The organism is Marinomonas gallaica (genome assembly GCF_049821165.1).
In the GTDB taxonomy this organism is placed as follows: Bacteria; Pseudomonadota; Gammaproteobacteria; order Pseudomonadales; family Marinomonadaceae; genus Marinomonas; species Marinomonas gallaica.
This window is the reverse complement of sequence record NZ_CP187511.1, coordinates 3,065,930-3,123,600: the sequence shown is the minus strand read 5'-3', so window position 1 is coordinate 3,123,600 and position 57,671 is coordinate 3,065,930. Positions and strand designations below refer to the sequence as shown.

Here is a 57,671-nt window from a genome sequence, read left to right as displayed (position 1 = left end):
ATTGCTTGGTGGTTAGCACGCACACGATCGTGGCTGAAAGGCCCGGTCGGTGCCATAGTGGCGTTGCCATTGGTGTTGCCGCCGACAGTGTTGGGTTTTTATATGCTGGTTGCTATGGGACCTAACGGCGCTATTGGCCAGTTCACTCAAGCGCTAGGGATCGGCTTGTTGCCGTTTAGTTTTTGGGGGTTGGTCATAGCGTCGGTGGTGTACTCGTTGCCGTTTGTGGTTCAGCCGATTCAAAATGCCATGCAGGCATTAGGAGAACGCCCATTAGAAGCTGCGGCGACATTACGTGTTGGTCCGTGGGAGCGTTTCTTTTGTGTGGTGTTGCCTTTGTCTAAACCTGGCTTTATTACGGCGGCGATTTTAGGATTTGCCCATACAGTCGGTGAGTTTGGTGTGGTGCTGATGATTGGCGGTAATATCCCTCAACAAACGCGGGTGGTGTCGGTGCAGATTTATGATTACGTAGAAGCCATGGAATATGGCCAAGCGCATTTATTGGCGGGCTTGATGGTGGCGTTTTCATTTGTGGTGTTGCTAGGCGTCTATGGCTTTCAACGTCAGGGTAGTAACTCAATGTTGGGAGTTAAGTGATGGTGGCTTCAGATCAACATGCGATTCATGCCGCATTCAAATTGTCTCGATCACACGATTCTGGCGAGCCGTTTACACTTGATGTGGATATCCAATTGCCTAGCAGTGGAGTGACCGCTGTATTCGGTCATTCGGGTTCAGGAAAAACCACTTTTTTGCGCTGTGTCGCTGGTCTTGAGCGAGCCCAGGCAGGTCAGTTAACCGTGCAAGGTGAGGTTTGGCAGAAGGAGAACTGTCATGTGCCGACCCATCAGCGTCCCATTGGCTATGTGTTTCAAGAGGCAAGTTTATTTGAGCATTTAACTGGCATGGGCAACTTAGCCTTTGCTATGAAACGTGCTCCGACGCCGACTTCAGATGAGGGCTTGCAGCAGATTATCGAATTGATGGGAATTGAGTCTATTCTGACACGCTTGCCGAAACATATGTCCGGTGGCGAGCGTCAGCGTGTTGCAATTGCGCGAGCGTTGTTGATTCAACCACGTTTGCTGTTGATGGATGAGCCACTGGCTTCGTTAGATCATCAGCGCAAGCAAGAAATCTTACCGTATCTTGCGCGGTTACGAGCTTCGCTTAAGATTCCTATTTTATACGTCAGTCACTCAGTGGATGAGATTGCTCAGTTAGCCGATCATGTGGTGGTTCTGGAACAGGGTATCGTGGTGGCTCAAGGTGACATTGGTGAGGTGTTTGCGCGAACGGATTTGAACGCCTTATCTGGTTTTGATACGGGGGCTGTTTGGCAAGGCAAGTTAGTCGCACGTGACGAGCAATGGCATTTGGTAAAAGTGTCTTTCCAGCAGACTGAGCTTTGGGTCAGAGATACCGGAGAGGCCTTGGGCAGTTCAATCCGAGTGCGTATTTTAGCGCGTGACGTGAGCTTGGCACGCACCGCGCTGGACGAGACCAGTATTTTGAATCGTATGCCAGCGACGATCACGGATATATGCCCAGATCGTGATGAGGCTATGATATTAGTACGCTTGGATTGTGGTCAGGAAGTCTTGATCGCTCGGTTGACTAAACGATCGTTGGATAAGATGGCGTTGCAGGTAGGTCAGGAAGTTTGGGCGCAGATTAAGTCTGTGGCCATTGTTCGATAAGAAGAAACGAAAGCCGACGGTCAGTCGGCTTTCATCAAGATAACGCTGGGGGCTTTGAATAGAGCCAGTAAGGCATCGCCTTCAGTGATCATCAAATCACTTAAGCTCGCATTGGTAATCACGGCATTAAGCGTTTTGCTTTGACCGATGTCGAGAGCAATGTCACTGTTTACGGCACCCGGCGTAATGCGTGCAACAGTGCCCAAAAGGCGATTTCTTGCACTGGTGGCCATCGCTGTTTCTCGGCTTAAGATGATCGACGACTCACTGACAATCGCAATACTTTCTTTGCCGACGGCTAAACCAAGCGTTGTAACACTGTCACAACTGATCATGGCAACAAGATGTTGATCAGCACCGATATCAAGAATGACTTCTGTGTTCACCGCACCGGGGGTGAGTTCAATGACCGTGCCGCGAAATTGATTGCGGGCACTGGTTAGAGCTTGTTCGGAACGAACGAAATTGGCAATGTCGTCAATGTTGTGCAATTGATCCCCTAGACGTGCGAGAAACGTCGCATGTTCATCCATCAGTGCTTGAAAGCCTGCAATAATGCGTTCACCCAGCTCAGTCAGTTGGGTGCCGCCGCCTTTGGCTCCGCCACTTGCACGCAGTACCAGTGGGGTTGTGGACAGGTTATTCATTGCGTCGATCCGATCCCACGCCGTTTTATAGCTAATCCCCACTTCTTTTGCGGCCTTTGAGATTGAGCCGCACTTTTGGACGGCACGTAGTAAATCAATCTGGTTCGATGCAAACGCGCTGGATTGGCCAGTTTTCAGAAATACGCTTCCTGTTAACTGGCCAGAGCGGTCCGGTTTTTCGATGAGAGCGGTTTTAGCCATCTTTATTGATAATGGCAATGATGTCTTGTAAGGACTGATCCGCTTTGTCGTTGTCGATCTGACACGTACCTGCGTTCATATGACCGCCACCACCGTATTGCAAACACAGCTCACCAACGTTGGTGTTGGATGAACGATTCAAGATAGATTTACCGATAGCGAATACCGTGTTTTGCTTTTTCAGTCCCCACAATTTGTGGATCGAGATGTTGCAATCTGGGTACATCGCATAAATAACGAAGCGGTTTGTTGTATAAATGGTGTCTTCGTTTAGCAAGTCGAGCACAACAAGATTGTCGTGAATGGTGGCGCAGCGCTTAATTTGTTCTTTCGCTTTCGCATCGTGTTCGAAATATAAGTCGACACGCTCTTTGACATCTTCAAGTGCCAAAATTTCTTCAATACTATGACTGTTACAGTAGTCAATTAACTGCATCATCAATTGGTAGTTTGAGATACGGAAATCACGGAAGCGACCAAGGCCTGTACGAGCATCCATAATGAAGTTTAACAGCACCCAGTCAGTAGGGTTAAGCACTTCGTCTTCATTAAACTGAGCGGAGTCACCTTTATCGACCGCATCCATCATGTCTACAGAAATAGTTGGGAAGCGCTCTTTACCACCATAGTAGTCGTACACCACACGCGCGGCAGATGGCGCATCTGGATCAATGATGTGGTTTTCAATGTGACTGTCGTTACGGACGGTTTCACTTAAATGGTGGTCAAAGGCCAGATGACAGCCTGCAACGTAGGGCAAATTTGTCGTGATGTCATTGTCAGTAATGTCTACTTTGCCATCCTGCATATCTTTAGGGTGGACAAATAAAATGTCGTCTATTAAGCCTAGGTCTTTTAGAAGTACGGCACACACCAAGCCATCAAAGTCACTACGTGTGACCAGTCGAAATTTTTTACTGCTCATTTCTACATCCTTACACTGAGTAAAATTACAATAGATCGAATTGTTAATAGTGTACCAGCGATTTTTGACTGCAAGGTGAATTTTAATGTAACGCTTTATTATTTCTTGAGGTTCATCAGTTCCAAGAATCGAAACACTGTGTTGTAACACGTTAATCTAAATTTAGTAAATAATGGGAATTATTATCGAATATGATTAAACGGGAGTGATATGAAATTCAAGCAGTTTTTAGTGATGGGTGCGATGTTGGCGGTTCAGGCTCATGCAAGTGAGCGATTGATAAGCTATGACTTAGGCAGTATTGATACTTTGCGTGTCTTGCAGGCTACGGATCAATTGGTGGGATTGCCAAAACAAGCCTTGCCACAGTACCTATCTGAGTTTTCTAAGGCGCAGTATTCGGATGTGGGTGGCTTGAAAACACCGAATGCCGAAGCCGTTGCGGAAATCGCCCCAAGCCTAATTTTTATTACGGCACGCCAAGGAGAGCAAGGCGTGGCACTCAAGAAAATTGCGCCAACTGAAATGGTAGGTTTAGCGGAAGGTGACTATTGGCCTGCATTTGAAGAGCACGTAATGAAGCTTGCCTCTCATGTTGAGAAACAAAATGAGGCGCGAGCAGTACTTGACGCATTGAAGGCAGACCTTCGCCAAATGAAAGGTCGGGTAGCGGGTGAGCAGGTGCTGATGGTGACGCATAATGCTGGTGGTTTTGGTGTTCGTAAGGATCCAATAGCGTCGGAGTTGTTAGGACTTGAACAAGTTCAGCTTCCTGACTCAGTGAAACCTGTTAAGCATGGTACGCGTATCTTTATGCCGCTGACGGTTGAAGACATCGTCGCCTCAAATCCTAAAGTGTTGTATGTGGTGGATCGAAGCCAAGCTATTGGTCAAACAGACAAGGCTGTAGACGTAGATGCGCTGCAAAGCCAATTAAAGCAGTTAGGCTCTGACACCAAAGTGGCTTATTTAACGCCAGGCCTTTGGTATTTATCGGGTAACGGATTAGAAAGCGTGAAGTTACAGGCGCAGGAACTTGCTCAGGCGTTGTAACCAAACAAGAAACGCACCAAACACCTGAAAGGGGGCGAACTCAATTCGTCCCCTTTTTGATGCTAAAAATGGCATAATGGCAAGCATTCGAAGTATTTCATAATTAAGAGATGAGTAATGGCCAGAGGAAGACCTTCCAAAAAAGGCTTGATTGCAGAAACAGCTTTGGCGTTGTTCCAAGTGTTGGGATACCAAGCTACTAGCATTGATCAAGTGGTACTAGAGGCTGGGGTATCAAAGCCGACGGTTTATAGTAATTACCCGTCCAAGTTATTGTTGTGGCAAGAAGTACTCCGTCAAATTATCGAACGTAGCGAATCAGTTCTAAGCGATACATTGGATACATTGAAAGCAAACGATGTCGGTTTTTACGACGGTTGGCGTGCTATTTGGCTCGCGTGGATTGCCACACCAGACCGCTTAGCGGTGTATCGTATCCACTGGGGGGAGAGTCACAAACTGACCGAGCAAGAGCACGTGTATTTTGAGCAATTTGAAAGCTTGCTATCTTGTCAACTGCGTCATTGGATGACTCGACATAACATCGCTTCAGAGCATTTCTTTGTATTAAATGCCGTGTCAAAAGAAGCTTTATTGATGCCTGCCGTGACTCAGCGTGACGGAGAATGTGAGGACTTCGTGCAACTAATTCAAAAGCTTGTGTAATCCCTACTTTTCATCAAGCTAATTGCCTAAAACCTTCGTATAGTAGCTCACTATTATTGATACGGAGGTTATATGAAGAAGACAATCTCATTTATTTTTGCTGCACTGATTTCAAGTGTGATATTAACTGGCTGTTCAGTCTCTGCACCTAAGGGGATTGAGCCTGTTGAGCCCTTTTCGATTGATCGCTATTTAGGAAATTGGTATGAAATTGCTCGAATGGATCACAGCTTTGAAGAAGGTTTAAGCCAAGTTACTGCCCATTACAGTGTGCGTGAAGACGGTGGCGTTAAAGTGATTAACCGTGGTTATTCTGAGGAAGATCAAGCTTGGGATGAGGCTGAAGGCAAAGCTTACTTTGTGGAAGACTCAGAAACGGGGCATTTGAAAGTGTCATTCTTCGGCCCATTTTATGGGGCTTATGTGATCTTCAGCTTAGATGATGACTATCAATACTCTTTGGTATCAGGCCCTGATCGTTCATACTTTTGGTTGTTGTCGCGCACACCAACGATCTCAGAACAAAAGCAAGAGGCGCTGTTAGAAGCCGCTGCCGCTGCTGGGTTTGATACTGAAAAACTGATTTTCGTAGATCAGTCTAAACATCAAGGGTAGTCCACTACATCATGCGCTTTACGTTTGAACACCCAGTGCTTTGACAGTAAAAAATTCAAGCAATGTCCAACGATAATCCCCGGTAGCATAGCGGCTACTGGGGCCAGCTCGTAATCAGCATAGGTCTGATAAGTCGCGGTGCTGATAGCCCACCAGTATAAGCCCACATTAGGGATTAGCCCGAGTAACGAGGCCACACTAAATTGTACGGCTTCTTTAAACTTCGCGTCCTGCGTCGCATGTTCTTTGAACGTATAGATTCGATGACACAGCCAATTTGTCAGCACAGCAAGCGTAAAGGCAATGATCCGCGCCCAGATTAGGGCAACATGATCCGCTAGAAGCCATAGAACGACAACGTCTACTGTGAAGCTTACTTGGCCCACAAGGCTAAATTGAAAAAATTGTAATAAGGTCGTCTTCATACCTCATAGTAGCGAGTCAATGATGACAGCTTGATGAAGAGGTTAGCCTGATACCTTTATTGCAATCGTTATGACTCAAGACGCAGTGCTAGATAGGCGAATAGGCTGCCCATGAGACAAATAAACATGACAAAACCTGCCAAGCCGTAAAGGCCAAAAAGCGTGATGAACGTAGCGAAACTTGGCGGTCCAACTGTCGCGCCTAAGTTACCTAGTTGAGCAATAATGCCATAACCATTGGCTTGTTCTTCGCTACTGCGCGCTAAGCGTGGAATCATTGCTAATGATGCGCCCGGAATTAAGCCTGCAAACAATACCATTTGTCCCACGATTAGGCAGAAAATAAGCGGCGTCGCAATATCTTGTGTTAAGGCCAGTGCGCCACATGCCAGTCCTATGTAGGCAATCTGTGCTACGCGTTGGGGTTTTAAGGCATACTGCGACAATGCGCCTGCAATGAAGGTGCCAGCAGTACTGAGTAGTGGCAATATAACTTGCATGGTCGTGCGCAGTGAGTCTTGCTCAATAAAGTTGGGGATATACGTCAGTAACGATACTAGAGTGCAAGTGTAAAAGACGAAAACGAGACCTGGCAGTAGCGTGCGCGGTGTGCGATATACTTTTCCAAGTTTGGTTAGGTAGCTGTCACTGCTGGCTTGCGGTGCTGAGCCATAACGACTCTCGTTGCGTTCTAACAGTACAAAAAGTGCAATGGCCATCGAGCCAATCAGTAAGCTGTGAGCAAGGTATAACCCTGATAAGTCAAAGTGGGCGATCAGCGGTTTGCCGACTAACCCTGTAATGGCAAAGGCAACACCAAAGAAGGTGCCCCATAATCCCATGGTAATTGAGCGATGCTGAGGTGCACTTAATTTTGCAATCAAGGTGGGCGCGGCAATTACAACTCCCAATTGTGAAAAGCCTTCGAGTACACGGGTCGCCATAACGATCTCAAAAGCGGGCATAAATGACTGGATCAATGACAAACTGGCACCGAGCAGCAATGCGCCAATCAGCACTTTACGATAGCCTATTTTTCCTGCGACAAGGCCAGCGGTAACACCAAAGATTAGGCCGATGGTACCCACCACAGAAATCGAAGCACCGGTTAACGTTGGACCGGCTTGGTAATAATCGAGCAACTCGTTGTAAGAAACAGAGAATTTAGCAAATTGCATAGCAGCGCTGATGCCAGCAAACCACAGTAAGAATACTTCTAACCAAGCGGTTTGCTGTGGCTCTGTTTGCAATGTTGTGTTGGCGCCTGCCATATTCCTTCCCTTTTAGACAACGTGATAGCGCCGTAGAGCGCTAAAAAGCGGCCTATTATAAACCGTTCGGTTAATATTGGCTAAGGCAATCTCTATTCTAGGGGAAGAGAAGGAGGGGACTGCTCTATAAGGAGTTTGATTAACTCATCTCGGTTAATCGGGTAAGACAACAAGTATCCTTGTACGGTTTGACAGCCAAGCGTTTTGAGTGCTTCCAACTGTTGGGGCGTTTCAACGCCTTCGGCAATGGCGCTTAAACCTAATCCATGGGCAACTGACAAGATTGAGTCGATAATAACATGGTCCACACCTTCAGAATCTAGCCCACTCACAAAGCTTCGATCCAGTTTTAATATGTCGACTGGTAAATGCTTCAGCGTCGCCAAGGAGGAGTAACCCGTGCCAAAATCGTCAATGGCTATTTTAAAGCCAAGCTTTTTAAGCTGACTAATAAAGTCACTACTTTGATCAAGCTTAGTAATCATATCTCTTTCAGTGAGTTCTAAAATCATTCGAGAAGTGATCTCAGGAGCTTGTTCATAGCATATTTTAAGGTGCTCTAACAGGTGTTCGGAAAGCAGTTTACGGCCAGATACATTAACGGATAAGGAGAAGTCTTTAGAAACTAGGCCTTGCTGTTTTAGTTCTTGAAGATCGTTAAATACAATGTCAAAAACATAGTCGTCAATGTCGACGATGATGCCTGTTTGCTCTGCAATATCTAGAAAGTCACCGGGCAGTAAAATGCCTTTGGAAGGATGGTTCCAGCGCACCAGTGCTTCCGCACCGTAAATATCTCCAGTAAAACTGTCATATTGTGGTTGGTACTGTACAAAAAGTTCGTTGTTTAAGAGCGCTTGTTTGAGCCCTGAGCTCTTTGACATCAAGTTATGGGCTTCTGAAGTCATAGCATCTTTATAGATACAATGGCTATCGCGACCACCGCGTTTAGCATGGTACATGGCTGTATCTGCATTTCGAACTAAGGTTTCAGCACTGTCGCCATGTTCAGGATATAGACAAACCCCCACACTGCTGCCAACAAAGACCGTTTCATTGTCGATTAAAAATGGCTGTCGTAATGCTTCGTTAACCGCTTCCGCAAGCATAGAGGCTTCTGTGATGTTTTGGGTTGAGTGCACTAAGATCATAAACTCATCTCCGCCTAGGCGAGAGACCATATCTGACGGTTCAACTAGGTTAGATAATCGCTGTGAGACTTCCTGCAATAATACATCTCCGGCACTGTGCCCCATGGAGTCATTGACGGTTTTAAAATGATCAATGTCCAAATACAGCAAGGCGAAATGCTGGTGCGACCTTTTGGCTTCAGAAATTGCTGTATCGATGCTTTTGTAAATAAGTAAGCGATTAGCAAGACCTGTTAGAGGGTCTTGATGTGCGAGTTCATGCAACTTAGAACGCTCATTTTCTAGGTCTCGATAGGTTTTTTTAAGGCGACTGGCCATACGGTTGAAAGCGCTTTCGATGACATCCCATTCGTCTTTTCGATTCAGGTTGATAGGGTTATCAAAATTGTTCGTTTCTATTTCCTTGAAGCTTTGTTTAAGTTGATTTAACGGTTTGGTGATATGATGGCGTACCATAAACAATATCAAAATAATGCCAATGATCAGAGAAAAAAGGCCAATCATGAAAACCCAGCCACGCATAATGGTGAGATCGTTACGCAACTCATTTGAAAGACGCAATGCGCTTCTTTGAACATTTTCTTCTGTCTCTTGAACATAAGAAATTAGCGAATTTTGCGCATTAACTAAGGCGGACATGACAATCCAACGTTGATTAAGGTTGGCAGTCATTTTGCGAAGGTTAATTCGATAATGTTTAATGGTATCAAGCATTGCATACTTTGATTCAATAATGACATCAGAGAGCTCTCGCATGTTGCTTAAATGCATTTCAAGTATGTGGAGTTCTTTGAGTACCTCAATAATCACCACTTGTTCAGTATCGGGTGTAATGCTACTACGAACAGAGGCAGCTAATTTGCCGGCACTAAGATAGGATTCTCTTATCTGATGCATGACTTCTAAGTCATTCCTAGATTCTGTGTTTGCGTTAGCACTAAGCTGCTCTATAGACGTGCGGGCAAGGGCAAAATCTAATTGATCAATTTGATGGCCCAAAAGTTTATCCGTAACTGATAGCTGTTTTAAAATCCGGTTAAGTGTGACGGAATTCCCCAAAAACCGATGAAAATCGACAATAAAATCATCCATTTTGATAACGAAACTTTGGTCGTTCGAGAGCGCGCGTATACGTTGTAGTTGCTCGTCGATATTAAAACCTTCTTCCGAAAGAATTTCTTCATCGTACAAGAATTTTTGCTCCAGTAATTGAACGCGAGAGGAAAGTTCAAAGATTTCTCGGCTGATAGCAGAGTTACTACTTAGCTCTTGAATATGTAACGCAGATTGTTGCTCAAGAAGCAGCTCAATATTGCTTAGTGATCGAATAAGCAATGAAATCCCTAAGCCAAAGATTCCTAGTAGCACTATGATGGTTAAAGTAAATCGAACACTTAAATTCATTTTATTGAAAAACATCATTGCCATATCTTCCTGTAGGCATTGCGGTATTGGTTGTCTGGGTCATAAACGCCCATTTTTAGGACGATGTTGTTGAGGTTATTTCTAGTAATTAAGTGAACAGGTGCTAAAAATCCGCTATTAGACTGATCTTGAAAAGCACGATTAAATTCATCAATGATTTGCCATCCTTGCAAAAACAAGGGTTCCGGCACGGTGGCAAGCTGATGCTTCCCGCCACGAATGCGTCTATATGCCTCATGACTGCCATCACCTGCAGAGATGTTTTTAGGCAAATTATCAATTGTGACTCCAGAAGAGATCAAAGAGGGAATCGCAAAGTCGATGTATAAATCGTTTATGACAAGAAAGTGCGTGATTTGATTAGGATATTGGTTTAGGAGTCGGGCAATGACTGTTGGCATTTGGGCTGCAATATTATCAAGCGGGATGTCCTCAATAGACAGTACACGACAGCTTGCGCAGGATGCTATACGAGCTGCCATACTGTTGGCTTTTTTCATAGCGATACTGTAATTCGAGTCGGTAAAAATAACTACTTGAGCTTTTTTATCTGAATCAACAATCGCATAGGACGCAGCAATGTCACCCACTTCTTTTGCGTCAGTGGTTATGTTTGTGAACAGGCCTAATTCCGGTGCACTACCAGCAGCATTTGCAGCATGCCAACCGATCACTTTGATGCCAAATTCCTGAGCAGTTTTTATGGTTTCAGCATGAAACTTAGCATCTATGCCGCCCAATATAATGCCATCAGGTTTGAGCAAGATTGCCCGATTCAAGGCAGCAGACTGGCGTATTTTTGAGCCTTTGCCATCCAGTAAGTGTAAACTCCAGTTTAGGTTTTGCAGTGATTCTGTCATACCTTTAACAACACTGTTAACGCCGTCATTGCGAAGGTCCGAAGCAACAAAAACTAATTGTTTATCAGAAGCTATTAGGGGACCGCTAATAGGTCCCAGCCACGATGTGTCGACTGCAATGGCTTTTTCAACTCGCTGTTTAATACTTAAATAGTCATCAATGGCATACTGATAGCTTGATGTAGCCATCAGTATAATTGTAATAATTAGCTTAACGATTAGGTCTTTATCAAGTTTTAAGATTTTCACGATTACAAACGTTTACCTATAAATTGACCATTTTTGGAGGGGACCCCTTTTGAGATCCTTAAATGATTGTATGATAAAGACAGCAGCTATTATGTTTTTAAAGGAATGATAAATGTCTTTATTTGTAAAAAGCTTATTCACGTTTACCCTGTTACCAACAGTTGTATTCGCAGTCGATAGCTCAACCCCAAATTTATCCACCTCAGGTTTGAAATACTGGTTAGCAGATGAAGTCAATGATACAAAGGTTGTAACGCAATTCCAAAATGTTGTCAGCTCGAATCCCATTAAAATAAATAAGTCAGTAGGTAAACTGGCCCGTATCGCTTTGATTTATCCTAGTGCAGATCTTTCAGACTTTTGGATCAGAAACTACCATGCTTTGACCAAACGGTTAGACGCGATGGATGTCAACTATAGCATTGATGAGTTCAGCTCGCGACAGATTCAACACGCCCTACAAACTCGATACATTGATGAAGTATTAGCTAGGCAAGGAGAATATGATTATGTCATTTATGGCCCTTCGGAATTGTATGTCCAAGCCGACAATATTCAGCGTTTAGCAAAATCAGAAAGCTTCCAATCCTACATTTGGGCTTTCCATACACCGATGAAAAGTTGGCAATTCCAACCTGATGCTTGGTTTGATTTTTCTAGTTCTGTTGGGGCGCAGGCTTTGTGTGACTTCTTAATTCAACGGCTTGGTAGTGATGTCTCGTTTGCCATGAATCGAGGTATACCAGGGATTACCGACGATCAGCGCTCAGGCGACTTCAAATCGTGTGTCGAAGAAGAGGGGGGATGGATCAATTTCTATGAACATTTTGGTCAATATCAGGCGGGTGGTGGACGTGACGGTGCGGCATTAATTACGCAAAGTTTTCCTGAGGTGACGATGCTTCATAACGCCAATACCGCAATGACTTTAGGGTCTTTAGAATATTTGGCTGAACAGTCGTTAATCGACGGTATGTATGTGACAGGTTGGGGCGGCACGGCGGCTGAGATAGAGCAAATCAAACAAGGTAACCTGAATGCAACACCCATGCGTATGGGGGATGATGTGGGGGTTGCTACGGCAGAGGCGATTAAGTTTTCGTTAGAAGGGCGCACTTCTGACATTCCAAAGATTTATCTAGGGCGAATTGAAGTGGTGGATGATCAAATGTCGACTGAAGAGATCAATGCACGAACCAGAGAGGCTTTTCGTTACTCCGGTGTTGAACTTGAATAAGCTAATTTGCAAGAGCTTATGCGCTCTTTTGTTATATGAAGCAAATCAAGGTTTTGCCATGATGAAGTGATGATATTGGATCACACTGGAGCGTCATGCATGTCACACCCAAATAACAATAACAACGCCTATCCACACAGCTTTACTCCGTTAGACCTTGGTTTTACCACATTGAAAAATCGCTTCCTAATGGGCTCCATGCATACGGGGCTAGAAGAGGTTGACCAAGATGGGGATCGGTTAGCCGCTTTTTATAGCGCGCGTGCTCGTGGAGGGGTGGGGTTAATCGTGACAGGAGGCTATAGCCCCAATGCGGAAGGCTCTCCTTATCCATTTCCCTATCATCCACCTCGATTAGAGGTCCATCAAAAGGTAACTGAAGCGGTTCACCGAGAAGGCGGTAAGATCTGCTTACAGATTCTTCATACGGGCCGCTACGCGTTCCACCCAAACTTAGTGGCACCTTCTGCTATCCAAGCGCCAATTAATCAATTTACACCCCATGAGTTAACCGACGAAACCATCGAAAAACAAATTAATGACTTTGTAAATATGGCCGTATTCGCTCAGCAAGCAGGCTATGACGGTGTTGAGGTAATGGCCTCCGAGGGGTACTTACTTAACCAATTTGTTTGTCAACGAACCAATCAGCGTGACGACAATTGGGGAGGAGAATATGTGAATCGTATTCGCTTACCTGTGGCCATTGTAGAGCGTATTCGCCAAACGGTGGGGACAGATTTCATTATTATTTTCCGGCTATCTATGTTGGATTTAGTCGAAGGTGGCTCGAGCGTAGAAGAGGTGATGACACTTGGACAAGCGGTTGAGAAGGCGGGGGCCAGTATTATTAATACCGGCATTGGTTGGCATGAAGCCCGTATTCCAACCATTGCGACGTGTGTGCCCAGAGCAGGTTTTGCATGGGTGACAGAATATTTCAAAGAGGCTTTTTCTATCCCCGTGGTTGCAACGAATCGTATTAATACGCCAGAGGTTGCTGAGCAGGTACTGGCACAAGGCCAAGCAGATATGGTGTCTATGGCACGACCGTTTCTAGCAGACCCCGACTTTGTCCATAAAGCTCAGCACCAGCAAAGTGAATCGATCAATACCTGCATTGCTTGTAATCAAGCCTGTTTAGATCATGTATTCGAAGGCAAAATCGCCAGTTGTTTAGTGAACCCACAAGCCTGTCATGAAACAGAATTACTGATTACGCCGGCAGAAGAGCCACGGTATATCACCGTGATTGGCGCAGGGCCAGCAGGTCTTGCGGCAGCGACCACCGCTGCGAAACGTGGGCATAAAGTGACCTTGATCGACGCCAATGATCGCATTGGCGGACAGTTTAATGTGGCGAAGACCATCCCCGGAAAGTCTGAGTTTAGTGAGACATTAAGATATTTTACGTATCAACTGAAAGATTTGGGCGTGACGCTACGTCTAAATACTAACGCCAATGTTCAATCACTCAATGAATCGAACGCTGACCATGTTTTGATTGCTTCGGGCATTCGTCCTAGAACACCTGATATTAAGGGTATCGAGCATTCGAAAGTGGTTTCCTATTTAGATGTGCTGAAAGGGCGCGTCGTTGTAGGCCAGCGGGTTGCGATTATTGGCGCGGGTGGTATTGGCTTTGATACCGCTGAATTCCTCTTAGGAGAAGATAAGCGTGTCCAGACGGACACCGAATTTGCTGAAGAGTGGGGAATTGACCAAACTTTGCAGCATCGCGGCGGTCTTAACGACCATAGTACGCAAAATGAACCAAGCGCATCGCCACGGCGTACAATTTATTTGTTGCAACGAAAATCGTCGAAAGTGGGCGCAAAATTGGGCAAAACGACGGGCTGGATACATCGAGCACAGCTCAATAAGCATGGCGTCAAGATGCTTTCTGGCTGCAATTACTCTCATATAGATGATCAAGGCCTTTGGTTAACGCGTGATGGTGAACAGACTTGTTTAGACGTTGACACAATTATTGTGTGTGCGGGTCAGGATTCAGATCGTCGCTTATGTGAAGGATTAGATAAGCCGTACACTTTAATCGGCGGAGCCGATGTGGCGAAAGAGTTAGATGCCAAACGAGCCATTGCTCAAGGAACCAAAATAGCCGCAAGCTTGTAGTGAACGCTGTTCTTGCAAGGCTTGCAAGCATGTGAGGACAGAACATGAAACGTACAATTTTAAGCAGTGCCATGATAGTTGGCGCAGCTATATTAACGCCCACGGTATCCGCTGCTGAGCAGACAATGATTGTTGCTGGAGGTTGCTTCTGGTGCGTTGAATCAGATTTTGAAGCCATTGATGGGGTGATCAATGTGGTATCTGGTTACACCGGAGGCCATGTTGCTAACCCAACTTACCAGCAAGTATCGGGTAAAAAAACCGGACACTATGAAGCGGTCAGAATTACCTTTGACGATGACATTATAAGTTTGCGAGAACTGACGGATTACTATTGGCGCACCATCGATCCGACGGATGCCAAAGGTCAGTTCTGTGATAAGGGTGAGCCCTACCGCACAGGGCTGTTTTATCAGTCTGAAGTGCAAAAAGACGAATTTGAAGCATCACTTAACCAAATGATTATGGATAAACCCTTTGATGCCAAAATCGTAACGCAAATTATGCCCGCTAAAACCTTTTATCTGGCAGAAGACTATCATCAAGACTATTACTTAAAAAATAGTCTACGTTATAAGTTTTATCGCTTTAATTGTGGTCGTGATAGCCGTGTCGAAGAGCTCTGGGGAGACGTGGCAAGCGAACAATACCATTAAGTTTTTGAGCCCTTGCGAGCGAGTCATTTATTGGCTTGCTACAAGGGTGACTGTTTTGGTCGCCAAGTGACCTATCGCTGCCCAATCATTTTCAAAATCCTTCGCATATTTTGCCCACAAAGGTTAAGCTTCGCGCCTTTGTATCAATTGAGAATATCTATGAATTTTGAGTCACTTGGCCTAGATCCCCGTATTTTGAAAGCCTTAGCTGAAAAGGGGTACAGCACTCCAAGCCCTATTCAGGAGCAAGCCATTCCAGTGGTGCTGTCAGGTCGAGATCTTATGGCGGCTGCGCAAACCGGTACCGGTAAAACAGCGGGCTTTACATTGCCGATGTTGCAGAACCTATTGAAAGGTACCAGCGCCCGTAACAATCAGGTACGTGCATTGGTGTTAACGCCAACTCGTGAGTTGGCTCAGCAAGTGGCCGATAACGTTGCTTTGTACAGTTCACATCTACCTTTGAAAAGCGCTGTGGTTTACGGCGGTGTGAAAATCAACCCGCAAATGCAACGACTGCGTGGGGGGGTAGACGTATTGGTTGCAACACCTGGGCGTTTGTTGGATCTGCATAACCAAAATGCTCTGAAACTGAATCAAATTGAGATTTTGGTATTAGATGAAGCCGATCGCATGTTGGATATGGGCTTTATTCATGATTTAAAACGCATCATGGCGTTATTACCGCCTAAGCGTCAGACCTTGCTGTTCTCAGCGACCTTCTCAGCGCCGATTAAAGAATTGGCTGCGCGTATGGTGAATGATCCTGCTGAAGTCTCTGTATCCCCAGCGAATACCAAAGCCACGTCCATTACTCATCAAGTCTTTGAAGTCGATAAGGCCAATAAACTGAAGTTGCTGACGCATTTGATTAAGCAAGAAGGTTGGCGTCAGGTGTTGGTTTTCTCGAAAACCAAACACGGTGCAAACCGTATTGCGACGGCGTTAAATGGTACCGGTATTGGTGCGGCGGCGATTCATGGTAACAAAAGCCAAGGGGCACGAACTAAAGCATTGGCTGACTTTAAGTCAGGTGAGGTGAAAGTGCTGGTCGCAACGGACATTGCTGCGCGTGGTATTGATATTAATCAACTGCCGTATGTTGTGAATTTTGATTTGCCTAAAGTGCCTGAAGATTATGTGCATCGTATTGGTCGTACGGGTCGTGCCGGTGAAACAGGCCATGCTGTATCATTTGTGACCGGTGAAGATGCCAAAGAGTTGTTTGCTATTGAACGTGTCATCGGTGAGCTGATTCCGCGAAGTGTTGAAACGAAATTCAAACCGTCTCAGCCATTACCAGAATCAAAATTGGACACACGTCCAAGTAAGCCGAAAAAGCCTAAGAAACCGAAGTCGCAATCGCTAGAGCAAGGCTCTAATCGAGCGCCATCGACTGATGCAAAGCGTGCGCCTTCGCGTAAACCGCAAGACAGAAAGCCTGCTGAGGGTCAGAACACTTCGAAACCTGCCGCGCGCAGACCAAAACCGCAAACTGAGTCAGGTGATGCACCGAAGCGAACTCCGAATCGTAGCCGCTCTCAGAATCGTGCTCCGAGTAAGACGTCTTAATATTCAGTAAGTGTGGTCAGCGCCAAAGACTTCGTACAGTTGAGTTGCAGCTTGTAGTTAAGAAATGAATTGAGGCCATGATGTCATCTATTACAGATAAGCGTTTGATTTTAGTCGGTGGGCACCATGGCGTAGGGAAAACCACTCTTGCCGCAGCTCTGGCTTTGTTATTGTCCCGTCGAGGACAGCGTGTATTAGTGATATCAGCCGATTCAGCAAACAGTTTAAGTGATGCTTTTGATTGGCAAATAGGGGAAGCGGGTGCTGCGGTGTGTGCTGGCGTTCATGCTTTGGAAATTGCCCCGAGTGCGGCCGTAAAAACGTATATTGAAGGCGGCATAGCTCAGCAAAAGCTGCTCTCTGAGTGGTCGCCTGAATTGATAGAAATTGCGGTACTGGAACGAATTGGTCGACTGATAGACGACGCGGAAGAGTACTACGACACGATTATTCTTGATTGGGCGCCCAGTGACTATGCTTTACGTTTGCTCAACCGCTTTTCTAATCAAGATGAGTCGGGGTTGCTTGATGAACAGGGTTCTTTTTATCAGCGTAGCCTAAAGCGTTTTCAAGACGTAGAAAATACGGCCTTATTACTGGCGATTACGCCAGATAAGCGTGCTACTTGCGCCTCTGAACGTATTTCTAAGACGTATAAAGAAAATGGCATACCTTTGTTTGGCGTTGTAGTTAACCGTGTGTTACCTGCTGAAGACGTTGGTGACTTTTTGGCACAGCGACGTTTAATTGAGCAAAGTTACTTAAACATGATCGAGCAACGGTTTACCCATTGCACGCACTACCATTTACCACTTATGGAAACGGATATTCATGGTATTGGTCCGTTACAGAAAACGGCTGTACTGTTGGAGACTATCGGTCTGTAATGTGAATCCATCATTGGGTGCAAAGTTTACGTAAAAAATTAGACGGTGTAATCGCTTTCTTAAAAGAATGAGCTTAGCATTCAGTAGACTCTTTACTAGAAGCTAGGGAATGATTATGCAGACTAAACAAGCAGGGAGCGCGCAAGGATTGCGTGCTGTATTATTTGGTTTATTACTACTTTGTTTTAACCTCGATGAGGCTAGCGCAGCGACGCCTTACTATCTAACGGGCTTTTCAGAAGTCAGTTACGATCAAGCTCCCGCTTTACAGTTGACGTTTACTCAAGCCATTAGATCCAATACCCACTTATCGTCTTACGTGTCTCTAACGCCTGAACCTGAACAAGGCAGCCGTTGGATTACAGAGGATGGAAAAACGTGGGTGTTGCCTTTTGTAGACGCCAGTACTACCTACGAAGTCAATGTGTCGAAACGTTTGCAAGCCCAATCTGGAGCTCGTTTAAGTCTCTATGAGCCTAATGCAGAGGAAAAATCTGAGCCCGACTTTCCTTTGACGCGCACGCTGACAACAAAAGCCTATGAAGCGTCGGTTAATTTCTCTGGTCAGGGTAATTTTATTAATGCTGACTTAGCTGGCGGTTTACCTGTTTCTGTCATAAATGTGCCTGAAGTCCAGCTACAAGTATTTCGAGTCACGGATCAGCGCGCTTTTTTAAACCAGCTATATAACTCGCAAGGTTTTGAGGGCAACGTAGATTATTATAATTTGGATACCTTGCGCCAATCGTCTGAATTAGTACACACCGCATTCTTTCCGGTCGAAGCGCATGTCAATCAGCGACGCACAGTCAATCTAGATATCTCCTCAGTGGTAAACAAGTATGACCAAGGTATTTTTGTCGCAGTCGCTAAAGATCCTCGTCAGTTTGACTATTCCTATGCCACCACGTTTTTTGCCTTGACAGATATTGGGCTGCAGGTACGTCGTTTGGATCAGCAGTTAATAGCCTTTACGCACTCAATCAAAACGGCTTCACCACGCGCTAACATAGAGTTAGAGTTTATTTATCGAGATAAAAAACGCGCCTCAGAGTTGGGACGAACAGATCCGTCTGGGGTTTACCAACATGTGTTTGATAAAACCCCCGAATACGTTATTGCAACTCAGGGCGATGAAGTTGCTTTCTTAAACTTAGAATACAACGGCTTAGACCTTTCCGAATTTAATAACAGCAACCTACGACATCAAAGTGCCCAAGCTTTTTTATACGGCCCGAGAGATCTTTATCGACCAGGCGAAACGCTTAATGTGAATGCGTTACTTCGCGATTACGATGGTCAAAAGATGCGAGCCCAAGCATTGCAATTGGTACTGCTCGATGCGCAAGGGCAAGAAGTCCTTCGTCAAATGCGCCAAGTAGATGATACCGGTCTCATCGAATTCGAACATCAGTTGTCAGAGAATGCGGCCATGGGCACTTGGACCTTACAAGTGAGCTCTGAAGGACTGCAGCTTCATCAATCTTATCGCTTCAAAGTAGAAGATTTCATGCCAGAAATGCTGGCATTGCAATTTTATGATGGCGATCGCTCGGTGCAGCGACGTGTGCAGCCTGATGCTTTGACCGTTCCTATTCAAGCCGATTATTTATATGGCGCGCCTGCGTCGGGTAACCAAGTCGACGCGATCATCACGGCGAAAGCAACTCAGATGGTATTTGAAGAGTATCCAGATACCGTATTTGGTGATGAAAGGTACGAGCCGAAGCAACGCCGCATGACCATCCCTCGTAGTACTTTGGATGAAAAAGGGGCGGGGTTACTAGACATTCCTGATCACTGGCAAGGGGCTTCAGTTCCTCTTGATTTAACGGTCTCGGCAAGTGTTTATGAAAGTGGTGGTCGGCCTATCACTCGCCACCAAAAGGTTGTTCGTATGACGGGCCGTGATAAATTACCCGGCATTAAGGCACTTTCATCCTTGCCCGCCGATGAAGATCAGGAAGTCACCTTCTTATTGCGCAGTGTCAGCCCCGATGGTCAGCCGGTGACAGATGATCTGCAATTGAAGCTCTATCGTTATGGTTGGAATTATCACTGGGAGTACGATGCCAGTCGTGGCTGGTATCGCGAATACAGTGATGAATCAACGCTGGTTGATTTACGTAATGTGGCGGCTGAGAAATCAGGCATTGAGCAAAATTATCAACTTGATTGGGGACGATACTACTTAGAGGCCCAGTCTAAATCTGGTGCGGTCGCTCGGTATTATTTTAGAACGACTGGCAGCTGGTGGTACGGCGGTAATCGTTCTAATCGCATGAAGCCTACACAGATTGATATGGGGCTCGATCAAGACCATTACGCACCGGGCGAAACAGCCAATCTACTAGTGGAGTCGCCTATAGGTGGGAACGCTCGACTGACAGTTGAATCTGCCGATGGTGTATTGCATACCCAGATGGTGAGCTTGGCAAAAGGTGAAAATACCTTATCGCTCGACATCGATGAGGATTGGAATCGTCATGATGTATACGTAACCTTGTTGGCACTTAATGCGGCTGATCAAGTCACGGAATTGGCACCAGAGAGAGCGTTGGGTGTGCTGCATTTACCGATATTACGTCACGACTCTATCGCAGAAATAGCACTTAATGTGCCTCAACGTACGGAGCCAAACAAAGCGATCACTGCGCAGATTGAGGTGACTAATATCGATCAGCTAGGGGATCAAAAGCTGTACGCTACGGTCGCGTTAGTCGATCGTGGTGTTCTCAATATCACTGGCTTTAAACCACCGAATCCTCAGCGTTACTTTTATGGTCAACGCCGTTATGAAACGGATATATTCGACACCTATGACGACATCATCAATAACCTTGGCTATGACACCGTGCGTCAGCGTTTTGGTGGGGATATGTTTGAGAGAGCGGCGGCCGAAGATGACTTAACACGTGGTGGCGAAAAACCGAAAAGTGATGTGCAAATTGTGTCTTACTTTAGCCATCCTGTTGCCATCGAAAAAGGCAAAGCAGAAATACGCTTCGATCTTCCCAACTTCAATGGACGATTAGAGTGGATGGTGGTTGTGTATGGCGATCGCAGTTACGGTAATGCCACGCAGCAAACCATTGTGGCGGATAAAGTGGTCACACAAGTCTCTATGCCACGTTTCTTAGCGATGGATGACACCTCTCAGTTAACGTTTGATGTGCGTAATATGTCGGGTACTGAGCAAACGTTTGAGGTGAAAGCTTGGGTCGAAGGACCTCTTATGGCAGACGCATTAACACAGACGATTGACCTTTCCGATCGAGAAAAGAAAGTCTTAACGCTTCCAGTTAAAGGCGGACAACAGCAAGGTCAAGCCAGTGTCCATTTAACGGTCAGCAATGGCAATAGTATTGCTGTGTCACGCGATTGGAAACTGGGCGTTCGCAGCCCGTATAGCTGGCCGACCCGAAGCCACTACACTGAGATTTCAGCGGGACAAAGCTGGCAGCCGGACTTTAATCTTGGGGATTTACAATCACAGACCGTGACGGGCTTTTTGACCTTGTCCAATCGTCCTGCTTTGAATGTCAGTGCCTATGTACAATATTTATTGCAGTACCCTTATGGTTGCCTTGAACAAACGACCAGCAGCACGTATCCATGGCTGTTAATGGACCAAGCGGTGGTCGATTACTATCAATTGCAAGGCGATGTTAACCGCCAATTGGATCAAGCGTTTTCCAATGAACTTCGTGCTGAGCAACTTGAGCAGGGGCTTGTTCGACTTTATAAAAAGCAGCAGGAAAATGGCAGTTTCGGCTATTGGCAGCGTAACTCAGAAGAAAGTCGCTGGGGAACAGTCTATGCAACAGAGTTGATGGTTGATGCTCGTAAAGCTGGCTTCGAGGTGGATCAAGGCGTATTGAAACGCGCATTGTCTCGGCTAACCACCTATTTAAAACAAGAAGGAGAGACCATCGCTTGGAGTGATTCTCCAAGTTACAGTGAGTTTGGTTATCGTGCATATTCGGCTTATGTGTTGGCAAAAGCCAACAGTGCCAGTTTGAGTGACGTGCGTCGTTTGCTGGATCAGGTTTCAGATCAAGCAATGTCCGAGTCTGGATTGGCTTGGATGCATTTGGCTGCGGCGTTTGATCGATTGAAAGATCATGATCGAGCTGACGAAAGCTACGCTAAAGCTTGGCAGTATGAGCGCTCTAGTCAACGTTATTATGGCGATTACGGTTCAAGCTTGCGCGATCTTACCTTGAAGCTGATTTTGGCAGAGGAAATGGGGCGTAACGAAAGTAGCCGCTACCAAATGCTGTTTGAGGCACTAAAGCTGCGTCGTTGGTTGAGTACACAGGACCGTATTGCATTACTGCGTCTTGCGAGTCAATGGACCGATGCTGATGAGTACCAATTCACATGGCTTACGGATGCCAAGGAGGAAGCGGTTACCACAGAACGCGCTGCACGTTATCGCCTCAATGAAACAAATATGAGGCAACTCAAAGCGGTCAAAGCTGGCGATCAGCGTCTTTTTGTCAGTGCTGTGTATCAAGGTGCGCCTGTATCGGCTCCTGAACAGTCTACTCATGGTATTCATGTGACTCGTGATTACTATAATTTAGACGGCAAGATGCTAAATCTAGATCAAGTAAAAAGTGGGCAGCTTGTGATTGCCGCCGCGATACTTGAGGCCACTGAAGAGTCCATAAATGATGCTCTGTACGTAGATCTTCTACCTGCTGGATTAGAGCCAGAAAATCAGAATTTAGACAACGCAAATGTCCAGCTGGGTGACTTGCAGATTGGCAGTGTGAATCTAGACCGCTATTTCGAGTACGGTGCGCCAGTGCAATACGATTCTTATCAGGATGATCGATACGTTGCGGCCTTGCGACTTGAGAAAGGCAAGCCTGTGAAACTCTTCTATCTATTACGAGCTGTCACGCCAGGGCAATACCAAGTACCTAACGCGATCGCAGAAGATATGTACCGACCTGCGCTGCAAGGCAGCAGTGCAGCACAACCGATCTTAACAGTGGTACCTTCTTTACCGTGACCAGGCTGTTGCAATATGGGCTCGGTGGTGTGATTTTCCTACTGAGCCTGATTTTGTGTCTCGATTACTTTTGGCCAGTGGATTTGGCTTCCCGTGACCAAAGTAGAGTGGTGTTAGCTGAAGACGGCTCGGTGTTGCGTGCATTCGCAGATCGACAAGGCGTTTGGCGTTACCCTGTGTCGCTAAATGCCGTGTCGAGCAACTATATCGAAGCGCTTGTGGGTTACGAAGATCAGTATTTCTTCCAGCACCCCGGCGTTAATCCAATAGCGCTCATGCGAGCAGGTTGGCAATGGTTGCGCAACGGTGAAATCGTATCCGGCGGCTCGACGCTGACGATGCAAGTGGCGCGAATACGTTACCCTCAATACGCTAAGCGATCTATATCTGCAAAGCTGATGCAGATCTTGCGTGCTTTGCAACTAGAGGCGCACTACAGCAAGTCCGACATTCTCAACTATTACGTGAATCACGCGCCTTTCGGTGGCACATTAGAAGGCGTACAAACCGCTTCAATGAACTATTTTGGCTATGGCGCTGAGTCGTTAACGGACGCTCAAGCCGCACTGCTGGCGATTTTGCCTCAAGCGCCTTCTTTTTACCGCCCCGATCGACACCCTGAACGAGCACTGCAAGCCCGCAATAAACTGATGCAGCGTTTGGTTGAGCAAGGGGTTTGGAATGCTGCAAGATTTGACGATGCGGTCATAGAAAGGGTTTCGGTATTACCGTTAGAACACGCTATGCATGCGCCTTTGCTAGCACGCAGGCTAGCGAATTTGAGCCACTCAAACAAAATTGAAACCTATATTAATCCGCGTTGGCAGCGTGCTGTCGAAGGGTTAGTTAAACGCCATGTGAGCGGCATAGGCCGCCACGTATCAGCGGCGACACTGGTCGTGGAAAACACCACGGGTAAAGTGAAAGCCTATGTTGGATCAGCGGGCTTTTCGTCCACCGAGCGATTTGGATTTGTTGATATGAACCAAGCGATACGCTCTCCAGGTTCCACCCTGAAACCCTTTATCTATGGTTTAGCATTGGATGATGGCCTGATTCACAGTGAATCTTTATTAATGGATGTACCGTTGAGCTTTGGCGACTACCGCCCGGAAAATTTTAACGGCGGTTTTCGTGGTCCCGTCGCAGTCAGTGACGCATTACGAAGCAGTCTTAATATGCCCGCTGTTCAGGTGTTAGAGCAGTTAGGGGCAGCACGTTTATATTTAGCCTTTAGTGAAGCAGATTTACCCATGTTTTTACCAGATGGCGCGCGCCCCAATTTATCAATCGCGTTGGGTGGCGTTGGTATGCGACTAGAGGACATAGTCAGCGCCTACACAGCATTTGGTAATCAAGGTAAACGTCAATCACTGCGCTATCAGGTATCCGATCCATCTCAGACCAAGACTATGCTGAGTGAGGGGGCCGCTTGGATTATACGTAACGTCATGAAGGGTGATCAAAATATGGCCATTAAAACAGGTACCAGTTATGGCTATCGTGATGCGTGGGCAATCGCCGTCACAGGTCAATATACGGTCGGGGTTTGGATTGGGCGGCCAGACAATCTACCCGTAACGGGGCATTATGGTCGTGTAACCGCCGTGCCTTTATTACGTCAGGTCACGCGTTTGCTTGGTGGGTCAAGTGGTATGTTGGAGGCGAAACCAATATCCGTAACGCAAAAAGACATCTGTTGGCCTCAGGGGTTTGCTAGCGATATATGTGATGAACATCGTTCTGCTTGGGTGTTAGACAATACTATGCCGATTACTTGGTACAGTACGCGTCAAAAGGAGCAAGCATTTGTGTCGCCTTCTGTCGATTTAACGCTCAGTCAAGATCTCGGGTTGCGTGTCCCGGTAACCTGTAATTTACCAAGTGGTATTGGTACTTATACCTTCAACACAAGTGTTTGGCCTGCACCGCTTGAACCATGGTTAGCAGCTGGATTCCGGCGTGAATCACGTATTCCAGCTCTAGACCCTCGCTGTCAACTTAATGGTGAGCCGCCTTTGCAAGCCGGTCTTAGTCTACAGGGGGTGGAGTCAGGTCAACGATTTACGCAAGATGGAAAGTTGTCTCTTAAGCTCAGTGTATCAGGCGGCGAGGGGCCGTTTTTCTGGTATTTAGATGGTGTTTTGCAACCAATTAGTGATCGTAGCTGGCACTTCGTGCCGCCATTAGGATCGCATCAGTTAGTTGTGGCAGATCGAAAAGGCCAAGTAGAATCGCGGTATTTCGATGTTCAAGCAAGCCATTGAATCTTATGTCGTGATAGATGATCTTTACTACAGATGTTAACTATGTACTCATCTTGGCGTATAAAAAATGGGCCTTTAATCGCCCATTTTTTTGCTTTGTATAATGTGAAGTGATCTAACCTGTGGCTTTAAGAGGGTGATCTTCTGGCAGCGTTTTGTCGATCCAAATAGCCAGCTTGTGTTTCATGCTTGGTAGGTCTTCTTTATCGGGTGGTAAAGCGACCACAAGTTTATCTTGCACCAGCAAACGATACAGCGATTCTACTTTTTTATTAGCCGATGTTTGTGCAGAGAAAGCTGCGTAACCACGATTCTGTGCGTAGGTTTCGCCTACTTGCATGGCTTTTTTAATGAGTTGAGCTTCATTCTTCAGTTTTTTCATAAGCACCTCAGTTATGGCGTTCTTAGCAGTCTAAAGCAAAAGTCGTTTATGCAACACAGCAATGTCATGACAATTCATTGATTCTATTAAAATTTATAAGCGACTGTTAAGCTCCCGCCCCACATATCAGAGCGCTCTACAATAGAGCTGTCTTTAATGCCGCGGCCCAAATTAGTGTAGCCAACATTGGTGATGGTTTGCCAATGATCGCCTAACGGAAAGATATGCGTTAATGCTAGTCGGCTTATGACCGTATCATCACCTTCGTAGGCAGCAAATCCATTGCTAGACTCTTGCTGGCTTACGCCATAGTAATAGTCGACAAGTTTGTCAGATTGATAGCCAACCACAAATGCAGGAATAAACATACCCAGTTGGGTTTTAAAGGGTTTGGACAATTTCACTTTGGCTTCATAGCCTTGATGCTTGTCACTGATGTCTGTTGCAAAACTGGAATCAATATTGAGAGATGATAAGGACGTTGACCATTTCAGGGTTAATTCTGTCGCGTTGTCGCGCTCTCGAAAATTTCGCAATGCATTATTGTCATCAACATCGATCGGATAGTGGCGCAGAGTAACTAAAGCACTGATTTCATTGCGCTCATTGAGCGGTTGGGTAAACCCTATACCACCTGTACTAACGCTGAATTTTTCGTATGCTAGATTAATGTAAGGTAAAATTTTCTTACGATCGTCTTCGCCGACAACATGGCTTTGCTGCCATAACCCTGTCGCGCCTAATGATGCATTCCATTCAGTGGCGTAGCCATTTGCAGTGAAAGTGAGCAACACCGCCGGTGTGAGAGATAATAGTCCGAAGCGCTTGCGTAAAGTCATATCCATTGCCTTGCTATTTGAATTTATAAGTCACTCTATCCTACGTGAATGTGCTTGATCAAAAGTGACAAATAAAGCGTTAATTAAAAAAGCCCATGATTTGAAAAAATCATGGGCTTTTTAGTGTGCGATTTAGCACTTCTACAGTAGTGGTTCTACAAGGGCTTTTTGCCTCTTACAACATGCAGTACCGCAGATACGATCATCAAGATCAAGAACACAAAGAATAAAATTTTAGCGATACCGATACTAGCACCGGCAATAGAAGTGAAACCCAGTGCGCCTGCAATCAATGCCACAATTAAAAATAATAACGACCAGCCTAACATAATCCTTTCTCCTGTAAGTGTGTGCGTTTCTGTCTAGAACATTTTCAGAATAGAGCAGCTAAAAAAGAATTAAGCGCAAGAAACATGTTATGAATGGGGATAAAAAAACATTACTGTAAAGAAAGTGTACAATTTGACTGTGAGTTCATAATGTTGTGTTTGAAGATAAAACTTCCGTCATGAAATGGCGCAAATTAATTATTGCGCTCTGAGTCGATCCCCCCATTTTCCCTCATGAGTGCGTAGACAGGCCGCTTCATTATCAAGAAAAAGATGCTTATCAATGTCCTTTAGCGATATGCCCATATCTTTAAAACGAGTGAGCAGATCGTGTTTAAGGCCATTAAAATGGGAACTGCTCAAAAAGGCCTGTTCTGTTTCATCATCGGTAAAGATACAGACTATTTTTAAGCTCTGGGGGAAACGTTTAAAATCAACTAAATGAGTAATCCATTCAAAGCCCATTTTTAGTTCAAGTAACTCATCACATACTTCAGTGAGACTGTTACGAATGTCATTTTCGATCTTTTTATCTGTTTTACGCATGTTTTAGCCCCTGTTAAAAAATTTAATTGTCGCTGTGTCTAAATCGTTGTTTTTATGGAATGGTCTGTAAATACTAATTATATATGATGTGTCTCCTAGGGGGGCTTATACCTTGAAAGTTGAGAAGTCGTTAAACTCATCTAATATAGATATAAAGAGATCAGTGTTGACCTTCGGTAGGAGTAAGTATGTTAGAAGTCACTCAAGGTCATAGTAGTGAACATGAGAAAATTAGGTTGGAGCACGAGGCAGCCAAGTTGTTTATGCGCTGGTATGAAACCAACACTCATAAGCCTATCCGTCATATTTGGCATAATCAACCTATGCGGCCAGATGTGTCATGTGTACTTGAAGGTGAAAAGCTTGATTTGGAAATCGCGCATCTTTATGGTTCGGAAGCAGAAGCTATGGCCATTCTAGGTCGAGACTTAACCGATCAAACAAAGCGTGAGCTTCATTCGCTTGACCAAGAGGTGGATGAACGCTTGCTCAAAGCGCTGAATCGAATATTGGAGAATAAAGCGGGTAAGCGCTACAGCTCGGACCGAACTTGGTTGGTCATTCGTAACGCGCACCCTCAATGGACCAAGGCCGATATTAAAGGTCTGATCGGCCATATCTCTGTGCCAGAAAATCATCCGTTTGAAAAAATTTGGATGGTCGGTGATATGGAAGGCAAAACAGGGATAGTGAGACTCTATCCCTAGCGTTGCCTAATGTGATTATTCTTCTCTACGGTGAACACACTTGCCCATTGAATAAGTGGCCTTCACGACGCGATCGTCAGCCAAAATCATCAATGCAAACAAGGTGTCGGCAATCTCTTTAGAACGCGCCAAGCGGGTTTTGATTAACGGTGTAGCAGTTTTGTCCAGTATCACAAAGTCTGCTTCTGTGCCGACCGCCAAATTACCTACCTTATGTTCCAGTCTTAGTGCTTTGGCACCTCCAAGAGTGGCTAAATAGAATGACTTTATTGGATCTAAGTTCTGCCCCTGTAGCTGAATGACTTTGTAGGCTTCATTGAGCGTTTTGAACATAGAGAAGCTTGTCCCGCCACCCACATCGGTACCCATGCCGACATTCAGTTTATGAAACTCAGCCTTGGATAAATCGAATAATCCGCTACCAAGGAATAAGTTGGATGTTGGACAAAATGCAACGGCCGACCCGGTTTCACTCAGGCGTTGATATTCATGGTCACAAAGGTGAATGCCATGAGCAAAAACGGAGCGTTCACTCAGAAGCTGATGTTGGTCGTATACATCTAAATAGTGTTTCGACTCTGGGAAGAGTGCCTGTACCCATTCACACTCTTGCACGTTTTCCGACAAGTGGGTGTGTAAGTAAAGATTATCGTATTCGGTGAGTAGTTTTCCTGCGGCGGACAGCTGTTCTGATGTTGAAGTCGGGGCAAAGCGAGGTGTAACAGCGTAATGTAAGCGACCTTTCTCATGCCATGTCTCGATCAATGCTTTGGAGTCTTGATAGCTGCTTTCAGGTGTATCCGTTAGGTCATCCGGTGCATGACGGTCCATCATGACTTTTCCGCAGATCATGCGCAGATCGAGCGACTCTGTTGCTTCAAAAAATGCATCAACTGATTGTTTATGTACCGTACCAAATACCAATGCCGTCGTTGTACCGTTACGTAGGAGCTCTTTTAAGAAACGGTCTGCTACGTCACGGGCATACTCTTTGTCTGAAAATTTACTCTCTTCAGGGAAGGTGTAGTGATTTAACCAATCTAATAGCTGTTCCCCGTACGAAGCAATCATGTCGCTTTGTGGGTAATGAATGTGCGTATCGATAAAGCCTGGAATGATCAAAGCCTCAGGATGATGCTCAATGTCCATAGAATTGGGCAGCTCAAGAAGGATTTCCGAGGCATGTCCAAGAGCACTGATGATGCCATCAGTTACGACTAGAATACCATCTGGATAATATTCAAAGGCCTTCTCAGAGCCAACGTCAGTAGGGTTTTCGATGCAGTGGAGGATAGCAGATCGCCATGCTTTGATGTATGCCATGAGGCCTCGATGATAGATGTAAATGAATGGTTAAAACTTTGACCGATCGTTTATACACAATCGATGAACCAACTTCAAATGCTTGGTGCGTGGTATTGCAGTGCTACTCAGGCAGAGAATCGATGAAGATAGCGCGAAAGTCGTTCACGTTGGTGAGAGTTGGTCCTGTTATCACAGATTGGCCTATTTTTTCAAAAAAGCTATGAGCATCGTTATTGGCTAAGTAGTCTGAAGCGTTGATGCCTTTGCTGATGGCGTCGTCTAGAGAATGCTCCGTAATCATGGCGCCAGCGATCTCTGCACCGCCATCAACACCATCTGTGTCGCAGGCAATGGCTGAAATACCAGGCTGCCCCTGTAACTCAATGGCAAGGGATAAAAGGAACTCAACATTTCGACCACCAACGCCATCCCCTTTAATGGTGACCGTCGTCTCGCCTCCGGACAATAACAGACAAGGTGGCTTGATGGGTTGGCCAAAGGTACGTACCTGGCGAGTGATGCCGGCCATGACTTTGCCTACTTCTTTGGCTTCTCCCTCGATGCTGTCCCCTAAAATCATGCTGTGAATGCCCAATTCTTTGGCACGCTTTGCCGCAGCTTCTAACGCCATTTGGGGGGTGGCTATGAGCTTAGTAACGGTGTTTTTGATGCGCGGATCGTTGGGCTTGATGCTTTCGTAGGCGCTTTGTTCGAGCTTTTGACGTACGGCTTTAGAAATGTCGATTTGATATTTATCGATAACAGCTAATGCGTCTAGACAGGTGGTGTGGTCGGCTACCGTTGGCCCTGAGGCAATCGATGACAAATCGTCTCCTGGGACATCGGATATTAATAAAGTGGTGACTTTTGCGGGAAAGCAAGCAGCGGCTAAACGACCTCCTTTAATTTGTGACAGGTGGCGACGCACCGTATTCATTTCTATGATGTTTGCACCACTTTTAAGCAGCGCAGAGTTAATTGTCTGTTTATCGGATAAACTGATTTCATCGTAGGGAAGAGATAACAGGGCAGATCCACCGCCAGAAATGAGCACGACAACTTGATCGGCCTCGGTTAAATTGGCGACCCTTTGGAGGATATCTTGAGCGGCAGTTAAGCCGTTTGCATCCGGCACAGGGTGGGCGGCTTCCACAATGTCGATATGCTGACACGGTACAGCGTAGCCATAACGAGTCACGACCAAACCGCTGACTTCGCCTCCTGTCCAGTTTTGTTCAAAGGCTTGCGCCATGGCGGCGGACGCTTTACCGGCGCCAATGACAATGGTTTTGCCTTTTACTGGGCATGGCATGTGCCTTGGAACACACCGATGAGGTTGTGCCACATCCAATGCGGCTTCAAACAGTGAATGCAATAACTGCGTGTGGGCGGTCGTCGAGCTGGTCATTGTAAATCTCCCTCTGTAAGCATTGGTCAAGCATGACTAGTGTGTGCCTGAACATACAAAGTAAGACTATGCAGTATTTGTACCACGCTTTTTAACATGGCGGATAACGAGGTGTAATAATGAAGCCAAAGCAACGCCTGCGGTATCGGCCCAGAAGTCGTTCCATTCTCCATGACGGTGAACAAAGGGCTGTATGAGTTCGATGGCGCCACCTAGGGCAATGATGATGGATGCGAAGACAAAATAACGGAGGCTCGAACCCCATGCACAGAGGCTTGCCCAGAAAGCGAAGCCCAGTACATGGTGTAATTTATCCGAACCGGGTGGTGTCGCGATATCTGAAACCGGTAACAGTGTTGCTAATAATACCGTTGCTGCACCTACAGTAAAACCAAGGTATTGAGTGCGCGCGCTGTACAGCCATTGACACCAAGCCATAATTAACGAAGGACGCGAGATTTAATGGTGCGGCCCTTAATTTTTTTGTCGGAAAGGGATTTCACAATTTGTCGGGCTTGGCCTTTTTCAACCGCTACATAGGCCTGAAAGTCAAAGATATCAATTTTCCCGACAGCACTTTTCTCAAGGCCGAGGCCTGCGGTTAAAGCGCCTAGAATGTCGCCAGCGCGTAGTTTGTTTTTCTTGCCTGCATCGAACAAAATAGTCGCCACTTCAGGCTGTAATTGATAGCTGCTTGGGCATGTTTTCAAGTCTAAAAACTCGGGTTCAATATTAAAACGTGTTGCGATGTCAGCCAATTTTCGATCATCTCGGTCGGTAATAAAGCTAACGGCGATACCTTCAGCACCAGCGCGACCCGTACGACCGATTCGGTGTGTATGCACATCCGTATCACGTGTTGTGTCGTAGTTAATAATCAAATCGATTTCTTTTACGTCGATACCACGAGCGGCGACATCGGTAGCGACTAATACTGAACAGCTTTTGTTAGAAAAGCGCACCAACACTTGGTCACGTTGCTTTTGTTCAAAATCACCATGAATGGCTAAAGCACTGATGTCATGATCGACTAGCCACTCGGCAACGTCGTCACATTCTACTTTTGTGTTACAGAATACAATGACCTGAGTCGGCTCAAAATGCGCTAAGGTGTCCAGTAGACGATTAGGTTTTTCTGGGTTGTTTGCGCGAACAAAGTATTGATCAATGTTTGGGCGCGTTTCTTCTGCGACTTCTACTTTCACGAAACGAGGCTGACGTTGGAACTCATTACTAATACTAGCGATGTTGTCACTGTACGTGGCAGAGAAGAGCAATGTTTGACGAGATTTAGGAGTCATCTCAACAATGTCTCGAATACTATCGATAAAGCCCATGTCTAACATGCGGTCGGCTTCATCAAGTACGAGATTATTCACGCCACTTAGGTCTAAATGGCCTTTGCGCAAATGTTCCATAATGCGTCCAGGAGTACCGACTACAATATGAGCACCGTGTTCTAAGGAAGCGATTTGTGGTCCAAACGGCATGCCGCCGCAAAGTGTTAGTACTTTAATGTTTTCTAAATAACGTGCCACTTTGCGAATTTCTTTGGCAACTTGGTCGGCTAATTCACGTGTTGGACACATCACTAGACTTTGGCAACCAAAGTAGCGCGGGTTCAATTGCATCACCAAGCCGATCGCAAAGGCCAGCGTTTTACCACTACCTGTTTGTGCTTGTGCGATCACGTCTTTGCCATCTAGCACGTCAGGCAGAGCTTGCTCTTGGATAGGGGTAAAGGAGTGAATGCCCATATCCGCTAAAAGCTGGGTAAGTTTTGGTGGTAGTGTTTCAGAAAGCTGCATGGGTGTTGGTGCGTTCAAGAGATGATCCAATTGATTAAAATTTGTTGCAGTCTAGCAAATTTTATTGATCGTCACTATTTATAGGTTGCAAGTATGCTGATTAAAATTTGTAAGAGTTTGTTGTGAATTACGTTGCTCATCTCCATTTAGCCAAGATTACCCAAACTTCCTATGCCGGAAGCCTGTTAGGGGATTTTCCGTGGCAGCCAGACCCTAGTGCGCCAAAGCTATTGCAAGGTTGGCGTTTGCATCAAGCCGTTGACACGTTTGTTGACGCACACACTGAATCCGATCGCTTTAAATCTATGCCAAGGCAAGGCCGTCGACGTTTTGCTGGAATCGTACAAGATATTGCGATGGACTATTGGCTGATTCGCCATTGGGCGGATTATGACGTACAGCCGTTTGATGCGTTTGCTTCAGAGGCCGTATCGGCTCTGATCGCCGATAAGGCCTATTGCCCTGAGCGTTTGCAACGCATGATTACGTCATTAGAAGACTATAATTGGCTAAAAGAGCTGGGCACTTACGAGGGAGTCGAGCGGGCAATCCATTCGATTCAGAAGCGCTGGACATTGGGGCATTATTTGGCCCCCTTTATTGATGAATTGGATGTGCTGCTAGAGCAAGCTCATGTGCCGTTTAATCGGTTGTATCCTGATGTTATTAACGAAGCACAAAAAAGGGTTTTAGAGGGGATTTGAAAAAGAAAAGCCGCAGCGAAAAGACGCTGCGGCCTAAGGGGCGATAGCCCGATCGAGAGAACACCCAGAGAGAGCTTCAAGCGCCTAAACACCTGATGTTTCTGGATGTTTTGCAGTATAGGGGGGGAGCGATTTTAGTGTTTTGACGCAGGTCAGCTTTAGGGGTCGATAGGATTTAAAAGGCTTTTCTGCTTTGACTTGCACTCGAATGGTTTGTTTTTAAAGTTCGGTACGGAGTTTTTGCCGTAGTGCACTAAACTTTGTGGTAGACTGCGCGCCAATTTTTGAATCGTAACAAAGAGGTGAGAACGTGAGCGTTCAATGGTTCCCTGGGCACATGAATAAGGCTCGACGAGAAATCGAAGAGGTCATGACCCAAGTAGACCTGGTCATCGAAGTTTTGGATGCACGTATACCAGACTCGAGCCAAAACCCAATGTTAACCACATTGCGTGGCGATGTGCCGGTTTTACGTTTGTTGAATAAAAAAGACTTAGCCGATCGTAGTCGCGTCGACCTATGGTTAGAGCACTGGCGTGAAGCGGACCAAATCACTGCTTATCCATTTAGTACGCAGGATAAAGCCGACTTAGCAAAACTGTCAGGTTGGGTGCAAAAGCTTGTGCCGCACCGTGGTTCGGCGGAAAAGCCGATTCGTGCCATGATTGCAGGCATTCCTAATGTCGGAAAGTCCAGTTTAATGAATGCTTTGCTGGGTAAGCGTGTTGCTAAAGTGGGTAATGAGCCTGCTGTGACAAAAGCGCAGCAGAAGTTGCGTGTCAGCGATGGTTTTCAAATCTTAGACACTCCGGGTATTTTGTGGCCAAAAATTGAAAGCCCTGATGCCAGCTATCGTCTTGCGGTGACTGGAGCGGTGCGTGATACCGCGATTGACTATGAAGATGTAGCCATTGTTGGCCTGAATTTCTTCATATCCGATTACTCTGATGCCATGATGGCCCGCTACAAGCTTAAATCTCCGCCTGTTGACGCTGTCGAGACGTTGAAAATCATTGGTTCTAAGCGTGGTGCGTTGCGTTCCGGCGGCAAAGTCGACATGCATAAAGCAGCCGAAGTATTTCTTGTCGATGTTCGAAGCGGCGCTATCGGCCCCTATGTTATGGAGACGCCTGACATGGTGGCGCAAGAATGGGTCAAAGTTGAGCAAGTGAAGGCGGCGAAAGAAGCGGCTCGTAAAGCACGTCTTGCGGCCGCCGTGCCACAGCGACAGCAACAAAAAAATGTGGAATACCGTCAAGATAAACATGACAGTGCGCCAGTTAGCGATGATAAAGGGTGAGGTATTGCTCTATGGATTATGAAATAGCATTTGATCAAGAAGAAGGCGCATACCGCGTGATCGCGGAAATAGAGTTTGCCGCCATTGCTGAATGGGTCAGCGAGTACCTAAAAGATAAAGAAGCGGTGCAGCGTGTATGGCAGGCCGCTTCGTTAGCTGAAAAGGATAACGAAATTACTGAGTTTCAACATGGCATTTTTCATGTGCTGATCAGTCCAGAAGGCGTCGCTGTTAAGCGTCGTGTGGATATGAGCCAAGCTGAAGACGAAATCAAAGCGATGTTTGATACTCAGAGTGGTTTCTTTCAAGCGTCAAATGATGGTGTTGAATCCGAGTGCGGGTTAGATGATCTAATTGATTTGATTGAAAATTGGCATGATTTTCAGCAATGAGTTGTCCCTTTGTTAGCCAAGGTTTAAACTAGCCACTGTTTTTAATGATGTCCTTTAGGAGCCATTATGCTCATCGAATTGGAAAAAGCCCGAACGCGTAAGAATGTCGTACGTATCTTTCGCGAAGAAATCGACGGACCAGATAATTGGACTGACGGTTTTATTATTGCGGCAAACGAAGAAATGGTACTGATGCAGTTAGTGGACGACGGCGTTCACCTGAATGGGTATCAAGTTCTATTTTTGGAAGACATTAGCGATTTTATGCATCCTGCACCGTTTAATGATTTCCAAAAGCGTGTCCTAGAGCTTCGTGGGGAAGATATTGAAGATCCTGAAGTAGAGCTTGAGGACTTGGCTGTTTTGCTAATGGATGTCAGTGAAGAATACGGTCTAGTGACACTTCATCGTGAAGAAGTCGATCCAGATGGCTGTGAAATCGGTCGCGTGGTTCGTGCAGACTCAACGACGTTTGAATTAGAAGAAATTGGTTCCGATGCGCGTTGGTTTGATGAGACTTACGAATATGACCTATATGACATTACTCGTATCGAATTCGGTAGCTCCTATGAGGATGCCTTGTTACTGGCCAACGAAGACATGGGCGAAGACGCTTATGAATTGGTTGAATTTGATGACGAAGAAGAAACAAAATAACGCTTTCTTGTTAAGGCGTTAATTAAAAGGGGGAAGTTCGCTTCCCTTTTTTTGTTTTTGTACAGAGGGTAAACCAAATGTTTTGTTTAAACGTAAAGAAAATTTAAGAACGAGTTAGGATGAGTGGATGAAGTTGATTTCGAGATGGTCTTTAGTGCTGTTATTAGTCGTATTGTCTGGTTGTGCCGTCTATGCGACCAATAATCTAGATGACGTGTTTGGTCCCGCTGATATTGAAAACCGCCAGGTAACGTCTAAGGCTATTCCGGATAATTTCTATCAAGACCAAGTTAAGCCGATTCTTGAAAGCCGTTGTATTAATTGCCACGCCTGTTATGACGCTCCTTGTCAAATTAAATTGACGGCGTTCAGTGGCATTGAACGTGGCGGCAGCAAAGAAAGGGTCTATGAAGGTGACCGTCTTCTTGCTCTAAAGCCTACACGGTTATTTGAAGATGCTCGAACGACTGAAGAGTGGCGCGAGAAAGGATTTTACCCCATCTTAAATGAACGAGAGCAAAGCCCCGCAGCCAATTTGCAGGGCAGTGTAATGTATCGAGCCATTGCATTACGTCGTCAACAAGGTGCCTTCCAAACTGATGTCCTGCCTGCTGATGAGTACGACTTCTCCTTAAATCGTGACCAAGTTTGTCCAGCGGTTGAAGAGTATTCCAACTTCGAACAATCGCATCCCACATGGGGCATGCCTTATGGCTTGCCTGAGTTAAATGATCGCGAATATGACATACTAACAACATGGCTAGCAAAAGGTGCGCTGATGAATGCCACTGCTAATGTTCCTGTAAGCGTGTCTCAGCAAGTGCAGACGTGGGAAAGTCGCTTTAACGGCGACTCAATGAAAGAGCAGTTGGTTAATCGTTATATTTTTGAGCACATCTATCTTTACAGTTTATATTTTGATGATGAAGCGCGTTATACGTTCAAATTAATTCGCTCAAGTACGCCTCCTGGAGAACCTATAAAACGTATTAGCACTCGACGTCCTTATGAAGATCCCAGCGTGGACAGAGTGTACTACCGACTTTGGTTGGACCCAGAGAGTCGTGTACAGAAAACCTTTATTCCGATGCATCTGGATGAGGCTCGTTATAAACGTTGGTCTGCTTGGTTCTACGGCGAAAAATATGACGTGACTGAACTTCCAGGTTATGACGTTGAAATTGCCAGCAATCCATTTAAGGCGTTTGAGCAAATCCCAGCAAACAGTCGTTATCGGTTTTTGTTAGATCATGCGCAAAATACCATTATGGCCTTTATCAAAGGGCCTGTCTGTCGAGGTCAGGTCGCCGTTAACGTAATCAATGAGCAGTTCTGGGTTTATTTTGTTGATCCAGAGTTCGAATTACATAACATCGGTAGTGACTTCTTACGACAAAATGCGACATCGCTGGGCCTGCCTGCTTCGCTAAGCAATAATGTGCTGCCGATTTCAACCTGGATTAAATATTCAGAAAAGCAGAAGGATTATCTTTCTTCAAAAGCGCAACTGATTGATAACATGGGTCAAGAAGGGATGGAGTTCACCACATCAATGATTTGGGACGGTGAAGGACGGAACCCTAATGCTGCGCTGACCGTGATGCGTCATTTTGATAATGCTACGGTAGAAAAAGGTTTGGTAGGACCTTCGCCTAAGACAGCATGGGTGATTGATTATCCACTGCTAGAGCGTATTCACTATCTATTGGTGGCGGGTTTTGATGTCTTCGGTAACGTTGGGCATCAGTTAGTGACACGCCTCTATATGGATTTTCTCCGTATGGAAGGCGAGATGAATTTCTTGATGTTCTTGCCACGAGATGAGCGCGCCGCGGTTCGAGAATACTGGTATCGCGATGCCGATCAGACAATCAAAGATTATATTTTCAGTGACTTATTGAAAATTGATGTGGCGTCAGCGGTCGATTATCAAACCGATCACCATAAAGAAGAGTTGTTTGCTTTAATCAAAGAGCGTTTAGCTCCGGTATTAAGTCGTCGGCACGAATTGTCCCAGTCCGCGTTAAGCGCTGATTCTCAAGAAATGTTGCTGAGCTTACAAGCACTGCAAGGAAAAAGTGCGTCCGTGTTTCCAGAGCTTGCAATGTTGATGATTACACGAGGCGATCAGCCAGCGGAATTGGCAACCATTATTCATAATCGAGCCCATTCAAGTATCACCAGTTTGTTGGATGAAGAATCGACTCTTTTACCAGAGGAAGACACGTTAATCGTAGCGCGAGGTATTGTTGGAGACTATCCAAATGTGTTGTTAAAAATGCGTGAGCAAGACATACCAGCTTTTGTTGGGATGGTTAAAGAACTTCGCTCGGAAAAGGACTATGCAGAGTTGTTGAATCAATTTGGTGTACGCCGAACCAGCAGTGAATTTTGGGCGACCAGCGATGAAATTGCGCGTTTAAATAAAGCGATGAAGCCTTTGTCGAGCGGCATCTTAGACTACAATCGCTTAGAAAATCGCTAACGTTAAGTAGTGTGATGAATAATGAAAAAAGCTTTGTTGGTTGCCCAGCAAAGCTTTTTTGATTTTATTAAGACTGGCTATTATGATACCCGTCTAATAAATGTTGCCAAGCTTGAGTAGAGAACTCGAAGCGATTGAGTTTGTTTAGTTCTTTTTCAAATGAGCGGTGTAAGCGCTCTAGGTTGTCTTTTTTCCAGCGGCCTTGATTGCTCTTTATCGCGCATTTATCAAAATCGATCAGCCATACCTTTTTATCCTGATCAAGCATGATGTTGTGACAGTTCAGGTCACTGTGATAGACGTTTTTATCATGGAAGCGTTTGATGGTGTGGCCAATTTGGCGCCAAGTGTCCATGCTTAAGGTGTGTTGTTGCAACATCTCAAATAAGTCTTGAGCTTTAGGGATCACTTTTGTAAGCAACCATGCTTGGTAAAACACGCCTTCTCTGCGCACCATCCCGGCAATAGGTGTCGGAGTAGGGAGGTCAAATTGCTGCAGCGTTTCCAGTAAAGCGAGTTCCTTAAAGGCGCGAGTTTGCTCCATTGGCTGAGCTAAGAATTTAAATTTATTAAACTTTGCGATCAGTCCACCGCGCCGATACTGGCGCAAAACAGCTGCGCCTTGCGGAGTGTCTAAAAACCAAACGGTACCACGCCCTGTTGCAGTATGGGTAAGTTTGCCTTGTGCTTGCCAGTACTCGGGTTGGAACCAATCCTTGGTGACCCCTTTGTAATTGGGGCTGATAAAAACAATGTCGCTACTTGCGGTCGGGTGAATGCTTGGCATGTAAATAATCTAAAAAAATGAATGAGATGACGCAATAAAAGCGTCATTTTGAGCACGGCTATTTTATAATAGTTCTCATATATAAGCAGCCCCAGAGGAACAAATGGATCAGACAATTCAGAATATCGCTGTGGTACGCCTCTCAGCACTTGGGGATGTTTGTCATGCTATGGCGGTGGTCGCCGCGCTTCAAAAGCGTTATCCCAAAGCTAGGATTACTTGGATTACAGGTCCCCTGGAAGCGCAGCTGGTGCGTTTGTTACCTAATATTGACGTGCGAGTATACGAAAAACGATCTGGTATAAAAGGCATGCTTGCTTTACGTCGGTCTTTGGTGACGACTAAGTTTGATGTATTGCTGCATATGCAATGGTCTCTAAGAGCCAGTTTGTTAACAAAAATGCTAAAAGCGACCCGAAAAATAGGCTTTCATAAAGCCTATTCCCGTGAAAAACAGCATTGGTTTGTCAATGAATTTGGTGTTGTGCCTCGTTCTCCTCATGTGTTGGACTCATTCTTATCGTTAACAGCTAAGTTAGATGTTCATGAGGTTACGTTACCTTTGCCACTGACGTTGGCTAAGCAGCCTGCGGCTTTGAAAAGTCCCTATGTCGTGATTAACCCAAGCGCCTCCAAAGCGGAACGTAATTGGAAGCTAGATGGCTATAAATCAGTGATCGATTGGTTGCAAGGGCAAGGGATACAAGTGGTTTTGACCGGTGGCCCTAGTGATTTAGAAAAAAGGCTAGCGCAATCCTTGCTGCAAGAGGGTGTAGTGAATCTAGTTGGGCGAACCTCATTGCCGCAAATGTTGAGGGTGTTGGCTGATGCGGAGTGTGTTGTCAGCCCGGATACTGGGCCTGCTCATATGGCAACGTTGGTTGGTACAACCGTGATTGGTTTGTATGCGCATTCTAATCCCATGCGCACGGGCCCCTATAATGATTTAGATAAGGTCGTCAGTGTGTACGAATCATGTGCAGAGAAAGAATACGGAAAGCCAGTAGAGGAGTTGCCTTGGGCGTCAAGAGTGCATGATCCTAACGCTATGACGCTGATTGCAGCCGAGCAGGTCATTGCTCAACTGCAACAAGTGATCAAACCTTCTAATTTAGGCTAGATTTTGTTCCGCAAGCTTAAGGTCTAGTGTGGCCTTAAGTAGCTTGTAAAGGTTGATGGACGCGTCGATTTCTTCCTTGCGGTTGGTCAAACTTTCGATGTTTAGACCAAGCGGAATACCGAGAGGTAATGCCACTTCAATGATCTGCTCTAATGCCGAGCGACAGATCTTGATCGACTCATCTAATGGTAACTCGGCATCCAAAATACGGTGCTTCGTTGCGTCAGGCACTGAAATGCCTAGCCATTCCATAAACTCTAATGTCTTGATGCTACCGCAAGGCGTAAAGGTCAGAATCACCCGCTTTGGTTCTTCGCCGTTGTCACGACAAGTGCGAGCGTATTGGCTTAGCATATCAACAGTTGCTTGCGGGTTGTAGACCGCTTGAGAAACAAAGAAATCACAACCGGCAACGGTTTTGTTGATCAATCGAGTATGCTCATTGCCTTTCGCTGCATGACGCTCTGCAATCGTAACGCCACCCAAATTGAAGTCATGTTGGCTGTTGGCCAATGTTTCGTAGGCCTTCGCAAGAGGTAATACGATTTGACCGTCTGATGAGGGGGCGCCGACCAAAACAATGTCACGAATACCGTACTCATCCCAAGCAGAATCTAGCCACTGATTAAACTCTTCAGTGCTACGAGATGACACACTTTTGTAGGTAATCACAGGCTTAATAGCAAGTGTTTGTAAGCGTTTCGACCAATCTAAAGGGTTGTGAGTTTCCATGTATGGAAATGGACGCGGCTTTGAAATGCGGCTGCTCTCGTCTTGGATGTCGTATACGATTAAGCCATCTACTTCAATTTGGCCTAGGCGGTCCAAAAGTTTTTGGCCGATTTGGTTAAGCTGTTCATCGTCGTTGATTGTATTTTTCGGCGGTGTTGTGCCGATAAAATAAACCCCACGATTTGGGTCTTGAAATTTTCGTGCTAATTCAGTCGTCATTGGGGGCTCTTTTTAAAATAGTTATATCAGCTATGCTGTAAGTGAAGTCTCTATGCTGTGTAGTGTAACAGTGAATCTAATTCAAGATCTCTTTTGGACGTTGAATTATATTGTAGTTAAATTGAATTTCGTTAATCTGCTGTCTAGGAATGTTTCATGCCCCCTATCAATTTAGACCCAATAACATTGGAAGACGGATACCCTCCCGTGGACAAGTGGCATCCAGAGTACTGCGGTACGATGGATATGGTTATTAAAGCTAATGGCGAATGGGTGCATGAAGGCCAAGTGATCAAGCGCGATAAAATGGTGACCTTATTTAGTCGTATTTTATGGCGAGAAGGTGAGGATTACTTTCTTGTTACCCCGTCTGAAAAGGTTCAAATAGAGGTAGAGGATGCGCCGTTTCAGGTCGTTCGTTATGAAGAAAGTGTTGATGAACACGGTCAGCCATTGTGGTGTTTTTATACGAAGACAAATGATGTATTAACCCTTGGCGTGGATGCTGATGTGGCATTGTTTGAATACGATGATGCGCTTTTGCCTTATGTGTCTGTTCGGCATGGTATGTGGGCAAGTTTTCATCGCAATGTGTTTTATCAGTTAGTTGAGCAAGCGTCGGTGGTAAATGATGGCGATACTCAGTTAGTACAATTGATAAGCGCTGGTAAGGCTTACACGATTGGAACTTTTCACGAAATGTAGCGTATTTGTGGTGTCCGAAAAGAGGCCGCCTACGCTATAATGCGCATCCGAAAAATTACTTTTATAAGGTGAAGCGATTGTTATTTTCTGAGTTTGATTTAGATAGCCGATTAATAAACTCTTTTAGTCACTTTGGCTATGAGCACGCCACAGAAATTCAAGCGCGTGCAATTCCAGAGGCGATGACGGGTAAAGACTTGTTGGCATCATCGAAGACTGGCTCAGGTAAAACACTGGCTTACCTGTTACCTGCAATTCAGCGATTATATACGCGTCGAGCACTGGTTAACCGTGATCCGCGAGTGTTGATTCTTGTGCCAACGCGTGAGTTAGCAAAACAGGTGTTTGCTACCTTGCGCACTTTAATCGCAGGCACTCGTTACAGCTCAATCTTGGTGTTGGGTGGTGAAAACTTTAACGACCAGCACAAAAACTTTCAAAAAGACCCTCATTTTGTGGTCGCTACGCCGGGCCGTATGGCCGACCATCTAAAGCAGCGCAATGTCTTTTTAGAAGGTTTGGAAATGCTTATTTTAGATGAAGCGGATCGTATGCTAGACCTTGGCTTTGCCGCAGATCTTCGTGCGATTAATAACGCTGCTAACCATCGTCGTCGTCAGACTTTGTTTTTCTCTGCCACATTGGAAGACACTGAAGTAAATGAAATGGCTCAAGAGTTACTACGCGAGCCTGTTCGTGTGGCGGTTGGACATGGTCAAGATGAGCATTTAGACATTAAACAGCATGTTTACTTGTGTGATCACCTAGATCATAAGCAGGCCTTGCTGCATCACTTTTTTGATACTCTGACTATAAAACAAGCGATCGTGTTTACTGCAACCAAGCAAGATACCGTCCGTTTAGCGGAGCTTTTGAGCACGTGGGGTTTGACAACGGGCAGCTTAAACGGCGATATGAGCCAAAGTGGTCGTTCTAAAGTGATGGACGATTTTTCCCGTGGCAAGTTTAATGTCTTAGTCAGTACCGATTTAGCGTCGCGTGGCCTAGATATTGCTAGTGTTTCTCATGTTTTTAACTTTGATATACCAAAGCCTGCAGAAGAATTTGTGCATCGAACAGGGCGAACAGGGCGAGCAGGCTTTAAGGGAGATGCGATTTCTCTAGTCGGCCCCAAAGACTGGTTTAACTTTAAAGAAGTAGAAGAGTACTTGAAGCGTACGTTGCCAACGTCGACGATAGAAGGGTTGGAGCCAACGTTTACGGGTATTACGCAAAAGCGCGCACCTCAGAAAGATTCTAAACCGAAAGCTTCCATTAAGAAAAAAGCACCGAAAACCCAGAAGAAGCCGACGTCTCGTAAGAAAGCTGTGTTTCATGAGAACGATCAGCAAGGCTTTGAACCGTTTCGTTTACCTAAAAAACAAACGGATCAAGATGGTTGATGGTATTTAAACGCTTGTTTTAGCCCCTTTATATTTATCTGGGTCTTATAAAATTCGGAGTGTCAGCTATTAACAGATTACCGCCTTTAAACTCGCTAAAATGCTTTGAGTCCGCAGCTCGTCATGGAAGTTTCAACAAGGCGGCGCAAGAGCTTAATGTCACGCCTTCAGCGATCAGCCATCAAATTAAAGGCTTAGAAGGTTTTCTAGGCATTGAATTGTTTCGTCGCACAAAGCGCAAGGTGGTGTTGACCGAGGCGGGCGAAAGCTACATTAAACCGATTAAGAAGATCTTCCAGCAGCTTGAGCAGGCGACGGCTGACCTGAAAAGTGCTCAACATGCTGGCTCACTGAAGCTTGCTGTTGCACCCTCTTTTCTCACCCGTTGGCTAATGCCGCGCATGGAGCGGTTTCAAAATCGTTATCCTGACATTGAAATCGAAATTCGTTCCTCCATGGGCTTGATTGATTTCTCATTGGGTGAGATTGATATGGCGGTTTACTTTGGTAATGGTGAATGGGATGGCATAGAAGCGCACTATTTGCGGCCAATCCGGCTGGCGCCTGTGTGTTCGCCTAAGCTAATTAAGCCGAACCAACCGATCAAGGTCCCAGAAGACATGCGTTTTTACCCATTGCTGCATGTGAGCAAACGTGGCGACGAGTGGAATGATTGGCTGCAGCAAAATGGTCTAGATCCGAAAGTATTTCGTCGTGGCTTAATGTTTTCAAGTGGCTCGTTAACCGCAGGTGCAGCAGCGCAAGGGTTAGGCATTGCTTTAGCAGACATTAGCTTGGTGATGCCGGAAGTGGATTCTGGGCAGTTGCAGGTGTTATTTGATAAACATTTAGAGACGAATCGCTCTTTTTACTTAGTGTTTGAAAAGAATCGCGCATTAAGCCCAGCCATGGTCGCGTTTAAAGAATGGATTATCGAAGAAATGAATGCAGGCTGATGTAGTCAGCCATTTTAAAGTGGGCTAGCAAGCTAGCCATGTTTGATCACAGTGAGTGTTTTATGTCTCTACAAGTAAATAGCTATTTTGATGATGCGGTGAAATCGATTGCGTTAGAAAACGCAGAAGGCACGTCTACCGTTGGTGTAATGAACATTGGTGAATACGAGTTTGGTACTTCTCAACGCGAATACATGAGTGTTGTTTCTGGTTCCTTAACGGTCCTTTTGCCGGATGCGACTGAGTGGAAGACGTATGCTAAAGGTGAAACTTTCATCGTTGAAGCTAACCAAAAATTCGGCGTTAAAGTAGCAGAAGTTACCGCTTACTTATGCCGTTACGAGTGATCTTTAAGCAATTCTAAGCATTAAAAAAGAGGCCCATTATCATGGGCCTCTTTTTTTGTCATCGAAAAGGTTTTAGCCACCGACTACGTTTACCAGTAAGGTTACCTTATCACCTGGTTGAACGTATTTCTGACCACCCACTTTCGGGTTCCATTTACGGATATCACCCACGCTCACCTTAAACTTATTTGCCACAACGGCTAATGAGTCACCAGAGCGAATGGTATAAATTACGCGTTTTACGACAGAGCGAGCGCCGCGCTGGCTCGTTTTACCCGCTTCAGGTTTCATCCAAACGGCGAGTTTTTTGCCTGGGATAAGAGGGTCGCCAAGTCCCATACTGTTCCAGCGTGCCAGTGTTTTTGTATCGGTATTATACTTTTGTGCAATACTCCACAGGCTGTCTCCACTCTCAACGGTGTAGTTGACCTTGACGCGGTTAGAGCTTGGCGCACGAGACTGCTTTGACAGTAAGCGTTGATGGGAGCTTAATGTATAGCTGGCGGCGCTTTTGCCTGCTACAGGAATCATAAGTTGCTGCCCAACACGAATCAAAGATGTATCAATTTTATTGATGTCCTTTAAAACGTCCACAGTCGTATTGTGACTACGGGCTACGCCGCCTAAGTTGTCGCCTGCTTGGACGGTATAACGAATCCATGTGACACGCTCTTTTGGCGGTAGTTTCGCCAATTTGGTACGGAAGGCATCTGCGGAATCAATGGGTACCAATAGCTTATGGGGCCCATCTGGTGAAGTCGCCCACTGGTTAAAGGCTGGGTTCAGCAAATAAATTTCGTCGATACTTACGCCTGCCATGTCGGCCGCCTGAGCAAGGTCGATTTGGCCGCCAATATTCACTTCATCAAAGTAAGGTTCATTAGCAATAAAATGTGTCTTATAGTCGTAAGCATCAGGGTCTTTCATGATTTTAGCTAATGCCAGTAGCTTGGGCACGTAAGCACGTGTTTCCGCTGGCAAATCTAGATTCCAAAAGTCCGTCGGTTTACCGGCTTTCTTGTTGCGGCGAATCGCGCGCATGACGGTGCCTTCACCTGAGTTGTATGACGCCAGTGCATGCAACCAGTCACCATCAAACATCTTGTTTAGGCGAGTTAAGTAAGCAACGGCCGCTTGAGTAGACAGTTGAATATCACGTCGGCCATCTAACCACCAAGTCTGCTCTAGGCCGTAGATATGGCCGGTTGATGGGATAAATTGCCACGGGCCGGAGGCGCGTCCATGGCTGTAGCCAAATGGGTCGAAGCCACTTTCGACAATAGGCAATAAGGCAATTTCAAGCGGGATGCCAGCTTCTTCTAACTGCTCAACAATGTAGAACATGTAGCGTTCACCACGCTTAGATACGCGATCTAAGTAGGATTTGTGTGTACTGTACCAGCGTAGTTGCGATTTCAGGCGTGGCTGATCAACGTCTAGGTTAAGTTGGTAACCTGAGCGTATGCGATCCCATATATCTTCTGGCGGTAAATTGGCATCGATATCAACTTGGTTGTCGATGACTTTGGCAATTTTTGCGTCGTCCGAGCGAACAGGTTTGACCGTATCGATGAAGTCGATTTCGTTTGCATCGGCTTCTGGGGCACCAATGGCCTTATTCTCAGCATCGATGTCGGCAATATCCGCAGGTGTATGGGTCAAGGATTGACAGCCCGTTAGGATACTGCCCGCCATAAGGGCGATGAGTATGTTTTTAGTCATTCTGCTCACATTTTATATAAATTTGCCTGCATTCTAATGATTGGCTTTTAGAGATCAACTAAAAGCCGTCTTTGGCGCGTCGAATCTGTGCAAAACCATTGATCAAATCCTGTGCAGGGTCTTCGTTGAGTAGATGCGCAGCTCCAGCGACTACTTGTTGCCAATCGAAGCGCATAAACGGATTTGTTTGCGCTTCCAAGGCGATGGTTGTTGGCAGGGTTGGGATATCTTTTGCCCGTAAGGCTTCTGCCTCATGATTGGCATTCACCAGTGCCGTGTTGTTTGGGTCGATGGCCAGTGCAAAACGGTAGTTAGCAAGAGTGTATTCGTGGGTGCCGTAAACTTGTGTGGCGTGTGGTAGCGCTCGTAAACGAGTCATTGCGTTCAGCATTTGCGCTGGACTGCCTTCAAATAAGCGACCACAGCCACCGCGGAATAGCGTATCACCACATAGTAACTGTGGTGCTTGTTGTTCTGGCTCAGCAAAATAGCAGATATGATCTAGTGTATGACCTGGGGTTTCTAATACGAGAAACTCTTGGTAATGAACGGTTACGCTTTCACCTTGTCTTAATGGATGCGTAACAAGAGTAGGCGATAACGATTCAGGGCCATAAGTAGGGCAGTTGAATTCTTTCTTAAGTGTCTCAACACCACCGGTATGATCTTTGTGGTGGTGGGTAATTAGGATCCCTGCCAGTGTCAGATGTTCTGCTTTGCAGTAGTCGAGGACAACTTGAGCGTCGCCGGGATCAACAGCCCATATTGTCTTTTGCGTAGCGTCTTTAGTGATCCAGATGTAGTTGTCATTAAATGCGGGTAACGGAAAAAATGTCATATGGCCAACGTGTATGTTTAAATATTAATGAATGGGCTACGGCTCATTTTGGTTTTGCAGCCCCGTAACGAAAGAGAGCATTGTATGTTGGATAACCAATCAAGACAATTATTCCAAGATTGGTATGACACTGAATTAGGACAGCGGCTTTTAAACGAAGAGCATGATTTCGTTGAACGTGAGCTGGATAACATGGTGGGTTACTATCTGGTGCAGCAATCTCCGTTAAAACAGCTCACGTTTCATAACCATCGTATGCGAGAAAATATTTGCTTGTCGCCTGTGCTTGAGCTTGGCGCGAGTCAATCTACGGTGGTGGCAAATATGAGCGAACTGCCTTTGGAGTCTGACGGTATCGATGCCATAGTGTTGCATCATACGTTGGATTTATCCGAAAACCCTCATCGTGATTTGTACGAAGTAGCGCGTACATTATTGCCAAGCGGTAAATTGATTATTATTGGGTTTAATCCATTTAGTTTCTGGGGGATTCGTCGGGCATTTTCTAAGCGTATGCGTGCGCCATGGTCCGCCAGTTTTATCTCCCATCGCCGTTTAGACGATTGGTTGAAGGTAGCAGGATTAACCCTCGAAAAAGTTGAGTTTATTGATTACGATATGCCGTTTAAATCCAGTAAATGGCGTCAACGTATGGGCTGGTTAGGGAATTCGCTCAAAGCACTGAAATTGCCCATGGGCAGTGTCTACATTATGACCGCTACTAAGCAAACTCGTCGCTATATTCCTCTTAAACCGCGTTGGAAAGCGACCAAAGTTCGTGTTCCGCCATTGACTAAACCGACCATCAAAGAGATTAAGTAATTTAATGAAAGAAGTAACGCTTTACACCGACGGTGCATGTAAAGGCAATCCCGGCATTGGCGGATGGGGTGCATGGTTAACATTCGGTGCCCATGAAAAGCGATTGTGTGGTGGTGAACATGATACAACCAATAATCGTATGGAGTTGATGGGGGCAATTGAAGGCTTAAAAGCGTTAAGAGAACCATGTCAGGTAGATTTATATACAGACTCTTCTTATGTTCAGAAAGGTATCACGGAATGGCTGGCTGGCTGGAAGCGTAAAGGCTGGAAAACGGCATCGAAGCAGCCGGTAAAGAATCAAGATCTATGGAAGCAACTTGATGAGATGTGCCAAAAGCATCAAGTGGCATGGCACTGGGTAAAAGGCCATGCTGGTATCGAAGGTAATGAGATTGCGGATGAATTGGCCAACCAAGGCATTGATGAATTGAGGGCTAAATCGTGAGACAAGTGGTACTGGATACCGAGACAACAGGTATCGACCCTAAGCAAGGTCATCGCATTATCGAGATTGGCTGTGTTGAATTGGTGGGGCGCAAGCTTACAAAACGTCACTTCCATGTCTATATCAACCCTGAGCGTGAAGTCGAAGAAGAGGCTTTCAATGTTCATGGAATCAGTAATGAATTTCTACAAGATAAGCCTAAGTTTGCGGACGTCGCACAAGCGTTTTTCGATTTCATCAAAGGTGCCGAGCTAGTTATCCATAATGCACCGTTTGACGTTGGTCACATAGATAATGAGTTCTCAAAGCTGGGTGGTTTCCCTAAAGTTGCTGATGTCTGTAAGGTTTTCGACAGCTTGGTTTATGCGCGACGCAAGCATCCAGGGCAGAAAAACAATCTAGACGCCTTATGTAAGCGTTATGGTATCGACAACTCTCATCGAGAGCTGCACGGCGCCTTGCTCGACTCGGAAATCTTAGCCGACGTTTATTTGCTAATGACCGGTGGTCAAATCACGATTGGCGGTTTTGGAGGGGATGGTGACGAAGGTGAAGAAGCTCGATTGGCTGTTCGTCGATTGTCTTCTGATCGCCCGAAGCTGAAGGTGATTAAAGCCAGTGAATCGGAACTTGAGTCACATAACGAAAGACTGGATCTGATTGATAAGAAATCTGGTTTGTCATTATGGCGTAAACTTGAAAACCCAGCTTTGGAGCAGAGCGAATAACAGTCACATCCCTAATAAAAAGGCCCAGTAGAGACATTTTACTGGGCCTTTTTATTTGCTGTGAATTACATGGCTAAGTAACTCACACAAATGCCACCAACTACGGATAAAACAATGGTGTACGGAAGTGCCATCCACACCATTTTGCCATAGGATAGGCGCAACAGAGGGGCAATAGCAGAGGTCAGCAAGAATAAGAAGGCAGCCTGACCGTTAGGCGTTGCCACACTTGGTAGATTGGTGCCAGTGTTTACGGCGATGGCTAATAGATCGAAATGTTCACGTGTAATTAAGCCTTCATCCAAAGCGCTTTTTATTTCGCTGATGTAGACGGTGGCGACAAAGACGTTATCACTTATCGCAGATAAAAGACCGTTTGCAATGAAGAACATTATTGGCTGCTTATCGGTGGGGAAACTCAGTACAAAGTCGATAAACGGCTGAAATAAATGTTGGCTATGGATCACCGATACAACACTGAAAAATACGACTAATAATGCCGTGAACGGAAGCGCCTCTTCAAACGCGTGGCCAATACGATGCTCTTCGGTGATGCCATTCATGGACGTTAGCAGCACAATCACCATCAGTCCAACCAAGCCAACTTCAGCGACATGTAGAGCCAGAGAGAGGACCAGAATAATCGCCACAAGGCCTTGCACAACCAGCTGTGCTTTGTATTTAGCCGTGCTTTTATCCGCTTCTTCGTCAGCGAAGTTTTTCAGAATATTGCGCACGTTTTCAGGAAGCTTGGCACCATAATCAAACCATTTGGTTTTTTCTAAAATAACGACAGTGAGTAGTCCAGCCACAAGTACTGGCATGGACACAGGCGCTATGCGAATGAAGAATTCAATAAAGTCCCAGCCAGCAACGTGAGCGATCAGAAGGTTTTGAGGCTCACCTACTAGTGTACAGACGCCACCTAATGCGGTACCAACCGCACCATGCATAAGCAAGCTACGTAAAAAGGCTCTAAATTTTGCCAAGTCTTCCTGATTGACAGGTAGCACCAACTCATCACCACTTAGGTCATGGGATTTATTGTTCGATTGGTCTGATGCAACCTTGTGGTAAACCGAGTAAAAGCCAACGCTGACACTGATTAAAACAGCGGTCACGGTCAAGGCATCCAAAAAAGCCGACAACAAGGCTGCTGCAAAGCTGAAAACAAGAGAAATGGCTACTTTTGAACGGATTTTAATTAGCAGTTTATTAAAAATAAACAGCAGCATATCTTTCATGAAATAAATACCAGCAACCATAAACATTAGCAGCAGGATGACTTCAATGTTGCTCTCCACTTCATGATAAACCCCTTCACTAGTCGTTAAACCAAGCAAAACAGCTTCTATAGCCAGCAGCCCTCCTGGTTGAAGGGGATAGCATTTTAGCGCCATCGCTAAAGTGAAAATGAATTCAACAATTAATAACCAGCCCGCCACGAATGGTCCCATAGAAACCAAAACAATAGGGTTTAAGATAAGAAAAGCGATGATGGTTTGCTTATACCAGAGGGGAGATGACCCTAAAAAGTTATTGCCGAAAGCTTGAGATAGTGATGCTTTCATTAACAGTGCGCTCCTTAATTATGGCCAAAGCCGTAGTTTTGAGTGCAAATACTAAGCAAATACTGTTTAAAGAGCGACATATAAAGTCAACGAACTCAAAATTAAGTATTGTGAAATGTGTAGTGGGCTCTATTATCATTGGCCGGAAAGTAATTAATACACAGTAGTTTAGGAGTTTTGATTTGGAGTTTTTAGCAGATTACGCAGGCTTTCTAATACGCCTATTAAGTATTGCGTTGATCATTCTGCTGATTTTGTCGGTTGTTGCGAGCGGCAAGAATAAACAGCGTAAGAATGGCAACCTAACAATTACTAAGCTCAATGATGGTTACCAAACCATGAAAGATGAGCTGAGTAAAAAATTGTTTGATAAAAAGATACTAAAGCAGCAGCAAAAAGCCCTTAAAAAGCAAAAGAAAGCAGAAGCTAAGTCTGCTGTGAAACAAAGTGAAGAGCAGAAACGCGTTTACGTTTTAGATTTTGACGGAGACATAAAGGCCAGTGCGGTGCAGTCTCTGCGCGAAGAGATTACCGCCATTTTAAGTGTGGCAACCGAGAAAGATGAGGTGGTTGTTCGTCTTGAAAGCCCTGGTGGTGTCGTGCATGGCTATGGATTAGCCGCTTCACAGCTGCAGAGAATTCGTGATAAGGGGATTCCGTTAACTGTCAGCGTTGATAAAGTGGCGGCCAGTGGCGGTTATATGATGGCTTGTGTGGCCGATAAGATTGTTGCCGCGCCGTTTGCGATTTTGGGCTCGATTGGTGTTGTGGCGCAAGTGCCAAATATTCATCGCTTGCTTGAGCGTAATACCATTGATGTAGAGCTGCACACAGCGGGCAAGTACAAGCGTACTTTAACAATGTTGGGTGAGAATACTGATGAAGGACGTGAGAAGTTTAAGCAAGATTTAGAAGATACACATGATTTGTTTAAGCACTTCGTGTCTAAAAATCGTCCTGTATTAGATATCGATGCCATTGCGACCGGTGAAACATGGTATGGCTCTGAAGCCATTGACAATAAACTTGCCGACGCTGTGATGACCAGTGATGCCTATTTAGAGCAATACTATTCAGATCACGATGTGGTACAAGTGACGTATCGTGAACCTAAAGCGTTTACAGAGCGATTAGGGTTGGGTGTGTTGTCCGCGGTAGAGCAAAAAGCCACAGGATGGTTGTCTAAAGCCTTAAACCATCGAGGCTTTTAAGTCTTTTAAAGAGATATAAAAAATCCCGCTCAATGAACTGACCCCCAATAGTTGGACATTCCAATTACTGGGGGTCTTTTTATATCTAGCGCTCCGAGACTAAATCAATTGCTTGTTCCAGATCGAGCGGCTCGAAGTAAATGAGGGTGCCAACGATGGGATGATCGATATAGTTGAGTTTTTTGCTGGCCGTTTTATTTTTGAAGTGAAGAGGCAGGACTTGCGAAGGGCCGTCCCAAAAGTTTTGGCTCGGTTGTAGTTGAGTGCCAGAAGCATGAGCGTTTGCGTGTACCTCTTCTGGTATCATTGCGACAGGATTGCCAAATAGATAGGACTGATAATGTAAATTACTTTCAAGGTAGCGACCTAAAGTGAAGGTGACCTTACCTGTGAATTCTGGGTATCCATTTTGCTGAGCATCACTGAAAAGCGGCTTCGAAATAGACGCGCCTGTATCAGGAAAAATTAAAGTCCAGCTGTTAGATGTTAGTAGCTCAGCGCGCGCTCTGATCGTATTTTGGAAATTATCAAAAGGTGAAGGCAGTGAACGCGGGGCAATGCTTGAGGCACTTCGTCTAGGATTTTTCATTAAGCCATCTAGCGAATAAACATCTTGATACTCGATGGTTTCTGAGCTCATGTTGTCAGGCCAAGCAAACGTCATAACGTAAGCTTGGTAGGCACGTGCTTTTTCCAAATCAATGCTGTTAAGGTCGACAGCATTGGCTTGGCTGATGGCGCTTGATAAAACACCAAAGACTAAGAAAGAGAGTGCTTTCAATGTAACAATTCCAATGTTTTAAGAGTATGAGTGAAACGTTCGTCTGCGTTGGGCATATTAGCAATAAATCGTAACGTATCCGAGCCGGAAAGTTTGAATTGATCGGGTTTCGTTTGAATTAACGAAATTAATTTCATAGGGTCCACAGGTGTGTTGCTCTTAAAGTGGATCTTGCCTTCGTGCTGATTGGCTTCGATTTTTTGTATACCCAGCTGTTCCGCTTTGAATTTTAGAGCTGTTTGGCGGAATAAGTTCTTGGTAGGGTCCGGTAATAGTCCGAAGCGGTCAATCATTTCGACTTGCAGTTCTTTGAGTTGGTCATCATTTTTTGCGCTGGCAATACGCTTGTATAGCATTAAACGGGTATGAACATCACCCAAGTAGTCTTCTGGGATTAACGCGGCAATACGTAAGTTAATGTCGGTCTGTGCTGGCGTTGAGATATCAACGTCAGGAGATTCACCGTTCTTAAGCGAAGTAACTGCACGATCGAGCATTTCCATAAACAATGAAAATCCGACGTGTTCAATGTGACCACTTTGTCCATCACCTAATAGTTCACCGGTTCCGCGAATTTCCAAATCATGCGTGGCCAGTGTGAACCCTGCGCCTAACGTGTCGGCCATGGTAATAGCTTCTAAGCGTTTTTCTGCATCACCGGTGACTTTGCGGTCATTGGGAGTTAGCAAATAAGCGTAGGCCTGATGATGCGAGCGACCGACACGGCCACGTAATTGGTGTAGCTGGGCGAGGCCAAACTTATCAGCACGCTCGATGATGATGGTGTTAGCGTTGGGTACATCGATCCCAGTTTCGATGATGGTAGAACAGACCAGCACATTGGCGCGTTTATGATAAAAGTCCGACATAACCTGCTCCAGTTCACGTTCACGCATCTGACCATGACCAACGATGACGCGTGCTTCTGGAACAAGCTCTTTTAAGTCTTCGGCGGCTTTCTCGATGGATTGGACTTCATTGTGTAAATAGTAAACTTGTCCACCGCGATACAGTTCACGCAATACGGCTTCTCTAATTTGATGAGTGTCTTTTTGCTTCACGAAGGTCTTGATTGAGAGACGTTTAGCCGGCGGTGTCGCGATAATTGAAAGATCTCGAATACCATTCAGAGACATATTAAGAGTTCGCGGTATCGGGGTGGCCGTCAGTGTCAGAATATCCACTTCTGCACGTAAGGCTTTAAACTGATCTTTTTGCTTCACACCAAAGCGGTGCTCTTCATCAATGATGACCAATCCAAGGTTGGCGAAGTTGATGTCGCTTTGAATCAGTTTATGGGTACCTACAATAATGTCAGCGGTACCTTGTTGGATACGATCGATAGCGGCGGTAGTCTGTTTGCCAGAACGGAAGCGAGACAGCAGTTCTACCTGAACGGGCCAATCTGCAAAGCGATCGCAGAAGTTATCGTAGTGTTGCTGCGCTAATAGGGTGGTTGGAACCAGTACGGCGACTTGTTTGCCATCTTGAACGGCTAGGAATGCTGCCCGCATCGCCACTTCGGTTTTACCAAAACCTACGTCACCACAAACGAGACGGTCCATGGCTTTGGCGTTAGACATATCATGAATGACCGCGTCGATGGCCGATTGTTGGTCTGGTGTTTCTTCAAACGGGAAACCAGATGAAAACTGTTTGTAAGCGTCATCAGGTTTGGCAAACGCATGACCTTTTTTGGACTCCCGTTTAGCGTAAATTTCTAACAGTTCAGCGGCGGTATCTCGCGCTCTTTCAGCGGCTTTTTGTTTGGCAACGCTCCATTTTTCAGTGCCCAATTTGTGCAGCGGCGCGTGTTCTTCATCGGCCCCGGTATAGCGTGAAATCAATTGTAGAGACGATACTGGCACGTACAGTTTTGCATCGTTGGCATAGCCAAGCGTTAGCAGTTCGGTTTCTTGTCCATCAATGGATAAATTAGTAAGCCCTAAATAGCGGCCAACACCGTGATCAATATGAACAACCGGCGCACCCATTCGCAACTCTGTTAAGTTACGAATAATGGCATCTTCGTCGATATTAGAGGCTTTGCGTCGGCGTGATTGTGTGACGCGTTCGCCTAACAAATTACTTTCTGCTATGAGAGCGCAGTGGTCGTCTAATACAAAACCTTGCGACAGCAATCCTTCGGTAATGAAGAGTCCACTTGTTTCCTCGCAGAAGCTTTGCCAGGTTTCGCACACAGAGGGCTTAATTTTAGCGTCTTGCAATAAATCCAATAAGGCTTCACGGCGACCAGCGGATTCGGCAACGATTAACGTGGGTAAGGTTTGTTGCGCCAAGAATGCTGTCAGTCTTGCGAATGTGGCTTGGCCTTGGTTGTCTGCGGATAGATCTGGAAGAGCCGCTTCAGAAGCTTGGTTGGTGCGAAAGATGAGGCCTGCAAAATGATTGAGTTGCGCGAAGAATTCATCTTCTAAAAGGCAGAGCTCACTTGGCTTCAAAATAGGTTTTTGAACATCATAAGCAAGTGATTCATGTCGCGTCTTATAATCGAGTAGGGTTGCACCGACATATTCATTGAGTTGCTCATTACGTGCCACCAGAGTTTGTTCACGTAGGTAGTCGAATAGTGTGCCGGTTTTTTCGAAAAACAGTGGTAAGTAATACTCGATGCCGCCTGGAATAATGCCTTCAGTGACATCTTGGTAGACAGGGCTGCTGAGAGGGTCGATGTCAAAACGTTCACGAAAGCGTTTACGAAACCCGGTTATACCATTCTGTGTCGTGGCAATTTCTCGCGCTGGAAGAATCTTAATTTCTGCTACTTTCTCGATAGTGCGTTGTGTTTCGACATCAAACCATCGAATCGACTCTACTTCATCGTCAAACCATTCAATACGGACTGGGTTAGCAACCCCCATCGGGTAAACGTCCATGATGGCGCCACGAACGGCAAACTCTCCATGAGTTGTCACCGTTTCAACATTTAAATAGCCACCATTGCTTAAGCGATCAATTAATTGTTTCTGGGCTATTTTCTGATCGAGCTTTAATTCAAAGCGCTGCGCATCAATGTGTTCTTCTGGACAAATTCGGGTAAGGGCAGAGGAGGTGGTGGTTAAAATAATGCCTGCTGACAAATCTCGAATTTGGGCTAAAGTATTTAAACGGTCAGAAATGATGTCTTGATGTGGCGAGAAACTGTCGTATGGCAGAGTTTCCCAATCGGAGAAGCGTAAGACAGGTAAGTTTTGCTCGGCAAAAAAGCGGATGTTGTCCTCTATCTCATTCAACTCAGTAGCACTGGCCGCAATGTACAGTAACGGCTTTTGATGTTGTTGGGCGATATCAACAATACGTTTTGCCTTATGGCTAATGTTGTGTGTATCGAGAAAATTCTTAAAGCCGGCAGTAAATTGTAGTGTGTGTTGTATGGTCATTTTGTTGGCTAATTTAAATTTTATGTTTAGCTAAGCGAAACGAAACAGCGTCAGCAAAGCGCAGTGCATGAGGCTTAACAGCCTCTGACGGATATTCATTGGGCGCATTGAGCGCGACATCTTGCAGGTTGTGCGTTTCTTCTTCACTGCCACCAATGTATGTGCGAAGACGTAAATCTTTAATGCGAATCTGTGCTGCAGCATGTGACATGACATGTTTCCCTTGCAAGTGTTTTGCACTTTGAATCTATTTTGTCGTGTTACATCGTATGCCGCAACCATGGAAGTTCAAACAACTAGGGAAAAGTGAGTAAGACACGCAGCTTCCTTTAAATGTAATAAAAATACAAAACTCACATTGGGAGGCTAGTAAAATAAACAGCGCTTATAGTTGGTATTTCTCTGTTTTTGCGCACTCATTGTGGGTAAAGGAAGCGTACGCTAGTAGTCAACGCAGGCAATGATCTCTATAATACGCAGGTTTTTTCGGTGAAGTGATATTACGTTATAAAGCGACCTTTAATTGGTGGCGAGAGTCAAAATGCTTTCCCGGAGGGGATTTGGCTCAGTAGCGTAAGTACGCTTTGGTGTTCAATTTTTGTTGGGCAGAACATATGTATAAAATTACTAAAGGCCTAGATCTACCGATCAGCGGCGCCCCCAATCAGGTGATTGAGGATGCTCCTGCCGCAAAATCGGTTGCCATCATCGGACCTGACTACATTGGTATGAAACCTACCATGTTGGTCAAAGAGGGTGATAAGGTCAAAAAAGGGCAGGTTATCTTTACAGATAAAAAAACGGAAGGAGTAAAGTACACCGCCCCAGCCTCAGGTACTATCGCTGCGATTAATCGCGGTGAACGACGCGTACTGCAATCGGTTGTTATTACAGTTGAAGGTAATGACGCCGTTGAATTTTCGAAATATTCGGGTTCAGAGCTTAAATCGCTAGAGCGCGGTAAAGTAGTAGAGAACTTAGTTGAGTCTGGTCTTTGGACTGCGCTACGTACTCGCCCTTTCTCTAAAGTTCCTGAAGTTGATTCAGTCCCTAACTCGATCTTCGTTACGGCAATCGATACGAATCCTCTTGCAGCAGATCCTGCTGTTGTATTGGCTGATAAAGCAGAAGCATTTGCGGATGGTTTAACAGTATTGACGCGTTTGACTGAGGGCAAAGTATTTCTTTGTAAAGCACCAGACAGCAAAATTCCAACTACTTCAGACGTTGTGGTAGAAGAGTTTTCTGGTAAGCACCCAGCGGGCCTTGTTGGAACGCATATTCATTTTCTTGATCCAGTCAGCGACAAAAAGACAGTTTGGTCTATCAACTACCAAGATGTGGTTGCAATCGGTGAGTTGTTTGTAAATGGTCAGCTGGATGTTTCTCGCGTCATTGCTGTGGGTGGACCACAGGTTTCTAAGCCGCGTTTGATTCGAACGGTTATTGGTGCTGACCTAAATCAGTTGCTTTCAAGTGAACTGCCTGATGGCGAGAACCGTATTATCTCAGGTTCAGTGTTGTCTGGTCGCAAAGCGGTTGGCCCTTATGCGTACCTTGGTCGTTACCACGCACAAGTGGTTGTCCTTGCTGAAGGTCGTGAGCGTCAAATGGTTCATTATTTACGTGCTGGATTTGAAAAACATTCTGTATTGAATGTATTTATTTCAAAGCTAACAGGTAAGTCGACATTTGACATGACAACATCGACTAACGGTAGTGATCGTACCATGCTGCCACTGGGTCATTTTGAGCGTTTGATGCCGTTGGATATTCTTCCAACTCAATTATTGCGCGCTTTGGTTGTTGGCGACACTGAGCAGGCACAGAAGCTGGGTGCATTAGAGCTTGATGAAGAAGACTTGGCGTTAATGACGTATGCTTGTTCAGGTAAGTTTGAATACGGCCCAATTCTACGTGACTGTCTCACAACGATTGAGAAAGAGGGTTAATCCATGGGTCTTAGAACTATTCTAGATAAAATGGAGCCTGAGTTTCACTCAGGCGGCAAATATGAGAAATGGTATGCACTTTACGAAGCGGTAGATA

51 protein-coding genes (2 of these 51 running past the window's edge) are annotated in these 57,671 nt (G+C 45.5%); 29 read left to right on the top strand and 22 right to left on the bottom strand.

Translation table 11 applies throughout. The features are described from left to right. Positions 1–600, top strand: partial view of a molybdate ABC transporter permease subunit gene (gene modB, locus ACPUEK_RS14705; RefSeq protein ID WP_067038394.1) — the 3' portion only. The gene continues 90 nt to the left of window position 1, outside the view; only the last 600 of its 690 coding nucleotides appear in the window; its start codon lies off the left edge, out of view; its stop codon occupies positions 598–600. Beyond that, positions 600–1,703 carry a molybdenum ABC transporter ATP-binding protein gene (gene modC, locus ACPUEK_RS14700; protein ID WP_425641200.1) on the top strand — a complete coding sequence of 368 codons (1,104 nt, stop codon included), beginning with the start codon at positions 600–602 and terminating at the stop codon, positions 1,701–1,703. The genes modB and modC overlap by 1 nt, the downstream gene beginning before the upstream one ends. A gap of 20 nt (positions 1,704–1,723) precedes the next feature. On the opposite strand, the gene ACPUEK_RS14695 is transcribed toward modC, so the two are convergent. Continuing rightward, positions 1,724–2,551, bottom strand: coding sequence for a TOBE domain-containing protein (locus tag ACPUEK_RS14695; protein WP_425641199.1), 828 nt, complete (start codon positions 2,549–2,551; stop codon positions 1,724–1,726). Beyond that, entirely contained in the window at positions 2,544–3,476 is a 933-nt protein-coding gene (locus tag ACPUEK_RS14690; RefSeq protein WP_425641198.1) for an exopolyphosphatase, read from the bottom strand. Before ACPUEK_RS14690 ends, ACPUEK_RS14695 begins: the two co-directional genes overlap by 8 nt. Positions 3,477–3,686: 210 nt before the next feature. On the opposite strand from ACPUEK_RS14690, the gene ACPUEK_RS14685 reads away from it, so the two are divergent. From ACPUEK_RS14685 to ACPUEK_RS14675, 3 genes are all read left to right on the top strand, one after another. Further along, on the top strand, positions 3,687–4,529 hold the full coding sequence (locus ACPUEK_RS14685) for an ABC transporter substrate-binding protein (RefSeq protein WP_425641197.1): 843 nt from the start codon (positions 3,687–3,689) through the stop codon (positions 4,527–4,529). A gap of 117 nt (positions 4,530–4,646) precedes the next feature. Beyond that, entirely contained in the window at positions 4,647–5,195 is a 549-nt protein-coding gene (locus ACPUEK_RS14680) for a TetR/AcrR family transcriptional regulator (RefSeq protein WP_067223410.1), read from the top strand. 72 nt (positions 5,196–5,267) lie between these two features. Continuing rightward, the gene (locus ACPUEK_RS14675; RefSeq protein WP_425641196.1) at positions 5,268–5,810 is read left to right on the top strand and encodes a lipocalin family protein; all 543 of its coding nucleotides are present in this window, start codon (positions 5,268–5,270) and stop codon (positions 5,808–5,810) included. Here ACPUEK_RS14675 and ACPUEK_RS14670 read toward each other — a convergent pair. From ACPUEK_RS14670 to ACPUEK_RS14655, 4 genes are all read right to left on the bottom strand, one after another. Continuing rightward, complete coding sequence (locus tag ACPUEK_RS14670; RefSeq protein WP_425641195.1) at positions 5,801–6,235, bottom strand: GtrA family protein; 435 nt, start codon at positions 6,233–6,235, stop codon at positions 5,801–5,803. The genes ACPUEK_RS14675 and ACPUEK_RS14670 overlap by 10 nt on opposite strands. Before the next feature lie 68 nt (positions 6,236–6,303). Next, positions 6,304–7,506 carry an MFS transporter gene (locus ACPUEK_RS14665; RefSeq protein ID WP_425641194.1) on the bottom strand — a complete coding sequence of 401 codons (1,203 nt, stop codon included), beginning with the start codon at positions 7,504–7,506 and terminating at the stop codon, positions 6,304–6,306. Positions 7,507–7,598: 92 nt separating this feature from the next. Beyond that, complete coding sequence (locus tag ACPUEK_RS14660; protein ID WP_425641193.1) at positions 7,599–10,079, bottom strand: putative bifunctional diguanylate cyclase/phosphodiesterase; 2,481 nt, start codon at positions 10,077–10,079, stop codon at positions 7,599–7,601. Beyond that, positions 10,076–11,191, bottom strand: coding sequence for a substrate-binding domain-containing protein (locus tag ACPUEK_RS14655; protein ID WP_425641192.1), 1,116 nt, complete (start codon positions 11,189–11,191; stop codon positions 10,076–10,078). Before ACPUEK_RS14655 ends, ACPUEK_RS14660 begins: the two co-directional genes overlap by 4 nt. 112 nt (positions 11,192–11,303) lie before the next feature. Between ACPUEK_RS14655 and ACPUEK_RS14650 the strand changes: the two genes are divergently transcribed. The 7 genes from ACPUEK_RS14650 (at position 11,304) to pbpC (ending at position 24,969) form a co-directional block, all read left to right on the top strand. Next, a complete protein-coding gene (locus tag ACPUEK_RS14650) occupies positions 11,304–12,428 on the top strand; it encodes a substrate-binding domain-containing protein (protein ID WP_425641191.1) in 1,125 nt (374 codons plus the stop codon). A 99-nt stretch (positions 12,429–12,527) separates the two neighbouring features. Further along, on the top strand, positions 12,528–14,564 hold the full coding sequence (locus tag ACPUEK_RS14645; RefSeq protein WP_425641190.1) for an FAD-dependent oxidoreductase: 2,037 nt from the start codon (positions 12,528–12,530) through the stop codon (positions 14,562–14,564). Positions 14,565–14,608: 44 nt separating this feature from the next. Beyond that, positions 14,609–15,220 carry a peptide-methionine (S)-S-oxide reductase MsrA gene (gene msrA / locus ACPUEK_RS14640; protein ID WP_425641189.1) on the top strand — a complete coding sequence of 204 codons (612 nt, stop codon included), beginning with the start codon at positions 14,609–14,611 and terminating at the stop codon, positions 15,218–15,220. A 159-nt stretch (positions 15,221–15,379) separates the two neighbouring features. After that, positions 15,380–16,792 (top strand): DEAD/DEAH box helicase, encoded by a 1,413-nt coding sequence (locus ACPUEK_RS14635; RefSeq protein WP_425641188.1) that lies wholly within the window; start codon positions 15,380–15,382, stop codon positions 16,790–16,792. A gap of 77 nt (positions 16,793–16,869) precedes the next feature. Beyond that, entirely contained in the window at positions 16,870–17,679 is an 810-nt protein-coding gene (locus tag ACPUEK_RS14630) for an ArsA family ATPase (RefSeq protein WP_425641187.1), read from the top strand. Between the two features lie 115 nt (positions 17,680–17,794). After that, the gene (locus ACPUEK_RS14625) at positions 17,795–22,702 is read left to right on the top strand and encodes an alpha-2-macroglobulin family protein (protein WP_425641186.1); all 4,908 of its coding nucleotides are present in this window, start codon (positions 17,795–17,797) and stop codon (positions 22,700–22,702) included. Further along, complete coding sequence (gene pbpC / locus ACPUEK_RS14620; protein ID WP_425641185.1) at positions 22,699–24,969, top strand: penicillin-binding protein 1C; 2,271 nt, start codon at positions 22,699–22,701, stop codon at positions 24,967–24,969. The genes ACPUEK_RS14625 and pbpC overlap by 4 nt, the downstream gene beginning before the upstream one ends. A gap of 115 nt (positions 24,970–25,084) precedes the next feature. Here the strand turns inward: pbpC and ACPUEK_RS14615 are convergent, their stop codons facing one another. The 4 genes from ACPUEK_RS14615 to ACPUEK_RS14600 form a co-directional block, all read right to left on the bottom strand. Further along, positions 25,085–25,351, bottom strand: a complete 267-nt coding sequence (locus ACPUEK_RS14615) for a DUF5062 family protein (RefSeq protein WP_425641184.1) — start codon at positions 25,349–25,351, stop codon at positions 25,085–25,087. An 86-nt stretch (positions 25,352–25,437) separates the two neighbouring features. Continuing rightward, complete coding sequence (locus tag ACPUEK_RS14610; protein ID WP_425641183.1) at positions 25,438–26,190, bottom strand: MipA/OmpV family protein; 753 nt, start codon at positions 26,188–26,190, stop codon at positions 25,438–25,440. Between the two features lie 155 nt (positions 26,191–26,345). Next, positions 26,346–26,519 carry a DUF1328 domain-containing protein gene (locus ACPUEK_RS14605; protein WP_067038801.1) on the bottom strand — a complete coding sequence of 58 codons (174 nt, stop codon included), beginning with the start codon at positions 26,517–26,519 and terminating at the stop codon, positions 26,346–26,348. A 198-nt stretch (positions 26,520–26,717) separates the two neighbouring features. Then, positions 26,718–27,065, bottom strand: a complete 348-nt coding sequence (locus tag ACPUEK_RS14600; protein WP_067220071.1) for a hypothetical protein — start codon at positions 27,063–27,065, stop codon at positions 26,718–26,720. A 188-nt stretch (positions 27,066–27,253) separates the two neighbouring features. On the opposite strand from ACPUEK_RS14600, the gene ACPUEK_RS14595 reads away from it, so the two are divergent. Then, positions 27,254–27,772 carry a hypothetical protein gene (locus ACPUEK_RS14595; protein ID WP_067220073.1) on the top strand — a complete coding sequence of 173 codons (519 nt, stop codon included), beginning with the start codon at positions 27,254–27,256 and terminating at the stop codon, positions 27,770–27,772. 15 nt (positions 27,773–27,787) lie between these two features. Here ACPUEK_RS14595 and guaD read toward each other — a convergent pair whose 3' ends face one another. The 4 genes from guaD to dbpA all read right to left on the bottom strand — a co-directional run bounded on the left by guaD (position 27,788) and on the right by dbpA (position 32,293). Further along, a complete protein-coding gene (gene guaD / locus ACPUEK_RS14590; protein WP_425641182.1) occupies positions 27,788–29,095 on the bottom strand; it encodes a guanine deaminase in 1,308 nt (435 codons plus the stop codon). 103 nt (positions 29,096–29,198) lie between these two features. Then, positions 29,199–30,485: a glycerate kinase type-2 family protein gene (locus ACPUEK_RS14585; protein WP_425641181.1), complete on the bottom strand. Its 1,287-nt coding sequence runs from the start codon at positions 30,483–30,485 to the stop codon at positions 29,199–29,201. A 66-nt stretch (positions 30,486–30,551) separates the two neighbouring features. Further along, entirely contained in the window at positions 30,552–30,923 is a 372-nt protein-coding gene (locus tag ACPUEK_RS14580) for a hypothetical protein (protein ID WP_425641180.1), read from the bottom strand. A gap of 2 nt (positions 30,924–30,925) precedes the next feature. Then, on the bottom strand, positions 30,926–32,293 hold the full coding sequence (dbpA, locus tag ACPUEK_RS14575) for an ATP-dependent RNA helicase DbpA (protein ID WP_067098655.1): 1,368 nt from the start codon (positions 32,291–32,293) through the stop codon (positions 30,926–30,928). A 122-nt stretch (positions 32,294–32,415) separates the two neighbouring features. Here dbpA and ACPUEK_RS14570 point away from each other — a divergent pair, with 122 nt between their 5' ends. The 5 genes from ACPUEK_RS14570 (at position 32,416) to ACPUEK_RS14550 (ending at position 37,831) form a co-directional block, all read left to right on the top strand. After that, positions 32,416–32,997, top strand: coding sequence for an ACP phosphodiesterase (locus ACPUEK_RS14570; RefSeq protein WP_425641179.1), 582 nt, complete (start codon positions 32,416–32,418; stop codon positions 32,995–32,997). A gap of 310 nt (positions 32,998–33,307) precedes the next feature. Then, complete coding sequence (gene ylqF / locus ACPUEK_RS14565) at positions 33,308–34,297, top strand: ribosome biogenesis GTPase YlqF (protein WP_425641178.1); 990 nt, start codon at positions 33,308–33,310, stop codon at positions 34,295–34,297. Positions 34,298–34,308: 11 nt separating this feature from the next. Continuing rightward, a complete protein-coding gene (locus ACPUEK_RS14560; protein ID WP_067038783.1) occupies positions 34,309–34,689 on the top strand; it encodes a YacL family protein in 381 nt (126 codons plus the stop codon). Positions 34,690–34,755: 66 nt separating this feature from the next. Further along, positions 34,756–35,346, top strand: coding sequence for a hypothetical protein (locus ACPUEK_RS14555; RefSeq protein ID WP_067038781.1), 591 nt, complete (start codon positions 34,756–34,758; stop codon positions 35,344–35,346). A 127-nt stretch (positions 35,347–35,473) separates the two neighbouring features. Further along, positions 35,474–37,831, top strand: a complete 2,358-nt coding sequence (locus tag ACPUEK_RS14550) for a fatty acid cis/trans isomerase (RefSeq protein WP_425641177.1) — start codon at positions 35,474–35,476, stop codon at positions 37,829–37,831. 67 nt (positions 37,832–37,898) lie between these two features. On the opposite strand, the gene ACPUEK_RS14545 is transcribed toward ACPUEK_RS14550, so the two are convergent. After that, the gene (locus ACPUEK_RS14545; protein WP_425641176.1) at positions 37,899–38,618 is read right to left on the bottom strand and encodes a 3-deoxy-D-manno-octulosonic acid kinase; all 720 of its coding nucleotides are present in this window, start codon (positions 38,616–38,618) and stop codon (positions 37,899–37,901) included. A 103-nt stretch (positions 38,619–38,721) separates the two neighbouring features. On the opposite strand from ACPUEK_RS14545, the gene ACPUEK_RS14540 reads away from it, so the two are divergent. Further along, the gene (locus ACPUEK_RS14540; RefSeq protein WP_425641175.1) at positions 38,722–39,738 is read left to right on the top strand and encodes a glycosyltransferase family 9 protein; all 1,017 of its coding nucleotides are present in this window, start codon (positions 38,722–38,724) and stop codon (positions 39,736–39,738) included. Here ACPUEK_RS14540 and ACPUEK_RS14535 read toward each other — a convergent pair. Beyond that, positions 39,730–40,689 carry a methylenetetrahydrofolate reductase gene (locus tag ACPUEK_RS14535; protein WP_067038773.1) on the bottom strand — a complete coding sequence of 320 codons (960 nt, stop codon included), beginning with the start codon at positions 40,687–40,689 and terminating at the stop codon, positions 39,730–39,732. The two genes, ACPUEK_RS14540 and ACPUEK_RS14535, sit on opposite strands and share 9 nt — an antisense overlap. A gap of 156 nt (positions 40,690–40,845) precedes the next feature. Here ACPUEK_RS14535 and ACPUEK_RS14530 point away from each other — a divergent pair, with 156 nt between their 5' ends. The 4 genes from ACPUEK_RS14530 (at position 40,846) to ACPUEK_RS14515 (ending at position 44,100) form a co-directional block, all read left to right on the top strand. Continuing rightward, entirely contained in the window at positions 40,846–41,394 is a 549-nt protein-coding gene (locus ACPUEK_RS14530) for a DUF1285 domain-containing protein (protein WP_425641174.1), read from the top strand. Between the two features lie 68 nt (positions 41,395–41,462). Continuing rightward, the gene (locus ACPUEK_RS14525) at positions 41,463–42,797 is read left to right on the top strand and encodes a DEAD/DEAH box helicase (RefSeq protein WP_425641173.1); all 1,335 of its coding nucleotides are present in this window, start codon (positions 41,463–41,465) and stop codon (positions 42,795–42,797) included. A gap of 59 nt (positions 42,798–42,856) precedes the next feature. Beyond that, complete coding sequence (gene gcvA / locus ACPUEK_RS14520) at positions 42,857–43,753, top strand: transcriptional regulator GcvA (protein ID WP_306455688.1); 897 nt, start codon at positions 42,857–42,859, stop codon at positions 43,751–43,753. A gap of 62 nt (positions 43,754–43,815) precedes the next feature. Then, the gene (locus tag ACPUEK_RS14515; RefSeq protein WP_067220288.1) at positions 43,816–44,100 is read left to right on the top strand and encodes a pyrimidine/purine nucleoside phosphorylase; all 285 of its coding nucleotides are present in this window, start codon (positions 43,816–43,818) and stop codon (positions 44,098–44,100) included. A 72-nt stretch (positions 44,101–44,172) separates the two neighbouring features. Here the strand turns inward: ACPUEK_RS14515 and ACPUEK_RS14510 are convergent, their stop codons facing one another. Both ACPUEK_RS14510 and gloB read right to left on the bottom strand, forming a co-directional pair. Next, a complete protein-coding gene (locus ACPUEK_RS14510) occupies positions 44,173–45,822 on the bottom strand; it encodes a lytic transglycosylase (protein ID WP_067220110.1) in 1,650 nt (549 codons plus the stop codon). A gap of 58 nt (positions 45,823–45,880) precedes the next feature. Continuing rightward, positions 45,881–46,660 carry a hydroxyacylglutathione hydrolase gene (gene gloB, locus ACPUEK_RS14505; RefSeq protein WP_425641172.1) on the bottom strand — a complete coding sequence of 260 codons (780 nt, stop codon included), beginning with the start codon at positions 46,658–46,660 and terminating at the stop codon, positions 45,881–45,883. Between the two features lie 84 nt (positions 46,661–46,744). On the opposite strand from gloB, the gene ACPUEK_RS14500 reads away from it, so the two are divergent. The 3 genes from ACPUEK_RS14500 to dnaQ are packed head-to-tail and all read left to right on the top strand — an operon-like array spanning position 46,745 to position 48,658. Then, positions 46,745–47,482 carry a class I SAM-dependent methyltransferase gene (locus ACPUEK_RS14500; RefSeq protein WP_067220116.1) on the top strand — a complete coding sequence of 246 codons (738 nt, stop codon included), beginning with the start codon at positions 46,745–46,747 and terminating at the stop codon, positions 47,480–47,482. Positions 47,483–47,486: 4 nt separating this feature from the next. Continuing rightward, positions 47,487–47,930: a ribonuclease HI gene (rnhA, locus tag ACPUEK_RS14495; RefSeq protein ID WP_425641171.1), complete on the top strand. Its 444-nt coding sequence runs from the start codon at positions 47,487–47,489 to the stop codon at positions 47,928–47,930. After that, positions 47,927–48,658 carry a DNA polymerase III subunit epsilon gene (dnaQ, locus tag ACPUEK_RS14490; protein WP_425641170.1) on the top strand — a complete coding sequence of 244 codons (732 nt, stop codon included), beginning with the start codon at positions 47,927–47,929 and terminating at the stop codon, positions 48,656–48,658. The genes rnhA and dnaQ overlap by 4 nt, the downstream gene beginning before the upstream one ends. 65 nt (positions 48,659–48,723) lie before the next feature. Here the strand turns inward: dnaQ and nhaB are convergent, their stop codons facing one another. Further along, positions 48,724–50,229, bottom strand: coding sequence for a sodium/proton antiporter NhaB (gene nhaB, locus ACPUEK_RS14485; RefSeq protein ID WP_067220124.1), 1,506 nt, complete (start codon positions 50,227–50,229; stop codon positions 48,724–48,726). Positions 50,230–50,411: 182 nt separating this feature from the next. Between nhaB and sohB the strand changes: the two genes are divergently transcribed. Further along, on the top strand, positions 50,412–51,440 hold the full coding sequence (gene sohB / locus ACPUEK_RS14480; protein WP_425641169.1) for a protease SohB: 1,029 nt from the start codon (positions 50,412–50,414) through the stop codon (positions 51,438–51,440). 85 nt (positions 51,441–51,525) lie between these two features. Here the strand turns inward: sohB and ACPUEK_RS14475 are convergent, their stop codons facing one another. The 3 genes from ACPUEK_RS14475 to ACPUEK_RS14465 are packed head-to-tail and all read right to left on the bottom strand — an operon-like array spanning position 51,526 to position 55,833. Next, positions 51,526–52,221, bottom strand: a complete 696-nt coding sequence (locus ACPUEK_RS14475; RefSeq protein WP_425641168.1) for a hypothetical protein — start codon at positions 52,219–52,221, stop codon at positions 51,526–51,528. Beyond that, positions 52,218–55,622: a transcription-repair coupling factor gene (mfd, locus tag ACPUEK_RS14470; RefSeq protein WP_425641167.1), complete on the bottom strand. Its 3,405-nt coding sequence runs from the start codon at positions 55,620–55,622 to the stop codon at positions 52,218–52,220. Before mfd ends, ACPUEK_RS14475 begins: the two co-directional genes overlap by 4 nt. A gap of 13 nt (positions 55,623–55,635) precedes the next feature. Further along, positions 55,636–55,833, bottom strand: a complete 198-nt coding sequence (locus tag ACPUEK_RS14465) for a hypothetical protein (RefSeq protein ID WP_067220137.1) — start codon at positions 55,831–55,833, stop codon at positions 55,636–55,638. A gap of 403 nt (positions 55,834–56,236) precedes the next feature. On the opposite strand from ACPUEK_RS14465, the gene ACPUEK_RS14460 reads away from it, so the two are divergent. Both ACPUEK_RS14460 and ACPUEK_RS14455 read left to right on the top strand, forming a co-directional pair. Continuing rightward, the gene (locus ACPUEK_RS14460; RefSeq protein ID WP_425641166.1) at positions 56,237–57,574 is read left to right on the top strand and encodes a Na(+)-translocating NADH-quinone reductase subunit A; all 1,338 of its coding nucleotides are present in this window, start codon (positions 56,237–56,239) and stop codon (positions 57,572–57,574) included. Positions 57,575–57,577: 3 nt separating this feature from the next. After that, positions 57,578–57,671, top strand: the beginning of a protein-coding gene (locus ACPUEK_RS14455; RefSeq protein ID WP_067220144.1) for an NADH:ubiquinone reductase (Na(+)-transporting) subunit B. Its footprint extends 1,103 nt past the window's final position; only the first 94 of its 1,197 coding nucleotides appear in the window; its start codon is at positions 57,578–57,580; the stop codon falls past the right edge of the window.

Bases quoted from the DNA above. Each gene is read 5' to 3' on its own strand.
- modC (WP_425641200.1), top strand. From the start codon at position 600: ATGGTGGCTTCAGATCAACATGCGATTCATGCCGCATTCAAATTGTCT.
- ACPUEK_RS14695 (WP_425641199.1), bottom strand. From the start codon at position 2,551: ATGGCTAAAACCGCTCTCATCGAAAAACCGGACCGCTCTGGCCAGTTA.
- ACPUEK_RS14690 (WP_425641198.1), bottom strand. From the start codon at position 3,476: ATGAGCAGTAAAAAATTTCGACTGGTCACACGTAGTGACTTTGATGGC.
- ACPUEK_RS14685 (WP_425641197.1), top strand. From the start codon at position 3,687: ATGAAATTCAAGCAGTTTTTAGTGATGGGTGCGATGTTGGCGGTTCAG.
- ACPUEK_RS14680 (WP_067223410.1), top strand. From the start codon at position 4,647: ATGGCCAGAGGAAGACCTTCCAAAAAAGGCTTGATTGCAGAAACAGCT.
- ACPUEK_RS14675 (WP_425641196.1), top strand. From the start codon at position 5,268: ATGAAGAAGACAATCTCATTTATTTTTGCTGCACTGATTTCAAGTGTG.
- ACPUEK_RS14670 (WP_425641195.1), bottom strand. From the start codon at position 6,235: ATGAAGACGACCTTATTACAATTTTTTCAATTTAGCCTTGTGGGCCAA.
- ACPUEK_RS14665 (WP_425641194.1), bottom strand. From the start codon at position 7,506: ATGGCAGGCGCCAACACAACATTGCAAACAGAGCCACAGCAAACCGCT.
- ACPUEK_RS14660 (WP_425641193.1), bottom strand. From the start codon at position 10,079: ATGATGTTTTTCAATAAAATGAATTTAAGTGTTCGATTTACTTTAACC.
- ACPUEK_RS14650 (WP_425641191.1), top strand. From the start codon at position 11,304: ATGTCTTTATTTGTAAAAAGCTTATTCACGTTTACCCTGTTACCAACA.
- ACPUEK_RS14645 (WP_425641190.1), top strand. From the start codon at position 12,528: ATGTCACACCCAAATAACAATAACAACGCCTATCCACACAGCTTTACT.
- msrA (WP_425641189.1), top strand. From the start codon at position 14,609: ATGAAACGTACAATTTTAAGCAGTGCCATGATAGTTGGCGCAGCTATA.
- ACPUEK_RS14635 (WP_425641188.1), top strand. From the start codon at position 15,380: ATGAATTTTGAGTCACTTGGCCTAGATCCCCGTATTTTGAAAGCCTTA.
- ACPUEK_RS14630 (WP_425641187.1), top strand. From the start codon at position 16,870: ATGATGTCATCTATTACAGATAAGCGTTTGATTTTAGTCGGTGGGCAC.
- ACPUEK_RS14625 (WP_425641186.1), top strand. From the start codon at position 17,795: ATGCAGACTAAACAAGCAGGGAGCGCGCAAGGATTGCGTGCTGTATTA.
- ACPUEK_RS14615 (WP_425641184.1), bottom strand. From the start codon at position 25,351: ATGAAAAAACTGAAGAATGAAGCTCAACTCATTAAAAAAGCCATGCAA.
- ACPUEK_RS14610 (WP_425641183.1), bottom strand. From the start codon at position 26,190: ATGACTTTACGCAAGCGCTTCGGACTATTATCTCTCACACCGGCGGTG.
- ACPUEK_RS14605 (WP_067038801.1), bottom strand. From the start codon at position 26,519: ATGTTAGGCTGGTCGTTATTATTTTTAATTGTGGCATTGATTGCAGGC.
- ACPUEK_RS14600 (WP_067220071.1), bottom strand. From the start codon at position 27,065: ATGCGTAAAACAGATAAAAAGATCGAAAATGACATTCGTAACAGTCTC.
- ACPUEK_RS14595 (WP_067220073.1), top strand. From the start codon at position 27,254: ATGTTAGAAGTCACTCAAGGTCATAGTAGTGAACATGAGAAAATTAGG.
- guaD (WP_425641182.1), bottom strand. From the start codon at position 29,095: ATGGCATACATCAAAGCATGGCGATCTGCTATCCTCCACTGCATCGAA.
- ACPUEK_RS14585 (WP_425641181.1), bottom strand. From the start codon at position 30,485: ATGACCAGCTCGACGACCGCCCACACGCAGTTATTGCATTCACTGTTT.
- ACPUEK_RS14580 (WP_425641180.1), bottom strand. From the start codon at position 30,923: ATGGCTTGGTGTCAATGGCTGTACAGCGCGCGCACTCAATACCTTGGT.
- dbpA (WP_067098655.1), bottom strand. From the start codon at position 32,293: ATGCAGCTTTCTGAAACACTACCACCAAAACTTACCCAGCTTTTAGCG.
- ACPUEK_RS14560 (WP_067038783.1), top strand. From the start codon at position 34,309: ATGGATTATGAAATAGCATTTGATCAAGAAGAAGGCGCATACCGCGTG.
- ACPUEK_RS14555 (WP_067038781.1), top strand. From the start codon at position 34,756: ATGCTCATCGAATTGGAAAAAGCCCGAACGCGTAAGAATGTCGTACGT.
- ACPUEK_RS14550 (WP_425641177.1), top strand. From the start codon at position 35,474: ATGAAGTTGATTTCGAGATGGTCTTTAGTGCTGTTATTAGTCGTATTG.
- ACPUEK_RS14545 (WP_425641176.1), bottom strand. From the start codon at position 38,618: ATGCCAAGCATTCACCCGACCGCAAGTAGCGACATTGTTTTTATCAGC.
- ACPUEK_RS14540 (WP_425641175.1), top strand. From the start codon at position 38,722: ATGGATCAGACAATTCAGAATATCGCTGTGGTACGCCTCTCAGCACTT.
- ACPUEK_RS14535 (WP_067038773.1), bottom strand. From the start codon at position 40,689: ATGACGACTGAATTAGCACGAAAATTTCAAGACCCAAATCGTGGGGTT.
- ACPUEK_RS14530 (WP_425641174.1), top strand. From the start codon at position 40,846: ATGCCCCCTATCAATTTAGACCCAATAACATTGGAAGACGGATACCCT.
- ACPUEK_RS14515 (WP_067220288.1), top strand. From the start codon at position 43,816: ATGTCTCTACAAGTAAATAGCTATTTTGATGATGCGGTGAAATCGATT.
- ACPUEK_RS14510 (WP_067220110.1), bottom strand. From the start codon at position 45,822: ATGACTAAAAACATACTCATCGCCCTTATGGCGGGCAGTATCCTAACG.
- gloB (WP_425641172.1), bottom strand. From the start codon at position 46,660: ATGACATTTTTTCCGTTACCCGCATTTAATGACAACTACATCTGGATC.
- ACPUEK_RS14500 (WP_067220116.1), top strand. From the start codon at position 46,745: ATGTTGGATAACCAATCAAGACAATTATTCCAAGATTGGTATGACACT.
- rnhA (WP_425641171.1), top strand. From the start codon at position 47,487: ATGAAAGAAGTAACGCTTTACACCGACGGTGCATGTAAAGGCAATCCC.
- nhaB (WP_067220124.1), bottom strand. From the start codon at position 50,229: ATGAAAGCATCACTATCTCAAGCTTTCGGCAATAACTTTTTAGGGTCA.
- mfd (WP_425641167.1), bottom strand. From the start codon at position 55,622: ATGACCATACAACACACACTACAATTTACTGCCGGCTTTAAGAATTTT.
- ACPUEK_RS14465 (WP_067220137.1), bottom strand. From the start codon at position 55,833: ATGTCACATGCTGCAGCACAGATTCGCATTAAAGATTTACGTCTTCGC.
- ACPUEK_RS14460 (WP_425641166.1), top strand. From the start codon at position 56,237: ATGTATAAAATTACTAAAGGCCTAGATCTACCGATCAGCGGCGCCCCC.